Origin of the sequence: Alkalihalobacterium elongatum (assembly GCF_019024285.1) — a bacterium.
Lineage (GTDB): Bacteria > Bacillota > Bacilli > Bacillales > Bacillaceae_F > Alkalihalobacterium > Alkalihalobacterium elongatum.
This window is the reverse complement of sequence record NZ_WMKZ01000002.1, coordinates 173014-230684: the sequence shown is the minus strand read 5'-3', so window position 1 is coordinate 230684 and position 57671 is coordinate 173014. Positions and strand designations below refer to the sequence as shown.

Genomic DNA, 57671 nt, shown 5'->3' with positions numbered 1-57671 from the left:
TTTTCGTAAGTTTTAGAAAAGAGCCAAATTTAAAAAGCAACCATTTATAATACATGTTAGTTGTAACTTTGATACGTATAATCACGTCAGATTAATTAGAACAAGGGAGTAGGAGGAGTTAGGATGAAAAGGTTATCGATTGTATTTTTATTTTTTATCTTCATCTTCGTTGGGTGCGGACAAATGCAAGAGACCGAGTTATCAGCGATGACTGGGTTAATTGTGGCAAAGGAAGAAAGTGCGATACTCGTTATTGAAAATGTGACAGAGCAGCAACTAGAACAGCTAGAACTAGACGAATTTCTTAATCTTGGATACGGAGCGATCTGGTTTAAAGTTGAAGACGGGCAGGTACTTGCAGACTTAGAGGTTGGCAATAAAGTAATAGTTGAATATGAAATTGTTGCAGAATCATATCCAGGGCAATCAGAAGCGGTTAGTATTACAAAGTTAGACGAATAATAGCAATAAGTGAAATTTTTAAGAAACGTTAATCGCTCGATTTTCGTTTCTTCTTTTTATGAAACGATATTTTAATGTTAATATTTTCTATTGTTATAAACCGTTCTAATCGATTGGGTTCTAAAGAAAGTTTGTTAATTACTTCACAAATTCTACATTCTCTTATGATATAAAAAATATAAGGATTTATATAGACTAGATTTATTAGTGATTTACATATGGAGGAAATAAAAATGACATTCGTTACTGGATTGTTACAAGAACCACTGTTATTACTGTTTGTCATATTATTTTTAGGGTCATGGCTTGGTCAAATTAGTATAAAGGGTCTTCGCCTAGGAACAGCTGGAGTATTACTTGTAGCAATGGTTTTTGGTCATTTTGAATACGTGGTTTCACCAGTCGTCCAAAATTTTGGACTCAGCCTATTTATTGTTGCTATTGGTTTACAAGCTGGCCCCCGCTTTTTTAGAATGATGCGTTCGAGCGGTTTGATTTTTGGAATTATTGCTCTGCTAGTTGTCTTTGTTTCAGTACTAACGACAATTATTGTATCCAAAGCTTTCAATCTTTCACCAGCATTGAGCGTGGGACTAATGACAGGGGCGTTAACAAGTACTCCAGGACTTGCAGCAGCACTTCAAGCTACTAATGATCCGCTAGCATCGGTAGGATACGGAATCGCTTATCCTTTTGGTGTAATAGCTGTTGTGCTATTTGTTCAACTATTACCTCGAATTCAAAAAGTTGATCTTATACAAGATTTAAATGTAGCAAAAAACCCTGTAAAAAATAGTGAATCTCCAGAAGTGATGACAATTGAAGTCGTAAACACAAAAATAAACAAGCGAACATTAAGCGAATTGAAGTTTCCAAAAGTCAGTTCTGTTGTCATCAGTCGCGTTATTCGTAATCAGCGGACGATAATTGCTTTAAATGATACTGTAATATTGGTAGGGGATAAGCTTGTAACAGTTGGTAAGAAGTCTGACTTAGAAAGGTTTTGTCAACATATTGGAAAGAAAGTTGAAGTAAATCTAAATAATACTGATAATATCCAATTGAAAAAGGTAATCGTTGCTTCGGATGAAATGATCGGAAAAAGTATGAGAGAATTACGTTTGGGTAGAGATTTCGGTGTTACTGTAACTCGTATCGAGCGAAACGGAATAGAGCTTAATCAAAGTCCAAGAATGCGTTTAGAGCGAGGGGATGTTTTAACCATCGTAAGCACTGAAGACAGGCTAATAAATGTTGAAAAGCTATTCTCAAGAAGAAAATTGACAGTTACAAATGTACATATTTTTTCTTTAAGTATCATTTTGATTATGGGAATTTTGGTTGGCATGATTCCAATATCATTACCAGGCTTAGGAACAATAACACTTGGAGTTGCAGGTGGTCCATTGTTTGTAGCATTACTTATTGGTCACTTTGGAAAGTTAGGACCGATTCAAGCACGGTATTATGAACCTGCCAATGCAGTCATTCGAGATATAGGACTTGTCTTATTTTTAGCTGGTGCAGGAACTACCGCAGGACAAGGTCTTGTAGAAGTAATCTATAGTGAAGGACTAAGACTTGTTTTTGGTGGTACTTTAATAACGTTGGTTCCGATTATTTTAGGTTATTTTATTGCGAGGGGCCTATTTAAGCTAAGTGTTGTTCATTCCCTAGGTGCTCTTTGTGGTGGAATGACAAGTACACCAGGTCTCGGTGCAGTTAATCAATTGATTGATTCTGAAGACCCAGCAATAGCTTATGCTGCAGCCTATCCTTTTGCCTTAATATTAGTTGCTATTTCATCACAGTTAATTGTTTTTTTTCTGTAAAACATTGGAATTCAAACAAGCTCCAAATTAAAATACATATTAACAAAATGGTTTACCAGAGCTTTGTCATAAAACAAGTACAATTCTAAGAAAGCAAGAAAATAGCAGATATATTAAAAAGCGCATAGGAAAATAATAACCCCGATGCGCTTTTCGAAAATAACTGTTAACAGGTTCATTTTACAAATCAACATATTAACAGTTAATCTCTATTTTATTTTGCAAAAACATGATTACCAATTGTTATAGTATGTTGGCGTGTAGCAATCCAGTGATTTGTAGCGATACGTGGATTGTAGAAGAAAAGTGAACCAGAACCTTGTCCTCTAAATGCTAAAGCTTCATTAACGGCACGAATTGACTCAGCGTCAGCTGCTCTATTAATTCGACCGTTTTGTACAGGTGAAAATGCATAATAACCATTTGAAATCTCGTTAATTACACCGCGGACTGTGTTTGGGAAATCTTTGTGATCAACACGATTTAATACGACAGTTGCAACAGCTACTTTACCTGCATAAGGCTCACCTTCTGCTTCTGCACGAACTAAACGTGCCAATAAATCTCTTTCACTAGCAGTTACACCAGCAGGTATTGTCAATCTTTCCCCAGCCATAATCATATTTGAAGTTTTACTGTTTACACTTTTAATAGATGTTACAGGAACACCATATTGGTTTCCAATTGTCCATAAGCTTTCTCCAGATCTTACTGTATGGGTAGTATTTGCATCGGCAGTTGAAGTAAATCCAAATACTAATAGAGTCACAGTAACGATAAAACTAGATAACCATATTCTTTTTTTCATGTTGTAATTCCTCCTTTTGTTCTAGCAAGCTCACAAACTAGGCTAACAAGAATTCGAGGAGATTACCTTAGGAGATGTTTTCCAATTAATAGATTTAAATGAAAAAGGCCTTATATAACAAGGGTTTAGAGCATATATTACGAATCTATTACCAATTGTGTAATAGTCTCTAAAGTTTCAGAAAAGTAAGAGCAGGAGAAAGCTTTAAAGTACAGGAGATTCTTTTATTTATATAGCTTGGTAGAATTATGATAGATTATGAAATGCGTAAAAATGGGAAATGCTTACATCGACATTGCCTCTTATTATGCTACATTTGGTTTGTCGAAGGCTCTTCGTCAGAACAAAGTAAATGGAGGTATGACAATGAAAAAATTACTTACAACATCATTTGCGGCCCTTTTAATGACAAGTATGTTTACAACCGATGCAAATGCTTTTAGTGAAAAGGAAACGAAGGTAGCAACGGATCATCAAATTAAAATCAATTCTAAAACGATTAATCATGAGCAATTAGATATTCTTTTAAAAGATTTATATGCTAATAGGGATATTCAGTCAATTATAGAAAGAGTTCAAGCAAAATACCCTAATGTAAAAATTGAGCCTGTGAAGAGACAGCCAGGGAATCAAAATAATGAGAATCCTATAGACCAATCACAAGAAATCGTATACGAACAACCTAAAAACGGGGAACAAGCGAAACAGCCAGTTCCACAGCAACCTAATCCTTCTTTGCAGCCTAATCAATCCAATGATCAAGTACAGACAGGAATAACTGCAGAAGAACAAGAGATGGTAGATTTAGTAAACGCAGAACGTGCAAAAGTTGGCTTACCAGCTTTAAAAGTAAATACAGAGCTTACTAATGTAGCTCGGGTTAAGGCACAGGATATGATTGATAACAATTATTTCTCACATCAATCACCGAAATATGGTTCTCCTTTTGATATGCTACAACATTATGGTGTTTCATATCGAACTGCTGGTGAAAACTTAGCAGGAAATCAATCAGTAGAGGCAGCACATCGTGCACTTATGAATTCAGACGGTCACCGAGCAAATATCCTAAATAGTCACTATACAGAAGTGGGAATCGGTATTATTAACGGTGGACCATACGGAAAAATGTTCGTTCAAATGTTTAAAGGATAAATTGTAAATAAGAAAGAAGAGGATGTACCAAAAGCCTTAATTTTGGTGCATCCTCTTTTATGTTGTAATCAAAAATTAACACAAAAGTGTTAATTTTTTTACTATACTATAATTTGTAGGCATCGAGGTTAGCAGGGGGGAGAATACGTGATAAAGAAAATTAGCAGTATGCTTTTTATATATATAATTGGAGTTTTTATTGGATGTACAACAGTAAGTGCAAATGTAGAATTCGAATTTTCTGACGAGCTTTTTAGTGAGTCTGTTATATTAATTGATGGAAAGACTGGGGAAATTCTTTTTGAACAAAATAGTCAACAGCAAATGTATCCTGCGAGTATCACCAAAATTATTACTGGAATCTTGGCAATTGAGGAAGCTGAGTTATCAGACACAGTTATAGTAAGTAAAAATGCACGTGAGGTTATTGGTACTCGTGTTTATTTATTGGAAGGAGAAGAAGTCAGCCTAAAAAAACTCGTTCAGGGACTGTTAGTTAGCTCAGGTAATGATGCTGGATTAGCTATAGCTGAACATGTATCTGGTAGTGAAAAACAATTTGCAAAAAAAATGAACCAGTTTGTAAGGGGAAAGGTTGGTGTGGAGGAAACCAATTTTACTAACCCGCACGGTTTATTCGATGAAGACCATTACACAACTGCATATGATATGGCTAAAATTGCACAATATGCGATGAAAAATGATGTGTTTCGTGAAATTGTAAGCACAAAAGAGTTACCTTGGGTAGGTGAAGGATGGGAAACAACAATCTATAATCATAACAGGATGTTATGGAATTATGAGGGAGTAACTGGAATTAAAAATGGGTATGTTCAAAAATCAGGGTACACGTTAGTTACATCTGTAGAGCAAGGAAACACAGAGTTAATTGCTGTCACATTAAATGCACCTTCTTCAAAACATGCCTACCGGGACACTACTCGTTTGTTTGACTTTGGCTTTGACAACTTTGAAACAAAACGAATTCCGAAAGATTCTGAATTTGAAGATCCATTCGGTAACAACTATACATTAGCAGAAAATTTATATGTAACAACCCGAAAAGGTGAGTCCATTTTTTTAGATGTTAGTATTTATGGGTACTTAAAAGTAATTGGTAGAAATAACCAGTTAGTCGGCATACATGGCTTACAACGAATAGAAGAGCAATATACAAAAAGAACACCACGATTTTTAGCAAGTCTTGATAGGTAGAGCCATAAGAAAAGACTCGAGATCCAATATCTCGAGTCTTTTTTTCTTAGAATGACTTTGTGCACCTGTTGCTATGATGCTGTTTCGCGAATGGTATCGTCCTCCCAAATCATTCCCTTTACTTTAACGTTTGCAGGCAATAAAGGATGCTTTTTCAAGTAGTTAATACTCTTGCGTAAAATTTCATCTTCATCATGTTCCTCTAACCAGTTACCAAAGTCTGTTTGCTGATTGTTTAATGTATAGTTAAGTAAATCAATCGATTGTTTTGTACGATTGGATGCTGTCCAATCAAATTTATCTTGGTCTTTATTTTGATCCTTTACACTAACAAAAATAACTTCCTCTGTATCGTATTGGTGAGTTGATTTTACGATTGTTCGCAGTAAGGAGTCATATGGATGAACAATATAAGGCTGATATCCACTTATGACTGATACTTCATCTTCGTTTTTTTCTAAGGCATCAATAATTAATGGAATGGACTTATTACAATTACTGATGATTAAAGTGTTCTTCATATGGATCGCCTCCGTTTAAAAGATCTAAGATTAATATAACCATTGTGCAATCGAATAAAAGATAGGAATACCTATAGTTAAATTGAACGGGAATGTAATACCGAGTGCTAGGCCGAGATAGATTGATGGATTTGCATCAGGAACAGATGTACTCATAGCTGCAGGTGCTGCAATATAAGATGCACTTGCTGCTAATACGCCCATTAGTGTGGCACCACCTACAGATAATCCACAGGCCATACCAACAAATACACCCATTACTCCATAGAAGATTGGCATCACAATCGCAAATGATAATAATTTTAACCCGTGTTTTCTAACAACAGCTAAACGTTGACCAGCGATAAGTCCCATATTTAAAAGGAACAACGTAAGCATACTTGGATATAAATCGATAAATAGTGGTTGAATTAAAGGTTTACCATCAAGGCCTATGATCATTCCAATAACTAAACTTCCCGCTAGCAGTAGAATACTTTTACCTAAGAAGCATTCACGTAACTGCTCTTTACTCAATTTAAACGAGAAAGAAGGGGCGATAAAACCAACTTTGCGAACCGAAGCATCTTCAGTTTTGCGCTCTTTTAAAAACTCAAGTAATACGAGAGCTATTAGAATGGCAGGGATCTCCATTAAGACAACCATTGCGTTCATAAATGCTTCATAACTTATTGCTCGATTTTCTAAAAAAGCGGCTGCAGCACCGTACGTGACGATACTTACAGATCCATAAGTTGCAGCTAAGGCAATTGCATTTTTCGTATCAAGTTTTACTATTTTTCTTAAGTAAATAAGAGTAAGGATCGGAGTAAGGACACCTAAAAATATCGTTCCTAATATTGGTTTAGTCACTTCTGTAATTGAAAACTGTGACAGTTCAATACCACCTTTTAGACCGATCGCAATTAATAAATACAAGCTTAACGTTTCACCAAGTGCTTTTGGAAATGTAAAATTCGACCCAAGAGCAACTGCAACCATACCGAGGACAAAAAAGAGTACAGCTGGATTTAATAAGTTATCTATGACCATTTGTAACATTAGTTTCTCCACTCCTTAGCTTTAATAATAAAACTCAATTAAATAGAAAAAGACCAGCCATGTAAGAATTCATACAGGCTGGTCTATCATTTCCGTATCAACTGATACTGAAATAAATCTCCCAAAGGATTTAATTAGTTATCTAATTTGGCTTCTAAGTCTTCAGCCAAAGTAAAGACAATGATCCGCTCGCCACTTCTAGTACTAATATCGGTATGGAAGCATTTCGCTTCGACACCTGTCATTTCATGAATGAGTTTTTTTAAGTCAGCACTGCCAGTTTCGATTAATTCTGATCGATTACGTTTAACGGCTAGCATTCCAGTTTCAGATCTTGTTAACGCTTGCTCAGCGGGTGTCAGAATACCTTTTAGTTGTATAATTAGTAGATTTCTAAGAATATCGGTTTTCACTTGAACAGAACCTCTACCTAAATATTCTTTTTCCCATTGCGTTAATGTTTTGCTAATCTCAGATTCAAGAAGTCCTTTCTTCTTATTCATAGCACCCACCTCCATCTCCTAAGTATAGCAAAAATTGCGTAAAAAAACGGTATACCGCCCTTAATTTTAAAAAAGGGAGATATACCGATTATTTCGAATCATTACTTATTTTTACTCGTAGGTTCTCATTTCACCTCTGCGATTTAATCACAGCGATGCACTGCTAACCTTGTAAAGGAAAATAAGCAAGTATTTTAAACAATTCGGTGAACATTTTCAATTAATTTTATTATATATTCAGAATTTAGAAAGTGTCAATAAAAACTTTTTATGCCAAATTTTACAGTGAATTATGGAGAGATTATGGTATCTTAATAATAGGTTCAATTTTTGTATGATGTCGGCGGAAGAGATATTTTATTATAAAAGTTTATGTGTATAAACTCCAATATTTAGAATAAATAAAAAGTATACGGAAAAAATGGATATAAAATTCTTATAGATATTTGTTTAACAGAATATGAAGATCGTTTACGTCTGGGAGCGTGAAGTCATGTATGTATTTATTATTAACCCGACCTCTGGGAATGGTAGAGGGGGAATTGTTTGGAAGTCAATTGAAAGTGAACTAATTCGTAAAAAAACAAACTTTAAGGCACATCTAACAAGAGATAAAGCACAGGTAGCAGAAATTATTAAAGGGCTTAATCCTGAATTGACCACGGCTGTTGTTGTAGTGGGTGGGGATGGAACGGTCCATGATGTAGTGAATTGCTTACAACATATGAAAATTCCCTTAGGGATTATTCCAGCGGGGACGGGAAATGACTATGCACGTTCAATGTCTATTCCTAAAAATTATGAACAAGCACTGGAACGAATTTTATCTGGTGAGAAGAAAAAAATTGATATTTTACATGTTGGAGAGCGAATTTGTATGACGGTCATTGGAATAGGCTTTGATGGAAAAGTCGCTCAGTTGGCCAATGAATCGAAATCAAAAAAATTATTAAATAATATTGGTCTTGGTAAATTTACATATTTAATTATTGTACTAAAACTATTATTTAAGTATAAACCAACAAAAGTTACATTAGAACTTGATAATGTTACTTATGAATTTGAAAAAGTATGGCTCATCGCTGTTGCTAATCTTCCGTATTATGGTGGAGGGATGTACATTTGCCCTCATGCAATAAGTGATGATGGAGCATTTGATGTCTGTATTGTAAATAACATCTCAAAGTTCAAGATCCTACAAATCTTCCCTAAAGTATTCCAAGGGCAGCATATTAATCATCCTGCAGTAACTGTATTAAAAGGAAAAACCATTAAAGTTATATCTGATATTCCTGTCATCATCCATGGGGACGGTGAAATTATCGGGGAAACTCCTGTGGAGGTCACTGTAAAAAAAGATGTTCTAGACATTGTATAAAATAATAGAAGATGCCTATCCAGCAATACATAGTGTCATAAGGAATGTGAAAAAATATCCTTAGCACACTTATATTGAAGGGTAGGTTTTTTTTATGAAATCACGGGGGGGCTTTTTGGTAGTTGCTATTTTTGTAGCTATTAATATGGGTTAGTATGAGCACTAATAGACAAACAGCTTCGACAAAAAGTTATTGATGCATGAATAAGAGCTTCTTGCTCTTCTTTTAATTGTTACTTACAATTACGGACTCGAGTAAGGCTAATCAATTCTTCAACTTTTGTATAAACTGATGAAATTGCTTTAGGGCAATTATAAGAATGGCTTCAGTTGTATTTTTGTCTGGTGCCATTTTAACTTCATTAAAATAGGCTTTAATTTCATCTAGTTGTTCCACCTGTTCTCTATAAAGCTTTACGTTTATTAAACGAGTTTCAACACCTAAATGCTGTGCCTGTTCGTTTATATTTTCTATAGTTTTTTCTAGTTCTTCAACTTGTCTGTAGTAAGCTTCAAATTGTTTTTCGCGCTCTGTTTTCATTATTTCAGTTCTCCTTTCACTTACTTTCTTTTTTCACATAGCATGAATATGATGACAATAATTTAAGGACGAATACCTTCGCGAATTAAATTATACTGCATATAATGTAATGTCAAGAAAGGGAGAGTTCGTATGGGGACAGTAGCTACTGATCGATGGATTAAGTGCTATATAGAGGCAGCAAGTAAAAGCTCGTTTACTCAAAAAAACTGGAATGTTCAGATGAAGACTATTATTGAACCTGTTTCACGTCATTTTCATCATTTACCTGTATATAATCTTCACCGTTTGTTACTTGAACAAGGACTCTTTACTCCTGATCAAGATGTGAGTCCGATTTATACTCATATGAGAAAACTAAAGATGTGGGCATATGTTCAAAAAATATATAGTGAACTAAAGCGAGAATGGGAAGGGCCATCCGTTAAAATCATTATATTACCAGGAAATGAAACAAATGAAATAATTATGGATAGTTTAGGCGGAAAGATGGGCATTGGTTTCGTAGATAAAGTTATCCTGTTTGTAACATCTAAGACTAATCATTTTGATTTAAGAACGCTATTAACACATGAATATAATCATAGTTGCAGGTTAATGAACTTAAATAAACGGGAAAATGAATTAACTCTACTTGATTCACTGATTGTTGAAGGTTTGGCTGAATACGGAGTCCGAGAAAAATGCGGGAAACGAGCTTTGGGAAAGTGGCATCAAGAATTCTCAAAGGAAAAGCTGCAACACTATTGGGATCATTACTATAGAGAACGGATTGGAGTAAAAGGTAAGCATTACCACCGTCCATTTTTATTTGGAAGTGAAGCAATAGGCATCCCTTTATGGACGGGATATGCCATAGGATTTGAAATCGTCTGCTCGATGATGGAACAGAAACAGCATAGTATAAAAAAGCTTTTGTCACTGGACTCCGAAATAATCTTAAAGGAATCGTCTTTTAAAGACTAATTTGCCCTCTTTATAGTTTGTTAAAGAGGGTTTTTTTGTTTAAATAGCTAAATAGTAAATTAGGAGATAGTTTGAACTGGATGAGCATCTAATAGTTGAGGGGAGGAGATGAAAATTTTTAGAGTTTTTTCTTTATTAGTTGGCTTTGGCTTAGCTGTTGCAGGTGGGGTTAGTTTACTTGCCTATTTAAATTTATTAACTGCTGGATATGATTTCATCACATACCTCCGCTTTATTTCAACTAGAATTGAGTTATATATGGTAATTGTTGGGGGTCTGATTATTACGTTATCAATATATTGGCCAACAAAACGAAAAAAGAAATAAAAAATTAGCATAATTTTTATTTGGAATGAATATAGTACTTGTGGAATAAATTGCCTAACCTCTGACTATACTGATGGTACAAGCACTTAAACGTGAGGGGGGCGATTTTGTTGGTCCACATTCGGGATGTTTGGATTAATTGGTTTGAAGGTGAAGAAAATGGTTACAATGTGTGTGATTTTTATGAATGGAGAACTGATGACAGGATCGAAGTGCTAGATCAAGCGATTGTTATCAAGGTTACTCGACAACTTTTTACTTATATTGAAAATAACTTAGCAGATTTACCAGAGAAGTTGTTAGAAGATGTACATCGCAAAAGTTACTTAAGAAAAAACATGTCACGTATTCAACTAGACTATTGTTTCATTGCAACTGATGGTGAACGAATAATAGCAGTTGATACAATCGGCTACAAAACACCAATACGTAAAAGTAGACTAACGCCTAGACAAGAGCAAATTGTCTTAGAGTTAATTGAATCAGAAACAATGGAAGTTTATGATCTTGAAGAAGTTGAATTTGGAAAAGAATACCATATACTTTCTCCAAGCCCAGATGAAATGAGGGGGCTGACGAGAAAAGAACGTCAACTGAAGCAATTGCTTTTTATGGCACTTGATCAACTGTATTCTACTGGTAATGCAGCAGAGATTCGATACTGGTATACAGAATGGGAACCAGCGAAGTATATGGAAATTCAAGCAATGAGTTTTGAAGAGGTATGGAATGGTTTATTTGAAGAGGTTAGAAATGGTTGGTCAAAGAGACATTATAATCTTTGTGAAGCCATCGTGAAAGGACAACCCTTTTTTGAAAAACTATGGGAGCTTGAGCATGGTGAAAGTGTAAAGTAAAATTACATAAAAAATTGGAGAACATATAGTTCTCCTTTTTTGCATTGTTTTCTAAAGGTTCATTTCTCATAGGTTGTTGCGAAAACAGCCTTTCTAAAAATGTTCAAAATGTGAGCATTTTTGGAAAGGTTTGATCAGACATTTACACAGTAGCCTATGTTATCTATAATAAAATAGTAGATCTCTATAGAACTGTGTATGGATGTTCTAAATCTATTGGAGGAGGGATAGTCGTGGATGGATTTGTACACTTTCTAATGCAACTTTTAACTGTTGTAGTAGTGGTTGGAACATTTGGAGTTTCTTTCTTAGTTGGTGCGATTTGGAAGAAGCAAAAAGGATATTAATGCAATCATAAATTATTATAAAAACAAGGAGTAGAGATGATCTCTACTCCTTGTTTTTATCGTTTTTTTCTCCCTAAGCCCATGGCACGTTCAGCTTTCGCAAGCATTTTAGTAGCTACGCGGTTTGCTTTTTCAGCACCTTGGTCTAAGATGTCATCAAGTTCGGTTGAGTTAATTAATTCGTCATACCGTTGTTTAATTGGGCTTAGAGCTTCAACAACTACATGAGCTAAATCTTCCTTAAACTCTCCATAGCCCTTTCCTTCGTACATAGAGGTAATTTCATCATATGATTTACCTGAACATAATGAATAGATGGACATCAGGTTAGCAATTGCTGGTTTATTTTTTTTATCATAATGAACAGAGTTATCGGAATCAGTAACTGCACTTTTCATTTTCTTAATAATAGTTTTATCATCGTCAAGCATAGAAATGTAGCTTTTTGCATTTGGATTGGACTTGCTCATTTTTTTCGATGGGTCATTAAGTGACATAATACGAGCTCCCACTTTAGGAATTTGAACTTCAGGTATCGTAAAAATGTCGTTATATTTTTTATTAAAACGTTCAGCTAAATCCCTAGTTAATTCTAAATGTTGTTTCTGGTCTTCACCAACAGGTACGATATCCGTTTGATAAAGAAGAATATCTGCAGCCATTAACGGTGGGTATGTTAGTAATGCCGCTGATACAGCTTCTTTTCCATCAGACTTATCTTTAAATTGCGTCATTCGCTCAAGTTCACCTATGTAGGAAACACATTGCATGATCCAGCCTAATTGTGCGTGTGCAGGCACTTCTGATTGAATGAACAACGTTGATTTTTCAGGATCAATTCCTGCAGCAATATAAAGAGCGGCCAAGCTTTTTATATTTTTACGTAGTTCTGCCTTATCTTGTGGCACTGTAATAGCATGTTGATCTACGATACAGAAAAAACAATTATGATTCTCTTGCATGTCTACAAAATGCTTCATTGCTCCTAAGTAATTTCCTAATGTTAATGTACCACTCGGTTGTATACCAGAGAAAACAGTTTTCATTTACCTCTTCCTTTCCAAAAAACGTATGTATACATCATCTTATCGAATTATGATGAAAGAGTAAATAAAATTACTTAGATTAAGTTATTATCAAGAATTTGTAATAGGGTATGTTTTTTCTTCTTTTACGAATAATATTTTTAATAAGTCTTGATAAAAAGAATGTTATTCATATCTTAGCTTGAGGGAAAGAGGGAAAACAGGATGAAGGCCAGACCATTAATTTTTTCTGCTTCAATTGGACAAGGTCATCAACAAGCCGCTAAAGCGCTATACACAGAGCTTGAAAAAAAGGGGTATTATCCGAAGATTATTGATACCTTTTATAACCTAAGTCCTTTGTTGCATCACTGTATTGTGAAAAGTTACTTAAACTTACTCAAATTAGGTCCAGCGGTTTGGAGAAAGATTTACTTTAATGCAGAAAAGCAATCATACTTCCTTTATATTGATCGATTTAGCACATTATTTACGGACCGGCTTCATAAACTGATTGGAGAAGAAGAGAATGTCCCATTTATTATTTCAACACATCCGTTTGTAACACCATTTCTGACAACAGTAAAGAAGAGAAGAAACGTAAATATTCCAATCTATTATGTAATCACGGATTTTTTAATGCACCCAGCTTATTTAAGAGATGGTGTTGATCGGTATTTTACAGCTGATCCTACGTCGTTCCATTTTGCAAAAAAGAATAATTATCCTGTCGATCGCTTCTGTTTAACAGGAATCCCAGTCCCACGTCACCCCGCGTTCTCTGCGACTAAATCTAAAAGTCGTGAAACTCTTGGGTTAGACGAGAATAAAAAAATTGTTCTCATAGCTGGTGGCGGTTTTGGATTAGCAAAGTATGGGAAGGTTATCCGAGCACTAGAACAATGTAATGAAGAATTAATGATTATATGTATGACAGGGACTAATTTAAAGGCTGCAAAGAAAATTGAAAACTTTAAGAGTAAACATTCCTTAAAAGTATTACCTTTTACTGATCTTTTTTTAGACTATTTACGAGCAAGTGATGTAGTCATCTCAAAATCAGGTGGACTAACGATGTCAGAGGCACTTATCTGTGAAACACCAATTATAATTTATAAGCCAGTACCAGGTCATGAAGAACACAATGCGCAATTTTTAGTAGAAAAAGGAGCAGCTGTTAAAATACAGAACGATGAAGAACTACCGTTGATTATCAAAAGAGTTCTATTTCAAAAAAAACTCAGTGAAGAAATGCGACATTCGGCTAGGAAGATTAAAAGACCTACAGCTGCTGAAGAGATAGTCGAGGAAATAATCTTGGCATTAGAGCAAAATAAACAAGCTGTGCGATAAGTATATTAACGATGTTGTTTCTTTTTCCATATGTGAATTGAAAATAATCCGATCGTAATGATGAATAAAACAAAAAATACTAAATCGTTACTATAATTAAGTTGATTTGAAATTATAACAAACAGTCCTAATAAAATTGTCATCATAAGTGTAGAAATTTGAAGAATATTCATAAAAAAACCTCATTCTCATTAATATTAAAAATAGTATAACAAACGTGTATCCGTTCGGACAAAGGGGTGAAGTGATGCAACAGCGAAAAAATGCAATTTTTAGTTGTCTTTTATTTTTTCTTTTATTTGGAGTTGCCTACTTATATGAAGGATCCAATCATATATTTAGACAAGTAGATGAGGCAGTAGCAGCCACTTCGAAAGTAGGTGCATTTGAAAACGATGTTGCACCAAACTTTGAATTATTAAATTTAGAAGGGAAAAAGGTTTCCCTAGATGATTTCCGTGGGCAGAAGGTTATCTTGAACTTTTTTGCAACTTGGTGTCCACCATGCCAGGAGGAAATGCCCCTATTAGTTAATCTAGATGAGCAATTAAAGGATAAGAATATTGTGTTGCTTGGCGTGAATATGACGAGTCAAGAAAGAAACGCAAATGATATTCGCCCGTTTTTATCACAGTATCAAGCCAAATATGATGTTGTTTTTGACGTAGATGGAAAAGCCATGAAGGATTACAATATCATCGGCATTCCAACGACTTTTTTAGTGAATGAAAAGGGAATGATTGAAAAAAGAATTAATGGTATCGTAACACCAAATCATATTCCACTTCTTCTTGGAAAATAGGAAGGCTAATACAAACAATAAAACGAATGATCTTGCAATAAAATCATTCGTTTTTATTGTTTTCGTCTTCTTGTTCCTGACTATTTTTAATGAACAAATATTAGATACGATGATACAAAGTAAATGATAATTAAAAGTATAGATGGAAAAGCATACGATTTAGCTGAACTATAATTCTTTCTTAGTAACGAATACATTACAATAACAGAAAGAACGGAAACAGCAGCTGCTGTAATTTGGTTAACTGGCGACACAAAGGAAAGAACGGCACCTTTTTGATACAGAACATCAGTACCTACTAAGATAAGCATGTTAAAAAGGTTACTACCTAAGATGGAGCCGATCGCTAAATTATAATTCCGTAACTGAATGGCAATTAACACAGCAACTGCTTCAGGCAAAGATGTTGTGGCAGCTATTAAGAAACTTCCAACGAAGCTAGATCCAAGCCCAGTTATAACGGCAATTCGGTCACCCGTAATAGTAAGTAAGGAACCAGTAATTAAAATAATGACAGCAGCAATACTAAACCCATAAATAGCTCTTCTAAGTGAAATTGCCGAAGTATTAAGCTTATTTTCTTCTTCCTCAAGAGCAGGCTCTTCAATAATTTGTGCTTCATTTTTAGAACGATTTGTTAGCACATACATACCCACTGCATATATTAATACTATTATGAGGGTATCCATGCCCATCCCTAGAAATGTGATATTTAATCGTAAAGTTAAGGCCAAAAGAGATGTTACAGCTAGTAAAAGACCGATACTTGCGGTGTAAAAATGTTCGTTAGATGCTCCATTGAAAATTTGCTTTCTTCTGTAATATAAATCGAAAAAGGCAAGAATGAGCAGGTTAAACATATTACTTCCTAGAACATTTCCAATTGCTATGTCAGGGTTATCAAGAACGATCGCAGAAATACTAGTTGTAACCTCTGGAAGTGATGTAGCCCCTGCTAAAAAGATCGTTCCAACCAACATACCACCTAGAGCTGTTTTTTCACTTAAAACATCAGCATAAGTGGAAAGTTTGATAGCACAAATTACCGTAGCAACTGCACATAATAAAAAAATAATAAATACCATAAATAATTCCCCTCTCTCCATTTCCACACAAAAAAGACCCTTTTATGAGAGTTTACCCGTTAAAATAAACACTCATAAAAAGGTCTTGCGTACTTTGTCTTGTAAATTATGACAAAGCTTAATGAACCGAGTGTTTCCACCGTAATGACGATTCATTAACCTAGGAAGGTCGCTACTCCCCTTTTTAGGACTTATGTGATTAAATTCAATTTAGCATAGGATATAGTGAGCGTCAATAAAAAAATCTTTGGCGTAATAACCAAAGATTTTTCAAACAGACTTCCTATATAAGTGCTCTTCGATTTGTGCATCAACGAGAGCGTCAAGATGTTTGATTAGTTGTAATGCTTTATCATTACTTATTTTTCGGTAATGATGATTTCCATTCGGTTCTTCATCTAATTGATCTGCAAGTGCTACTACTTTTTGTAAATTATTTAGTTCTAACTGACCATCTGGTAAATATGAGTCCGTATGAAGGAGTATCGCCAAAGCAACTTGCTTTGCTTTCCTAGGATCTTCACCAAGCCGAACTAATAGCTTATGGGCTCGTTCTGCACCTTTAATGGCGTGAATATCATTTTCTTTGTAAAGCTCAAAATCCCATTGACCGTTTTTATACCAAGTATAGTGTCCGATATCATGAAGAAAGGCGGCTTTCGTAGCTAAATCAGGATTAACATCGAATTTTTTTGAAAGCTTGAGGGCATTGTATGCTGTAGCGATCGCATGGGCTAAACCAGACCGCTTTACATATTTTTGTGTGACAGGGTGACTATAAATTTCTAACAATGTTACATTTCTCATTTTTCCTTTCCCTCCTCATGTTAGATCTTCTCTTACGTATTCAAGGTATTTTTTCTATTATATTGAGTAAGAAGCTGTTTTGCAACCACTATTTTCTCATTGGACAAAAAAACAAGTTATCCTACAAAATATCCCAATAGTTCTTTTATGGTAGTTCTTTTTACAATGGTAAGGTTTTACGAATAACGCTATAATTTTCCTTGGAGGGATTAATATGTATATAACCGTTGATGAATTAGCAGAGTATTTAGCTTTACCCCTAGAATATTTGCAGGACCAAATTCGCAAAGGAAATATTAAGGCGATATTTGATGGTAATCAATATTTAGTCAATAAAAATCAATTTGAATGGCATAAACAACAGCTCGATTTAAAGATAGAAGAGCTTCGAAGAGAAGCATTGGAAGATATCCCAGACGATATTGATGTTAAAGACGAGGATTAAGACATACATATTAAAAAAGGACAAATCATAACTGTAAAGGCATGAAAGGCGTGAGAAGATGGGGAAAAAAATAATAAAGTTACTGATGATCGTGTTTACTTTATTTGTAGTTGTTCAAGAGGTAAATGCTGAAGGGAACGGGGGTAGTTCGGTTCAATTCCATTCTGTAAAGGATATCGTACAAAAAGATTTAGAAGTTCCAGCACGAATGGCACGCTTTGTCTTTGATTCAGGTTATACATTTGAATATCCTGATGCCGTTAGAGGGATTTATGTTACTGGCAATTCAGCTGGCGGTGAAAGGATGAATAGTCTCATCGAGTTAATCGAAACGACCGAGCTTAATGCAATGGTAATCGATATCAAAGATGACCACGGCTATTTAACGTATAAGCCTGAAAAAAATTCACCGTTTTATAACATTTCACAAAACTACATTAAAGACACAGAAGATTTAATGAAAACTTTGGAGGAAAAGGAAATTTATCCAATTGCACGCGTCGTTGTATTTAAAGACAGCATCTTGGCTGAAAAAAAACCAGAACTATCATTTAAAACACCAGATGGTAAAGTGTGGAAAAATCGTCGTGGGGAAGCTTTTGTAAATCCCTTTTTAAAGGAAGTTTGGGATTATAATGTGGCGATTGCTGAAAAAGCAGCGAAAATGGGATTTAAAGAAATACAATTTGATTATGTCCGCTTCCCAGAAGGCTTTGAACGCAGAGACGATGAATTAAAGTACAGTGTAGGAGAGTATGAAGGTGGCGACGGAGATAATATCCAAAAGCGAGTTACCGCTGTAGCCGATTTTGTTGCCTATGCAAGAGAACAATTAGCACCATATGATGTTGATGTTTCCGTCGATATTTTTGGTTACGCAGCAACAATCCCAGAAGCTCCAGGAATTGGTCAAAACTTCTCAAAGATATCTGAAAATGTCGATGTCATCTCATCCATGATTTATCCGAGTCATTGGACGTCTTACTTTGGGATCGATAAGCCAGATTTATACCCTTATGAGCTCGTTGATGCTTATGCTAAAGTGGAAAATGAATTATTAGGAACATTAGAAACACCGCCAGTATCAAGACCATGGATTCAAGATTTTACTGCCAGCTGGTTAGGAGCAGGCAATTACAAAAGTTACGGCAAAGAAGAAGTTGAAGCACAGATTAGAGCATTAAAAGATAACGGGATTAACGAATATCTACTGTGGAATGCGAGTAACCGTTATACACCAGGTGTTAATTATACGCCATAAATAAAAAGGTGACCGATCAAAGTTGGTCACCTTTTTTAATGGGTCCTTACGCCGCTAAACGGGCGTTTCCGCTTTTCTTATTGTCTAGCTCCAGGTGCTATCGGCTCGAGGTCGCTTCGGTCCATCAAACGTGTCCAAAGAGCATGACACTATTTGCTGGCCCTCCAGCGCTTGTCACCGATAAGCAGGGCGTTTCCGCTTTTCTTATTGCCTGCCGCCGACTTTTTTCCAGCCTGTTTGAACACTTGATGATTTCGTTTTAAATTTGTCTACATTTCCTCGTCCGAAAACTTTCATGCCAAATACATTTGTAACTGTACCCATTAGTGCTGTAAATCCAATAATACATAGTGCAAGTAATACAAAATCGATAACTAAGTTACCCATCTAAAATCCCCCTATTGATGATTGCATCTTACCATTTATTGTACAGAAGGATATGTGAAAATGAAAGGGATTTCAAAAAAAGAGATAGACACTTTAATTAATCAGTTCTTTAATGCACTAACAAAAAGGGAAGGAATGCTAACATATGAGAGAAAATGAAGGTATTTATATAAGAAAGAGAATAGATTACTGCTCATGAGAAAATTTTATTAAATGCTGGTAATAACCCCCTGTTAGTGCCGTTTATTGTAGGAACATTCTTGCATATAATAAAGAGACTAAAGACAAATGGAGGTCATAGTCAAGTGAATTGGTATGAAAAGCTTAATCAGTATTTTCCAATTGAAGAAATGAAATCAAAGGAACACATGGAATTACTCTTAGCAGAGAAGTCTGAAATATATTTTAAAGATGAAAGCGAAGATCATGTCCTCATGTACGTAGAAATGGATGACTTTGTTTTTATCGATTATTTGTTTGTGTCAAAAAATGCAAGGGGAAAAGGGACAGGAAAAAAATTAATTGATAAATTGAAAAAGAAAGGAAAACCGATTATTCTTGAAGTAGAACCAATTGACTATGAAGATACAGATACACAAAAAAGACAGCGGTTCTATGCAAGAGAAGGTTTTAAGCATGCCGAGTCCATTGGATATCGTAGACGGTCGCTTGCAACAAACGAAATCAATGAGCTTGAAATTCTATATTGGTCGCCAACCGATGAGTCAGAAGAAAGTATTTATGAAAAGATGAAAAAAACGTACGAAACGATTCACACTTACAAAGATAAACAGTTGTATGGTCAGTCTTATAGCCCCGTAGATGATGTTTTAACATTTGATGAAGAGGTTGTCGAACAACAAGAACAAATCTAATTTGCTATGTAAGGTGGTGAGAACGATGAAGGGGAGAGAGAAGAGCAAAAGAAGAAAGCGTGAACTTCTAAAAGAGTTGCTCCGTAAAAAATTGAGAAACTTAAAAGAAGCTCCAAAACGTAGACCCGCCACCAATACGAAGACAATTGCATAAATTGTTGTATGCAAAAGCAGACTCTTAGTGTCAAAGAGTGCTGCTTTTTTTTTAATGTTTGACATAAAGACAGTAGCTTATACGTAATTTCTTTTAACAACATACAGATAGGATATGTAAATAAATACCTTAAAGGGGGTGCTTTTTTGAACATCAAAGTTTCAATAATTATTCCCTCATATAATCGTTATCCGTTAAACTTACTCTCATTATATTCTTTAGAGAATCAAGAATTTGACCTCTCAAAGATGGAAGTAATTTTAATTGATGATCATTCAACAGACCAAACGACTAACTTAAAAAGTTATAAACCACCATATCATTTTAGATATATTCGAAACAACAATAAAAACTTAGGTAGATCTAGAACTCGTAATTTAGGGATTAAATTAGCAAGAGGAGAAATTTTAATTTTTTTAGATGCAGAAGTAATTGTAGAGCCTAACTTTGTAAAAGCACATTATCAACAACATCTATCAAAAGAGTCATTGGTTTGCATAGGGAAACAATACAAAAAATTATATTCTTGTTTATTACCTAGATTTAATCAAAAGCAAATTGAACAAGTCAGTTCCATTTTGCAAAAAAAACCAAGAGTTCAGAAACGAATTATGAGGGAGATAGGAACTAAAAGTTTAGATGGAAAAAATTTTAATCAAAGTATACGAAATATTAAACAGCCAATACAACTACTATTTAAAGAGGATATAAAGTCAATAAATGTTCTAAAGGATTTTTCAACAAATGCAATGGAATATAATAATCTATTAAAGGCAAAAGCTAATTTACCTTTTTTACCTTGGACTAGTTGCGTGACAATGAATCTTTCTATAAGGAAAACGGTCATTGAGAAAGTTGGTGGATTTGAGGAAACATTTATAGGGTGGGGGCTAGAGGATTATGAATTAGGCTTTAAGCTTTATAAATCAGGTGTAAAAATCGTTGTAGTAAATGTGACAGTGTATCATCAAGAACACCCAATGAATAGGGAGAAAATTGTGGAAGAAGCTAAGAATTTAGTGAAGTTTCAAAGAAAACATCCTTGTATAGATATATTAGTTTTATCTTTGAAATATTTAATTGTTCCTAATAGGTTAAAGGTAATGAATGATGTAGTTGGTGAGTTCTATTCACTTCCTATTGGACAATACAGTCTTTTTAAAAAAGAAATATTTACAATGTTAGAAAAAATTTCACTATTAAAGGCTGATGAAAAGAAAATCACAAATTTGTTAACAGGGGAAAGTTCTGCACATATCGCCGCAAAAAGAAAAAATCTTAATGTAGAACGTGAAAAATTAAAGAAAGCTGGCTTTGAGAAATTAGTATTACTAATGGATTTATTAATGAAACAATAAAAAAGCTATGATACGGACCAAGATAAAAAATTTTTATTGGGGGGAATAGTATGGTTGCAAAAGAATTATTATTTCCAACTACTCCACTAGAGAAAATGAAAAACAAGGAGTATGATGTATTAATCATTGGTACAGGAGCTGGTGGTGCTGCATCAGTTTTACGATTATGTGAAAAGTGGAGAAATAAGAAAAAGCAAATTGCAGTAATAGAAGCTGGAGGAAGTGTATTACCTGCACATGCGAATAATATGAAGGTAAAAAATCCAGAATCCTACTATTACAAGGTATCAAATTCATATGGAGAACATCTTAATCAATTTTCTGGAGCTAGAGAATTACTTGCCCTAGGTGGAAGGACTTTATTCTGGGGCAATGTTTGTCCTAGAATGCCAACTGAAGAAATCAATTCCTGGCCCATTTCTGAGATTGAAATGAAAAAATATTATGATATAGCGGAAAAGAAATTAAATGTTACTAAAGCTTTTGATCCGTCAATACCGATATTTCAAAATTTTATAAATAGTGGTTATAAAGATGTTCAAAGCTTTCCTTTAGCGGTAACTAGATTGCCAAAAAACTCCGTCAAGTTTTTTTCTTCACTATTATTCTTAAATGAAGCATTTAAAAATAAACCTTTTGATATAGCAATAAATTCGAGGGTAACAAAGGTATTAATAAATAATAATAAAACTGTAGGAGTAAAAGTTCATTCTGTAGATGGTAAAGAATGTATTCTAAGATCTAAAAATATTATACTTGCAACTGGTGCAATAGAAACACCACGTTTACTACTCTATTCTGGTATTAAAGGAAAAGCCATTGGCCATTACTTAACCAATCATTCATTTGTTAAAGCTTTTTGTAATACAAAAAACTATAAGAAGGCCTCAATTCTTTTACCTCAAACTGTTAATCGTCCCTATCAAATTCAAATATATATAAATAAAGGAAAAGCTGCTTTAGCTAGCTTCGGAAGAGTAGAATCAAGCTTTGAAAATAAGGTTTATATTAATAAAAAAGATCAGGATATTAGAGGAGTATCAAAAGCTAAAATTAATTTCTCCTACAGTAAAAATGATCTATTAATTATCAATGAAATGAAAAAAGAATTAGAGAAGGTCGCCACAATAATTGGTGGATCAATTAATTCAAGAGATGGTAAGCCCAGCATTCAAGTCCAGGAACCAGGAGCAGATTATCATGAGGCATGTACATGTCGAATGGGAACAGATCCAACTATTTCGGTAACCGATCCATATGGAAAAGTCCACGGTATAGCAGGGTTATATATTACGGATAACAGTGTTCTACCTACTATAGGAGCTGTTAATCCAGTTTTAACAACCGTAGCTTTGTCATTTCGAACAGTTGATTCAATTGTACAGAATTAGGATAATGTCTGACTTGGAGGGAAGAAATGAGTAATTATAATATTATTGAAACTTATCCTAAAAACCGAATATTAAGTGGCGGAGTTCTATGTAATTTACAGTATCCAAATAAAAAAGTAACACCTGACTTTTTATATGGACAGGTTGCGATAGATAAATCTGCAAATAGAGGGTCATTAAATTGGCTACGTTGGGAAAAAGGGAGATGGGTAAAAACAGTTATTACAACAAATTATAGTGTCCAAGTTGGAATGGAAGTTGCTGACATCACAGGCAATGGAAAGCTAGATGTAATATTTGGTGAATGGCACAATAATTTTACGTGGTTAAAAAGGAAGGGACGCCCGGGGGGAAATGTTTACTGGGCCGAACAACCCGCTGACCCCATTAAAGGTAAGTGGAATATCCATAAAGTTGCAGCAAACTGTATTGATCCTCACGATATATTAGTTGGAGATATTTCTGGTCAGGGCCATTCGGATATTTTAGTAAGAAACAAGCATGGAAAATTAAGTTGGTATAGAAGTCAAAAAAACGTGAGAAAAGAATGGATAGAAACAGTTATATCAAATAAATTAGCTGGTGATGGTACAGCATTGTATGATATTAAAGGGAAAGGTAGTATGGATGTAATTACAGCACAAGGTATTTTTGAAAATTTAGATGGAAGAGGTACACAGTGGAAATTTACTCCTTTTCCTGTCGATGATTTAAATTTACACCCTGAAACACGGATAGCAGTCAGCGATCTAATGAATGATGGCTCAATATCAGTAGTTATCACAGAATCAGAATTGGATGCCAAAGCTAGGATAATACTTTTGCATTCCTCAAATAAAGGGAAAACATGGACGCGAAAAATATTAATTGATAAAAGACGTGATTTTAGAGGTCTGCATACACTACAACTGTTTGATATCAATGGTGATGGTTTATTAGATATTTTCACAGCAGAGATGGAAAATGAAAGAACTGACGGTGTAAATAGAAAGCCTAAATGGAAATTATTTGTAAATTATGGGAATTTAAACTTTGAAGAACTGGATATTCTAGATGAGAATCTTGGTGCCCATCAAGGAAAAATCGGCTATATTAGTGGAGTTCAAAGCCCAGATATCATCGCAAAAGACTGGTTGCCGAATAAGATTAATGCGTGTGAGGGTAAAAATCATATAGTTCATCTTCGAGGCTTACAATATAAAAATTAGTTTATAGTAACGAATAAATAAAAAGAGGCTGTCTATTATTATTTAGACAGCCTCTTCCTCTATGTGAGTAAGATTTTTTTACAATGTTTAAATGAGAAACTCTTGTTTCTTTAGCTTCTTTTCTTTTCGTAAATCAAATGCGTAGTAAATAACAGGTATAAGAATTAATGTTATGAACGTAGAAAAGCTTAAACCAAACACGATAACAATTGCCATCGGCTGCTGGACTTCTGTTCCTTCTCCAAAACCTAATGTAAGAGGAATAAGACCAAGTATTGTTGTTAAAGCAGTCATTAAGATTGGGCGTAGACGTGTTGGTCCCGCCTCGACGATTGCTTCGAAGCTAGGAAGACCTTTTTGTTTTAATGTATTAATATAATCAATTAATACAATCGCATTATTAACAACAATTCCTGTTAAAATTAAAATACCTACGAGAGAACCAACACCAAATGGCTGAAAAGTCACGAGAAGACCAAAGACAATTCCTATAAGTGTGATAGGAACGCTAAACATAATGATAAAAGGGTAAAATAGTGACTCAAATCGCGCAGCCATAACCATGTAAACTAACACGACAGCTAGACCAATCGCACCTGCTAATTTAAAGAAAGCATCATTCATTTGCTCGTTTTGACCACCAAAGCTTATACGATAGCCTGTAGGTAGTAAAGGAGCTAGCTCTTCTTTTAGCACTTCCTGAATATCATTTACGACACTACCTAAATCTCTATTCAAAATCGATGCAGTAACGGTTACTTCTCGTAGTCGATTAGCACGTCGAATGGTACTCGGTCCTTGATCTCTTGCAATTGTAGCAACTGCCTCAAGCGGGATACGTTCTCCTGTAGGAGTATCGATAAGCAACTGATTAAGCTCGTCGACTGAAGACGTATAACGCTCTTCGACTACAAGTCTAACATCGAGTTCATCTCCACCTCTAGCTAATCGTGTCGCAACCATACCTCTTGTTGCATTATTAACAGCACTAGCAATTTGAGCACTTCCTACACCATAGTTAGCAGCACGCTCACGATCAACAGCAACCGTAATTTCTGGACTTCCGACCGTGAAGTTTGAAGAAGGCTCTCTCACTCCATCCACTTCAGAAATGAGGCGAATTACTTCATTAGATAATTGATGTAATGTTTGTAAGTCACGACCTTTAACTGTAATTGAAATTGGATTTTCTGAAAAGCCTGTGTCACTCGCTGATACCGAAATTTCCGCACCAGGAATATCCTGTAAAAGGTTACGAATGTCTTCAGCGATTATTAAATCGGTTTTTGTTCTCTTATTAGGTTCTTTTAATAAAATACTATAAGAGGCTCGGTTGGTTTGTGTACCAGCACCTATCGTAAAGTTATCGGTACCGCCGACAGTTACATAAATCAAATCAATTTCTGGAAGATCCTTAATTCGTTCTTCAATTTCAGTGGCTACTTCATAGGTACTGTCAAGTGAGCTCCCCGCAGGAAGTCTCGTGTCAATGCTTATAAAACTTTGATCCTGTGCTGGAAGAAATTCTGTTCCTATAAAGGGTATTCCAGCTAGAGAGATGGCAAATAAAGCAAAGGTACTAAATATTACCGTTTTAGGGCGCTTTAAAGATCTTTCTAATATTTTTCTATAAAACCCAGATAGCCTTTGAAATCCCTGTTGAAAAAAGGAAGTATCTTCATTCACTTTCATAAAAGTTGAAGATAACAAAGGTACAATGATTAATGCAGTAAATAAAGAAGCAAACAGAGAAAAGGCAACAGTTAATGCAAGCGGTTTAAATAATTGTGCTGCTAACCCCTCCACAAAAATAATCGGTAAAAATACGACAATTGTAGTGAGCGTCGAAGCGATAATTGCACCGCCGATTTCAGTTGTCCCTTCAATAGCTGCTTCTTTGATTGACATTCCTTTTTGGCGTAACCGATAAATGTTTTCTAATATAACGATGGCATTATCGACCATCATACCGACACCTAATGCTAGTCCCCCAAGTGTTAATACATTTAAGGTTTGGCCGCTAAAATACATAAATAAAAATGTCGTAATAATAGAAATAGGAATAGAGAATCCAATAATCATTGTACTTCTGAAATTTCTCAAAAATAAATAAAGGACCGTACCAGCTAAAATACTCCCAAGAACTATATTCCAGGCTACAGCACGAATAGATTGTTCAATAAAGCGGCTTTGATCGAAAATCGTTTTTATTTCAACACCTTGTGGAAGCAGTTCATTAAGCTCCTCTAGTTGTCGGTTGATGTTTCTAGCAACAGCAACAGTATTTGTCCCTGATGCTTTCAGAACTGAAATCCCGACACTTGGTTGTCCGTTCAAGTAACTCGCTTGGGTAGTTGGTTTTAAGGTTTCAACGATATCTGCAATATCCGATAAGGGCAATATTCCTTCACTTGTTGGAATCGGTAATGTTTTTATATCGTAGATTGATGTAAATTGACCAGTTATTCTTATTGGTAAGTTTAAGTTGAAGTCTTGGAGCTGCCCACCTGGTAGATTTAAATTTTCACTTGCTATAATTTGTTGGAGCTCTGTTAGCGTTAACCCGTATGCTGTTAAGCGATTAGGATCAATATGAAGTTGAATTTCTTGTTCGGCTCCGCCCTCAATTTGAACGGAAGCAACTCCATCAACTGCATCTAATAATGGACTAATATCATTTTCAGCAAATTTCCTCGCTTCAATTATATTTCCATCTGGAGCACTCACGGCTAGCTGTACGATAGGTAGAAGACTCGGATCAAACCGTAGTACTTGGGGTGTAGGGACTTCATTTGGCAATCCTTCTCGGATCATATCGATACGCTCCCGCATGTTTAAGGTAGCAAAGTCCATATCTGTACCCCAGTCGAAGGCAACTAGTATAAGTGCACCACCTGTCCGTGAAGTAGAAGAGACTGATTCAACACTTGGTAAACTGGACATCATTTCTTCAATCGGTTGCGTTATCAGCTGTTCGATTTCTTCGGGACCCGCTCCCTCATAGGAAGCTGTAACGGCAACGATAGGAAAACTGAGCTCTGGAAATAAATCAACAGATAAATCCCGTAATGAAACGATGCCTAGTATGATAACTAGGCAAATAACCATACCCATTGCAACGGGTCTAAGAACTGATAGTTTAGCGATCTTCATTTTCTGTTTCACTCGTTTCGTATCGTAATTTGAGCACCGTCTGTTAAACGCTCTTTTCCAGTTGTAACAACTGTATCATTTACCTCAATTCCTTCAACCACTTCAATTAGGTCACCTTCTCTAGACCCTAATTCAACTGATTGTTTAATAACCGTATTTTCGTTAACTTTGAAAACAAAGGCTTCATTATCTTCATATAAGATACTACCGATCGGAATAACGATTGCTTCATCAATCGTACCAAGATCGACTAATGCAGTTGCACGCATACCACCTTTAATGAAAAGATCAGGATTTTCTATTTCAGCTTCTACGGTAAACGTATTCGTTTGGGGGTTTACAACAGGTGATACCGTAGTAATTGAATTTTCATATTTTTGGTTTAGCCCATTAATGCCAATTGATACGTCCATACCTGGTTGAAGCTTTGATATTTGAAAGCTATTAGCAGAAAAGGTAGCTACAACTGGATCTAAATTAACGATAACAGCAAGCGGGGAGTTTGGCACAGCCATTTGACCGACTGTAACGTCCATTTGTGCAATTACGCCAGCAATTGGTGCTGTTAGTCGGGTGGCTTGTACACCTTGTTCAGCTTGTCTCACGTTATGTTTAGCTGTTTCAAGTTGAATTTCCAATTCTGTTGTATTAATCCTAGGAACTTGTTGGATTGCGCCAGCTGCTTGAGCAAGTTCTGCTTGTTTAAGACTTAATTCGAGTGAACTTCGAATAAATTCAAGTAATGCAACATCTGGATTTTCTTCATCAAGGTTTTCGATGGCACCACGAGTTGCATTTAATGATTGTTCAAGTTCTTGTTGAAGTGTTTGTAGCCTTTGGATCTCGTTTTGGGCCGTACGGTTTAACTCGTTTGCTTGATTGAGCGCCTTTTCAAGCTCACTTACAGCTTTTTTTGCATGAGCAACTTGCTCACTAGCTAGTTCTGCATCTAGGGTGATCAATAAGTCACCTCGTTTTACATTTTCTCCAACTTTTTTATGAATTTCTTTAACTTCTAAAGGTGTAACAGTGAATAGCGGTACTTGTTCTTTAGGAAGCATTTGGCCATTTAACTCGAGGGTTTGGCGAATTTCCGATTGTTTAGCCTCTTCAACAGAGACCAATAATGACTGTCGTTCAACACTGTCACTTGTAATATCATCCGTTGCACACCCTGCAATAAAGAGTATGAGACATATGAAACAGATGGATTTAAAATTAAAATATTTGTACACGCACCAGTCACCCCTAATATCAAACTTTACTATGATAACGTATTTATATAATTGAAAATACTATATATTTTTGGGTAGAACAAACTACAATACCTTATTATGATGTGACAATCATGTGACAACTATGTTATTTTGATGTCATTTTTCAATAAAAGAAGGAAGCACCGTTAAATATAGGGAAGTTTTCTTTTGAAGATAGGAGGGAAAACACTTTATAAATAAAGCATGTTTACAACATGAGCGTGTTGTATAATTAATGTACATAATTTTTTTAATAGGGGTATTCAAATTAGAATTATTATTGTATAATGCTTAATGTAAGGAAAAATTTATTGTAATGATGTTGATATACATTGTTGAAGGGAGATGTCCATTTATGGTAACCCTATTAACATCACCGAGTTGTACATCTTGTAGAAAAGCAAAAGCTTGGTTAGAAGAACATAACATACCGTTTCAGGAAAGAAATATTTTTGCATCACCTTTATCCATTGATGAAGTAAAAGAGGTTGTTCGAATGACTGAAGATGGAACAGATGAGATTATTTCAACTCGTTCAAAAGTATTCCAAGATCTTGATGTTGAGTTAGAGGCATTGCCACTACAAACTTTATTTAAGTTAATTAGTGAAAACCCTGGATTACTTCGTCGTCCAATTATATTTGATGATAAGCGATTACAAGTTGGATATAATGAGGCAGAAATTCGTCGCTTCTTACCAAGGAAAGTTAGAACGTTTCACTTATTGGAAGCACAAAAGATGGTCAACTAAATGTAAAAGAGGCTGCTCAATATAACAGCCTCTTTTTGTTTATATTTTAAATAAATTAGGTACTTGAAATTATTTTGGAAATACCCCGTGAAATGGTAAGCAAGGAAATTGTTTAATATTTTGTGGAAAAGTTTGTAAGAAAGCCGTGTCGCTTAACATAACCAGCGAATAGAACACCTATAATAACAGCTACTTGAAATAAAACCGTAACAATTGGGTGACTTTCGAATAATGGAGCAAGTTGTTCTTCATGTGTGATCATTCTACCAGCAGTAAAAGCAAGAATACCTGCACCGATGTAGATAACAAAAGGAAAACGCTCAAAAATTAAAAGTATTAGTTTACTTCCTAATATAATAATCGGCACGGAAATAATTAGCCCTATAATGACAAGTGATGGATAGCCATGTGCTGCCCCAGCAACAGCTATTACATTATCTACCCCCATAATAAAATCAGCAATGATGATTGCTTTAATGGCACTAAATATACTTGTTCCACTATGTACATTGTGATCGTTATTCATTTGTGAAATTAAGTCGTAAGCGATATAGATTAATAAAGCTCCACCAATTGCTAGTAACAACGGGATCTTAAGGAGCTGGACAGCTACTAAAGTTAAAACAATACGAATAACTAGTGCTAAGCCTATACCCAATACAATAGCTTTATTTCGTTGTTCCTTTGGAAGGTTTCTACAGGCAAGTGCAACGACGATTGCGTTATCGCCACCTAAGATAATATCAATACCAATAATAGTTAAAAGAGAAATTAAAAAATCAATATCCATTTTAAATAATCATCCTTATCTGTTTCATTGACAAAACAAACTATAATCACTCATAATAAATAGTTAATAATAAGCATAGCCTGATAATAACTGTTGTAAGGTTGTCTTATTGTTAGTCTATACGTCATTGTTACAGTTAAGAACATAAATATAAAACGGGCTAACATACAATTCTAAAAAAATTTTAAATTGTCCCGTTTTTAATTTCCAATTCAGTTGATTTTGTCATACAATAGAAGTAATATAGAGAAACTCTAACTTACATTACACCCTCAATGAGTAGTTGAAATTTATTAGGTATTACGTCGTTTGGTAGCTATGAATATCAATTAGAAGTGTACTTCTATTGATAATGTCTGGAGGGAGAGAGTTATGGAAATCGAAAGAGTAAATGAATCAACAATTAAGTTTTTTATTACGTATAAGGATATCGAGTCCCGAGGGTTTGACCGGGATGAAATATGGTATAACAGAGAAAGAGGAGAAGAGCTCTTTTTCGAAATGATGAGTGAGGCACATGATCGAGAAGAATTTGAGCTTGAGGGGCCATTGTGGATCCAAGTACAAGCTTTAGATAAAGGTTTAGAGATTGTAGTAACAAGAGGGCAAATTTCTGATGGTCATGTAAAACTAGAAATTCCTGTCTCAAATGATAAAATGGCTGATATTCCTGTTGACCAAAACATTGTGGAGATGTTAGACGCGCAATTCGGCAATGGCGAATCAGAAGAAGGCATTGATGAAGAATATAATGAGTTATTAGAACTTGTTATCGGATTTGCCGACTTTGAAGATTTAATTGCCTTGAGTCATAGTTTCGTACCAGAAGGAATGGAAAATACCCTCTATCATTTTGAGGGGAAATATTATCTTCACGTTATCTTTAATGATGAAAGATATGATGAAGATGAGCAAGATGATATGTTAAGTCAAATTTTAGAATTTGGCTATGAATCTGAAATAACTATTTATCGTATCCAAGAATACGGAAAGTTAGTTATGAAAGACGATGCTTTAACAACTGTACGTAATTATTTCAATTTAAACCACTCGGAAACTAAAGAGTGATAGTAGCTTAGAGTTTAGTGAGGCCGACTCATAAGTGTCTTCTCTTCACGCATATCATAATAGAGGAACTTTCTTCTATATCTATGATATGTAGTCGATTGACACGAGAGTCAGCCTCTTTTTTTTAGTTTGCGCCTTGTGCTTTGAGATGATTGCGATAGAATGGCAGCAAATAATGCGAAAAGAAAATTGCCAGAGTGTTGGTTTTACCTCTTCGTGTTATTTGTTAGTTTCACACGCCTTCATTAAAGGAGATTAATATGAAAACTAGATTAAACGTTATTGTGTTCTTGCTGATAGTCATCGGTGTTCTTTATTTGTTTAGGGATTACTGGGAAGGCTGGATTGTAGGAGCTTTTAGTATTTTATTTTCAATGTCTGTTCTTTTTATTGCTGTTGTTATTTTTTTCGAAAACCGCCATCCAACAAAGACTCTCACTTGGCTAATGGTGTTAGGTGTTTTCCCTGTTGTTGGATTTTTCTTTTACCTTTTATTTGGTCAAAACTACCGAAAAAAACGTTCTTTTATTCAGAAGGCTATTCAAGATGAACACGCCTTTGAAAATATCGAAGGAAATCGCCAAATTGATGAAGTACGCCTTGAAAAAATGGGGGGACATCAACAATTATTATTTCGGCTAGCACACAGATTAGGTAATAACCCTATTTCCTTTTCGACGGAAACGAAAGTTTTAACAGATGGAAAAGAGACATTTGCTCATATCTTTCAAACTTTAAAAATGGCCAAACAGCACATTCATCTTGTTTACTATATTGTACGACATGATGAGGTTGGTGAAGAAATAAAAAAAATATTGATAGAAAAAGCACAAGAGGGTGTCAAAGTTAGATTTCTTTATGATGCTGTTGGAAGTTGGAAGCTCTCTAAAAAATATATACAAGAATTACGAGAAGCTGGAGTAGAAATGCGGCCGTTTGCTCCAGTTAAGCTCCCCTTCCTTACTCATAAAATAAATTATCGGAACCACCGGAAGATTGTCGTTATAGATGGTCATGTAGGCTTCGTTGGCGGTTTAAATATTGGTGATGAATACTTAGGTCGTAATCAATATTTTGGTTATTGGCGTGATACGCATTTATATGTAAGAGGAGAAGCTGTTCGAACACTTCAGCTTATTTTTTTAAAGGATTGGTATTATGTTACGAAAGAAGCGGTTTTAGATCCAGAATATTTCTCCCCTGTCCTCGTAGACCGAAATGATGAGGGCGGTGTACAAATGATTGCCAGTGGTCCAGACACACGCTGGGAAGTCATTAAAAAGCTTTTCTTTTCTATGATTACTTCCGCTAAAAAATCAATTTGGATTGCCTCGCCTTATTTTATACCTGATGATGATATTTTGAGTGCTTTAAAAATAGCAGCTTTAAGTGGGGTTGATGTAAGAATCCTAGTACCAAATCGTCCAGATAAGCGGATTGTTTTTTATGCATCTCGTTCTTATTTCCCTGAATTGTTAGAAGCGGGAGTAAAAATCTATGAATATCATCGCGGGTTTATGCATAGTAAAATTGTGATTGTAGATAATGAAATAGCTTCCATTGGTACTGCAAATATGGATATGCGTAGCTTTCACCTTAATTTTGAAGTCAATGCATTTTTATACCGTACAAAAAGTGTGACAACCCTTGTTAGTGATTATATTTTTGATCTTGAACATTCCAATCAAATAGAACTTGATTTCTTTAAGAAGAGGTCGCTCTTAAATCGTTTACAAGAGTCAACCTGTAGATTATTAAGTCCATTATTATAAAAGACTTTCTTGGATATTAGGAAAGTCTTTTTTATTTGTTAAGTTTCTGTAAAGTGCAAAGGAATTGCTTATGAAATGGAGAATGTTAAGTCTTAAATTGAAAGGGGGAAAGTCGTTTGCTGATTGCATACACGGAAGACCGTAAGCGAATAAGTTTAGTACAAGGCTGGAAAATAGACCAATTAGAACACTTGCGAAAAGAAAAGCGCTTTGTTTGTCCAGTTTGTAAGAAACCAGTGAGGTTAAAGTTAGGAACCATACGAAGGTGGCATTTTGCTCATATTGAAGAAGCTAGGTGTTCTGTAGAATTAGAAGCAGAATCAGACTATCACTTGCATGGAAAAGAACAGCTGTATCATTGGCTGATGGATCAGAAGATACATACATTACTTGAACCGTATTTATCCTCTATTAACCAACGACCTGATCTTTTCACTTTTTATGAAGGAAGGTATTACGCTATTGAGTATCAGTGTTCATCTATTCCTTTGCCAGTCTTTGAAAAAAGAACGAAAGGCTACTTGCAAGAAGACATACACCCGCTATGGATCTTTGGCGGTAACCGAATGACGCGCAAATCCTCAACATTTTTTTCCTTATCTCCGATAGAATGGGCTGCATTACAACCACATCCTAAAATGAAAAACATCCTCCATTACTTTTGTTCTGATAACAATCAGTTCTTTTCCTTAATAAATATAAAGTCACTTTCTTCTCAATCAGCTTTATCACAAATGATTACAACTAGAGCTAACGATATTACATTTCAAGACTTACTTAAACCCCAATTTTTACAAGAAAACAGTTGGAAAGATTTATGGCTAACCGTTAAAAAAAAGTGGCGCTATAATGTAGTGCTTTATCCTAGTTGGTCGCAAAAGTATTTTAATAGTTACTGTTTACAAAGGAATTTTTCTCCGTACCTTTACCCAATTGAAGCAGGTTGGCCCACGAAGCATCATGAATGGATCGAAACACCTCCATATATATGGCAAACATTTATCCTCATTTACTTGTCAACTTATCCTCTTGAAGCGAGATTTACTTTCCAAAATGTATATCATTTTTTGAAGGAATTAATAGAAAAAAGAGTTTGTAGTACACGTACACTTCCGTATTACGATGGCCACTATTCCTATGCAGTTATGTCCTATTTACAACTTTTAATAAACAGAGGTGTTATCAAAAGAACGAGTTCAAAAGGTTATTTTAGAGTAAAAGAGATTCAATATCCAAAGTCAATTAATGAAGCAATTGTGAGAGATGAGGAATTTGCAAGTCAGATTAAAATAAATTAAATATTAATTTGTAAATAAAGGAATGTTAATATCTATATAGAACGTATATTAAGTAGAATGCAAATTATCCTTTGTGTGTGCTTACACTTTTAATAAAGGAAATAGAGAGATACTGGAGGTATACGATTATGGCAAAGGCTACAAAATCACTGCCAAAACGTGAAGAAATTGCAAAAGAGTTAACTTGGGATTTAGAGGCAATTTATGCAACCGACGGAGATTGGGAAACAGAGTTTGCAGCTGTAAACGGTGAACTACCAAAATTAGCCCAGTTTAAAGGCAAATTGGGTGCATCAGCTGAACAGTTGTATCAAGCATTGCAACAACAAGATGAAATCTCAATGAGACTGCATCAACTATATACATATGCACATATGCGTTATGATCAAGATACAACGAACTCATTTTATCAAGGTTTAAATGACCGTGCTCAAGGACTAGCTGCAAAAGTTGGTCAAACCGCATCATTTATGACGCCTGAAATTATGTCAATCCCAGAAGAAAGGCTTATTAAATTTGTAGAAGAGCATGAAGGACTAAGACTATATAAGCATGCTTTAGAAGAATTAAATAAAGCCCGCCCGCACGTTTTAACAGAAGCAGAGGAAGCTATTTTAGCTCAAGCAGCAGAAGCACTTAAAACACCAAGCTCCACGTTTGGCAGTTTGAACAATGCAGACCTTAAATTCCCGACAGTAACGGATGAAAATGGAGAGGAAATCGAAGTAACTCATGGACGTTTTATCCGCTTTTTAGAATCTCCAGATCAACGAGTGAGAAGAGATGCTTTTAAAGCTGTATATGAAACATATGATAAATTTAAAAATACATTTGCAAGTACGTTGAGTGGGCAAGTAAAGAAAGATATTTTTTATGCAAATGTCCGTAAATATGAATCTGCAAGACAAGCGGCATTAAGCAAAAACCATATTCCTGAAGTCGTTTATGATCAGTTAGTTTCAACGATCAATGACCATTTACATTTATTACATCGTTACGTGGCATTACGCAAAAAGGTGTTAGGAGTGCAAGAACTTCATATGTATGATCTTTATACTCCATTAGTGAAAGATGTAAAAATGGAAGTTCCTTATGAAGAAGCAAAAGAACTAGTCCTTAAGGGTGTTGCTCCTCTTGGAGAAGAATACGTAAACATCATTAAAGAAGGTTATGAGAAACGTTGGATTGACGTAGAAGAGAATGTTGGTAAGCGTAGTGGTGCTTATTCTTCTGGTGCTTATGGAACGATGCCATATATCTTAATGAACTGGCAGGATAATGTGAATAATTTATTTACATTAGCACACGAAATTGGACATTCTTGTCACAGCTACTACACGAGAGAAAATCAACCTTATCCTTATGGAGATTATACAATATTTGTCGCGGAAGTCGCTTCTACTTTAAACGAAGCGTTACTCAATGATTATTTATTAAAAACCACTGATGATAAGAAGAAAAAATTGTACCTTTTAAATCACTTCTTAGAAGGATTCAGAGGTACTGTGTTTAGACAAACGATGTTTGCAGAATTTGAACAATTAATTCATGAGAAATCTGCAGCGGGTGAAGCACTGACTCCTGAATTGTTAACGAAGACATATTACGATTTAAATGTAAAATACTTTGGTAATGATATTATTATTGACGAAGAAATCGGCTTAGAATGGGCACGTATTCCGCACTTCTATTACAACTTCTACGTTTATCAGTATGCGACAGGCTATAGTGCAGCAACAGCATTATCAAAACAAATCCTAGAAGAGGGACAGCCTGCAGTTGATCGTTACTTGGAATTCTTGAAAGCGGGAAGCTCCGATTACCCAATTCAAGTACTACAAAAAGCTGGAGTAGACATGACTTCTGCAGAACCAATTAAGCAAGCTTGTGCTGTATTCGAACAAACTTTAACCGAAATGGAGAAGCTGCTTGAAAATGAATAAATAAGAAAGTGAAGCTGGCCTTATGTGGTCAGCTTCTTTCTATTAGGCTCTTGTCTTAAAAATTGTTACTAGCGTTATTTTGGATTCACGTGCTAAAAAGTGAAATTAGTAGTGAAAGTATAAATCTTTGTAAACAAAGGTATGCTATAGTACACTTTTAGAAAAATCATGAACGGTTTAAAAAGGTAGGTATTTATGAAAGAGAAGGAAGCAAAATTACAATTTTCGTCTTTTTTTAATCTATTAAAAAAGAGCCAACCTCCTGTTATGTTGCTCACCATTGCTGTAATTATAAGCCTTATTGAAACAGCAGCTAGTCTAATTGTTCCATTGTTTACACGAGAGTTTGTTGATCAGTTTTCAGCAGGGACCCTGGAAGGAAGGATGATCTCTCTTTTGATTGGAGCCTTCTTTTTACAAGCAATCGCTGGTGGTGTATCTTACTATTTATTAGCTTATTCAGGGCAAACGATTGTCGCAAATTTACGTCGACGGTTATGGAAACATATACTTCATCTACCTATTCCGTACTATGACAACCACCGAACAGGTGAAACGATTAGTAGAATAACGAATGATACAAATGTAGTCAAGACGCTGATAACGAGACATATCGTGACCGCTATCTCTGGTTTTATCTCAATTATTGGTGCTGTCATTATTTTATTATTACTTGATTGGAGAATGACGGTTGTAATGCTGTCAGCTGTTCCCGTGATGCTGCTCGTTATTATTCCGATTGGGAATAAGATGTACAAGATTGCAAAGGGCACTCAAAAAGAAATGGCAAACTTCACAAACGTCCTTTCTGAAGTACTTGCGGATGTTCGTTTAATTAAAGCTTACCGAGCGGAAGAAGGCGAGGAGAAAAAAGGAGAAGAAAAGATCAAAGGCCTTTTCAAATTTGGTATCAAAGAAGCGAAAATACAAGCTTTGTTGAGTCCATTAATAATGTTAGCTTTGATGGGAATGCTCGTCTTAATTATTGGCTACGGCGGAGTAAGAGTAGCGAGTGGGGCATTATCTGCTGGTGATTTAGTTGCTTTTATATTGTACTTATTTCTCATTATCATCCCTGTTAGTCAGTTTGCTAGTTTCTTTGCAGAATTACAAAAGGCGATGGGAGCTACTGAAAGAATACAAGGAATATTACAACATGAGGTTGAGGATTTAGTAGCAGGAATTGAAATGAGAGCACATGAAAAAGCAATCACTTTTGATAATGTTCATTTTTCATACGAGAATAAAGAGCACATATTAAAGGGTATTTCTCTGACGATTCCACCTGGTAAGATAACGGCTATCGTTGGACCAAGTGGAAGTGGAAAGACGACAATTTTTTCAATGATTGAGCGGTTCTATAAACCGAGTAGTGGACAAATTACATTTGCAAATGAAGATATCGAGTCCCTTTCGTTAAGTAGTTGGAGAAGGCAATTAGCTTATGTTTCTCAAGAAAGTCCACTTATGCCAGGTACAATTAAGGAAAATTTGTTGCTAGGGGTGGATCGAGAAGTTTCAGATGAAGAAATGATCTATGTACTAGAACTAGCGAATTCTAAAGAGTTTATTTTTGGCCTTCCAGATGGAGTAGAAACAGAAGTCGGTGAACGCGGCATAAAACTTTCAGGTGGACAGCGCCAAAGGATCGCGATTGCTAGAGCGTTACTAAGAAATGCACCGATCTTGATGCTTGATGAAGCGACTTCTAGTTTAGACAGCAATTCTGAATTTGAAGTTCAAAAGGCTTTAAAACATGCAATGGATGGAAGAACAACTATCGTAATAGCGCATCGACTTTCTACCGTTGTTAAAGCTGACCAAATCGTTTTTATTGAACACGGTAAAGTGACGGGAACGGGTACTCATAATGAACTTATGGAGAGTCACCCGTTATATAAAAAATTAGTGGAGCAACAGTTTATTGCAAGCTAACAAACAAGAAGTAATCTAATTTAGCTTCGAAACCCGCGGAAACGATTACGCTCGTTATATACAACTATCGTAAATACAACTGATAAAAACAAAACAGGGGCTGCAATAAATAGAGGAAAAACATTCATTAAAGCTAAAACCATAAAATAAAAACTAATGATGATTAAAAGAACACCAATGATTATTAGTATTTTTCTCATATGACTCACCTCAATCATGATCAAACCATCCTATAAAAATAGTATGTAATGGATGAAAGAGACATGCTAGTTATTCATAAAATGATCATTTTAAAGGTCAGTAAACAAAAAATAGAAAAAATGTGACGATGTTGCGAACGTTCTTATCAAGGGTTTCATTGAAGAACTAAATATGTTAAATTTATTATTGTAAAATAATTAGTGTTAAACATTTTCTCCCCCTATTAAAAAGAGGCTGACACCCCATGTCAGCCTCTTTATTTTGCTTTAAGACGTTTACCTTTGCAAGAAAATGCTAGAGTTTCTATGTCTTAATGTATCTCCAGAAAGTACCATATTTAACTGGCACCCTTTCAACCTGCTGTTGTAGCATTAAACGTTTCAATCGTTTTTCAGCTTCCTGAGTAGATATATTGAAGACAACGGCCACTTCTTTTGTAGCGACAAAGTTATAGCAAGATAAAAAATCCTCTAGTGAAGTGAGTGTAGAAGGTTCTGGTGAAAAACCTAATAATTGCTCAATGATTTCGACATAAACCTCATAAGGATAAAATCCAGTCACTTTTAATCCTTCTTCTTCAAAATTATCATTAAAAAAAACAAAAGTAGGAGAATAATCAACTCCAAGTTCCTTCGTCATTTTTACATCACATTTCAGGGCTTTTACAGCTCCATCCGATTTAAGATCTCTAATGAACTCCTCAACATCTAGTCCGGCTAATTGAGCACATTCAATTAATACAGTTTCTTTTGAAATATTTTTCTTATTTAAGAATAGAAACTCCCTTAATTTTCGTAAAAACTTAAGTCCAGCAACTTGGCCTTGCATCTCAGCTGCTTTAATTGCAATAGAAACCGTATAAGGGGAGGTAATTGGGTCTTCAAACCATAAATCTCCGTCACAGCTCATTCCTGTTTGATTAGCTGTTTTTTCCCAACTTTTAGCAATCTCTTCTAATTTCTTTGTCTCTTCAATTTTTGCTTGTGGCTTATTCCATAATTCAAGTGATCCAGCAACAAAGTACCTTATTTTAAAGTACTTTCCATATTCAACCTGCATCTTTTTTAGTATTGGTTCAAACGCCCAGCATTGAGGGCAAAGAGGATCAATAAATATATAGATTTCCAATGGCTTTTTATTGCAAGGGTTAGATTTTTTGGATACGGATGGTTCTTCAATAGGACCACAAAAGCCTCGAATATGATCACAGCTAGTCTGATTTTCTTTTGAAGTCATTGAGAGTCCTCCTTCCTATTCCGTATCGTGCGGATGATTTACCATATGATGTGCTGTAAAGGTTAGACGACTAAATATTTGTTCCCGTAAAGGCCCTTCTAAGCCGACTTCATCCATTGCCTCCTTCATACAAGCTAACCAGGCAGATGCACCAGTTGGGGTAATTTTAAATGGCATATGTCTAGCTCTTAGCATAGGATGACCGTGTTCTTCAGAGTATAAGGGTGGTCCACCAAGAAATTGAGTTAAAAATTGTTTTTGTTTTCTTGCAGTTTCTGTTAAGTCATCTGGAAAAATCGGTGCAAGCACTGGATGTCGGCTTACTTTATCATAAAAGATATCTATTAGTTCGCTTAAAAGTTCAGCACCTATTAGGTCATATGGTGTTTGATGTTCTGACATAGTTATCTCCTTTAAGAGGCTATTTTAGTAACTACTTACTTAAATCCATTTTAGCAATGGTCACATCTAACATCAAATAATCTGATTTGAACTTGAAGCTGGACTGGAAAAAGAATAAACAAAAGATGCCTGGGTAGTTAGTTATCCAAGCATCTTAATAGAGTCATCTATGCATTTAAGAATGTATTCATTACTTTAGGTACGTAGTTTTGAGTTTCTCTAAATGGAGGTATTCCTCCGTATTTATCAACATTACCAGGACCTGCATTATAAGCGGCTAAAGCTAAACGTGTGTCACCGTTAAAGCGATCCAGCATTTGACGTAGATATTTAGCACCGCCATTAATATTTTGCTCTGGATCATAAACATTAGATACACCTAAGGATCTTGCCGTTCCAGGCATTAGTTGCATGAGGCCGCCAGCTCCAGCCCTACTTGTTGCATTTGGGTTAAAGTTAGACTCATGTTTAATAACAGCAACAATAAGCTTTGGATCTAAGTTATATTTTGCTGCTGCATCGTTAATCCATTGCTTATAGACGTCTACACGGGATTGGCCAGTTTCTTTTAACGGTTTAATTGTTTCGGTGGCTCCAGAATGTTGTTGCATTGTTTTTTCCACTTCAAGCTGTGCAATAGGATGTAAAAATAAACCCATATTGCGTTGGTTTTGATTGAGTTTTACATTCATTTTTTCCATTTCTTCTTGAATAAAACCTGAAAATAATGATTGAAACGGAGAAGGACTAGTTGAGGAACTAGGTCCTCGTAATTGTCTAATTGCATTCATTTCTGCAATTTGTTGGAACATCATAATGTTCATTCAATGCACCTCGGACGGAATATAATTCTATAATCTAGTTTATAGTAGACTACAGATTTAGACAATATCCGAATTCTGGGTTTCATTGAACTAGGAGCCTTGTAGTTTTTGTTTTCTTTCGAAAAACCTTATGATTTTATTCTTTGTAGGTCTTTTCGGTATATTGTGTTGTTGTAAAAGGCTGTTAAACAATGAGTTGACAGCTTCGACACTAGTACCTTCCACTTCAAGCTCGTAATCAGAAGTGTCTAAATATTGACTAATATCTAAAACAACAATTTGCTCATTAACGGTAATTTCAGCTCGAGATGTAGTTAGTGATCCTAAGTATGCAAATTGACCGATTGGAACCTTCAACGTTTCGATATCTTCTTTCACTTCACCGTCTGGAAGCTGTCCAGTCCTAATCATTTGTTCTGCTTCTTCTTTTGATACAGATTGATTTGTTTCCATTAAACCAACCCTATTAGGTTGCTTTAACGTAATCATAAATTCACTATTCTTTTCACGTATTCGAAGAGCTGCTTTTCTTTCTTTTAAGTTAAAACCCAATGTATCAAAATAATGATTTGTTTGAGAGATAAACTGTGAATCATTTATGGAAAAAGTGTCTTGGAGCTGTTGGAGCTCTTCTTTTGTTAATAGGTTTTTTGCTTCAATTTCTATCTCGCGGGCCATTTAGTTACTCCTTATCATTGGATTTGAAGGCTATATTACCTTCACTTATAGCTAACATAGGTTTAAATACTTTCATTCACATTATTACATAGTCATGTAAAGGGAACAATTAGTTGATAAAATGGTTTTGTATTCTTGTCTACGTGCAAATTATGGTAAGATGGTTACGTGAATATTGAATAGGAGGACAAGTATGAAGCATCTAGAAATAAGCAATTTATCAACTAATGAAGATAGTATAATCTTACATATTTCAGAATCATTATTGAAAAACGAAGCATTATCACTACAAGCAGCAGGAAGAATGCTAGCTGACTCTGAACAACTGGCACTCATTTATCTATTGGAAGATGAAGAAAGCTATCGCCATGTGAGTATTCCAGAGCACTTGTGGGCTGAACTCCACTCACATTTAAAGGAAAAAGAGAATGTGTATATACAGCTGCACCAAGATTACGTACTCGAATGTACTTCTTTTAAGGATGAAATAAATTATTTATTTGAAAATATTCAGGATAACAGTAATTATGGCGATAAAATGGTAGAAGCTGTTGAGAGAATTATTTCGCAATAATCAACATAGCCTTAATAAGTAGTCGATTATTAAAGATGGGTTGGTGGTTGCATGTACAATTGGGATACGTTCTTAATCCCATATAAGCAAGCCGTTGAAGAGCTAAAAATTAAATTTAAAGGGATTCGTGAACAATATCAAAATTCCTCTAAACATACACCGATTGAATTTGTCACTGGAAGAGTAAAGCCTGTTGCAAGTATAATCGACAAAGCTAAACGCAAAAATATACCTCTAACACGAATTGAAGAAGACATGCAAGACCTGGCAGGCATTCGTATTGTATGTCAGTTTGTGGAGGATATTAATACAATCATTGAATTTATTCGATTAAGAAAAGATTTTGAAATAGTAGAAGAACGCGATTATATTTATCAGAATAAAGATAGCGGGTATCGATCTTATCATCTTGTGTTAAAGTATCCAGTAGAAACGATTGCAGGAAATAAACAAATTTATGTTGAATTACAAATTAGAACAATGGCAATGAATTTCTGGGCTACGATTGAACACTCATTAAATTATAAATATAGCGGAGAAATTCCTGAAGATATCAAACAACGTTTACAGCGTGCAGCTGAAGCAGCTTTTCAATTGGATGAAGAGATGTCGCAAATACGTGAAGAGGTTCAAGAAGCCCAACGTATTTTTTCTAAGAAACATGATTATCGAATAAATAACTAATAAATTCTAAAGATGGAGTCTGATGTTATGAAATTTACCGTGACTTCTAGAGGTGATAATGTATCTAATGCACTTCAGCAAAGGATCAAAACATACTTAGTTGAATTCGGATTAATTTATGATGAAGAAAACCCCGAGATTGTCATTACAGTAGGTGGTGACGGTACTTTACTTCATGCTTTCCATACATACAAACATCGTTTAGAAGAAACGTCATTTGTGGGAATCCACACGGGCCATCTAGGCTTTTATGCCGATTGGATGCCAGAAGAAGTAGAAAAGTTAGTAATTCATATAGCCAAGACGCCCTTTCAAATTGTTGAGTACCCCTTGCTAGAAGTAGTTATAAGGCATTACGGAGATAATAAATCAGAGCGATTACTTGCACTTAATGAGTGTACAGTAAAAAGTCCTGAGGAGTCGCTTGTTTGTAATGTTGAAATAAAAGGTGAAAAGTTCGAAACGTTTCGCGGCGATGGACTATGTATATCAACGCCGTCTGGCAGTACTGCATATAATAAGGCATTAGGTGGAGCGATATTGCACCCCTCATTAGCTTGTATTCAATTAGCAGAAATGGCATCCATTAACAATAGAGTGTATCGAACAGTAGGTTCACCACTCGTTTTGCCACAACACCATACGTGCTTATTAAAACCACAAAATGATGTAAAATTACAAATTACAATCGATCATTTCTCGTGGAGTCATCAAAAGGTGAAATCGATTCAGTGCAGGGTAGCTGAAGAAAAAATTAAGTTTGCAAGGTTCCGCCCGTTCCCGTTTTGGAAGCGTGTGAGGGAATCATTCATTGGAGACTAAAAAGATGTCGGGATTAGAAATTAAATGGAACGTAGAAGTTAATTGGGAAGGAAAGCTTTTACGGGAATATTTAAAAGAGGAAAAAAAGCTGTCCAAAAGAGCCTTAGCGGATATTAAATTTGCTGGAGGCTCGATTTTTGTGAATGGAGAGTTTGTAACGGTGAGAAAGATATTACAGGCAAACGATGAAGTGAAAATTATCTTTCCTCCAGAAACGAGAAGTGACAGTATCCTTTCAGAGAAAATGAACCTCAATATACTATTTGAAGATAACCATTTCCTTGTCATTAATAAGCCTGCAGGAATGCCGACCATTCCTTCGCGAGATCATTTTAGCGGCACACTAGCAAACGGAGTTATACATTATTATGATCAGTGTGGAATTACTTCAACGTTCCATGCGGTTAATCGACTTGATAAAGATACTTCTGGTATCGTCGTCATAGCCAAACACCGATTTGCTCACGATCTTATGGCAAAGGAACAACAATCTGGTGGTATACATAGAGAATATATTGCAATCATCCATGGCCTTCTTTCGTCTACCGAGGGAACTATTAACGCACCAATCGGCAGAAAGTGTGATAGTATTATTGAAAGAGAAGTCCGTGAAGATGGACAACTGGCAATTACTCATTACTCGGTTCTGTCCCAAACAGATGAGGAAACTGTAGTAAGGGTAAAGCTAGAAACAGGTAGAACACACCAGATTAGAGTTCATTTTGCTCACCTTGGACATCCATTAATAGGTGATGATCTTTATGGCGGAGAACGAATAAAAATCAAAAGACAAGCTTTACATAGCTTTTACTGCTCGTTCTTGCATCCATTTACGCAAGAACATATTATCGTAGAAGCGCCTGTTCCACCAGATATGCAAGATTGGATAAACTAATAACCTCACTTTACTCAATAAATTTTGAGTAAAGTGAGGCATCTATTTGTAGGGGATTAGTTTGTTTCCATTTCAACTTTTGTAATTGTAAATCGTGTAATATCATCGCCAGCTTCATCGAAAATAACAACCTCAACAGCATCAGATAACTCTTCTTCAGAAAAAGTTTGTTCAACATCAAAAGATTCACCGATAAAGTAGCCACTATTTGCATTGATTTTAAAGGCTTCAGGTATTTGACTTTCGTTTACAAAGACAATCGTTTCTTGTCCAAATTCTTCAACTAACTCATCACTTAATAATTCAAATTTGGCAAATAAATTAGGAGAAGTTAGATTACTCGTATTTTCAAGGCGAACATAGAAAGTCAGTAAGTTTCTGTCCTCATCCATAATAATATGACTTTGTTCAATATCACCTTGAATTTCTAATTGTGGCCCACAGCTAGCCATTCCAATGAGAGCGGTAAAAAGTAGGAAAACTTTAAAAAAACGCATCTTTATCACCTTCTTAAAATTACTCAATAGTATCATCAAAGCTCCGGAATTTCTCTCCAACATGTGGCATAGTTGATGGAACAGAGACGGTTTCTAATTCTGGGTATCGAAGAGCAGTAAGCTTACCGCCAAATACGCATCCAGTATCAATATTCACGGTACGATGAATGAAACGAGCTTCGGAAACTGGAGTATGACCATAAACGATCCAAGCATCGCCATTATATTTTTTTGCCCAATCTCTTCGAACTGGTGAACCGTCTGGGTGTTTTTCACCCGTAATATCCCCATATAAGACAAATGTTTTTACTTTCTTATCATGTCTACCTATGTAATCCTGCCTAATCCCAGCATGAGCAATCACTAGTTTTCCATCATCTAAGACGGCATATAAATTAGAGTTTTCAACTAACTTTCGAAACTTGGAGCTTATTGAATTATAATCCTTGCGAGATAACTGTTCAAGTTCTGCGACTGTTGTTTCTAGCCCGTGAGTCGTCTGAACATTTCGTCCAAGAAAATAACGATAAAGCTTGTCACAATGGTTACCAGGTACATAATAGGCTAACTGGCGATCCACAAGTTGGTAAACGACCTCGATAACCTTGAGTGAGTACGGCCCTCGATCTGTTAAATCACCGACAAAAGCGAGTTTTCTGCCATTTGGATGGATCGGAATACCCTCTGACCAATCATAGCCTAGCTTTTCAGTTAGTTGTACGAATTCATCATAGCAACCGTGAATATCACCAATAATATCTATAGTCATAATAGTTTCCTCCAATGTCAAAGTGTAGTATTATTAAAATTTGTTGTTTTGCATAGTACAAGCTGAATTCCCATAAAATGAGGGAATATGGCATTATGTATATGTAATAAATCTTACTATTTTTTGAAGAGTTTAACGATTACTTAAAAAGGAGGGAGCATTCATGTTAGAAAATCCAATATCAAATCCAGTCTTAATTTTTGCAATCGCTATGTTAGTATTCCTGTTAGCTCCCATAATTATGGCTAGGATAAAAGTTCCTGGGATTATTGGCTTGATTTTTGCGGGAGTCATTATCGGTCCAAAAGGTCTTGGCATTCTTGACCGTGATCCGACAATTATATTATTAGGTACTGTTGGTCTTTTATATATTATTTTTATTGCAGGATTAGAAATTGATTTAGAAGGTTTTAAAAAATATCGACAACGGAGTATTGTGTTTGGTTCACTATCATTTACAATACCATTTATGTTTGGAACGGTTCTAGGTTTAAGCCTGCAATACTCGGTGCCAGCAGCGATTTTATTAGGGTCATTGTTGGGTTCCCATACATTGCTTGCCTACCCTATTGCAAGTCGATTAGGGATATCGAAAAATAAGAGTGTAACAACAACTGTCGGTGGGACGATCATGACCGATACATTAGCACTACTTATTTTAGCAATTATAGCTGCGTCAATGGAAGGTGATTTAAATTTAGCTTTCTGGTTTACGATGCTTCTATCATTAGGTATTTATGTAGGGATTGTTTTCCTCGTTATACCAACGCTAGCACGGTACTTTTTCCGTTCAATGAGTAGTGAAGGTACGTTGGATTATATATTTGTAATGACAATCTTGTTTGTGACAGCTTTTTTTGCGACTGTAGCAGGTTTAGAACCAATTATAGGAGCCTTTTTAGCTGGATTAGCCTTGAACCGTTTTATATTAGAACATAGTCCGTTAATGAACCGGATTAAATTTGTTGGTAATGCAATTTTTATTCCGTTCTTCTTGTTATCTGTCGGCATGCTCATGGATATACGAGTATTACTGAGCGAACCTAGTGCATGGATTTTAGCCGCCGCGATCGTATTGTTTGTTCAACTCGGTAAATTTTTAGCAGCATGGGTGAGTGGAAAGTTTTACAAATACTCGAAAGATGAAATTCGACTCATGTTTGGTTTATCTGTTCCTCAAGCTGCAGCGACACTTGCAGCGACGCTGGTTGGGTTTGATCTTGGTTTATTTGATCAAGCGACAGTAAATGGGGTAATCGTAATGATCCTCGTCACATGTATGGTAGGGCCTTACATGGTTGAGAAATATGGACGGAAAATTGCCTTATTAGAAGAGCAACAACCGTATGAACCAAGTAATGCACCAGAAAGAATACTAGTTCCATTAGCAAACCCGAATTCAGTAGAAGCGTTGTTAAACTTATCATTTAGCTTACGTGGAAACAGTTCAGAACCAATATATCCTTTAACAGTTGCAAGGGAACAAAATGGTCGTTCCGCAGAGAAAGTGGCTGAAGCTGAGAAGATGCTTGGCAAAGCACTTACTTATGCATCGGGGGCAAATATACCTGTTCATTTATTAACTCGTGTTGACCCGAACGTATCTTCAGGGATTCTTCGAGCAATTGAAGAAACGAGAATTACGAAAGTTGTGATTGGCTGGAACGGAAAATTATCAACACCACAAAAGATATTTGGCGGGGTATTAGATCAATTACTAGATAGAACGAATGAGATGATCTTAGTTTCAAAGCTTGGCCATCCATTAAATACGACGAAAAGAATCGTCCTTATACTACCATCGGGTGTAGACCATAAAACGGGGTATTATGAGGGAGTAAAAACGGTAAAAGAAATGGCTAATCAAATTGGAGCCAAATTGTCAGTATTAATTATTAAGGATGACAATAAGTATTATAAAAGGTCATTCGAAGAAATGAAGCCAGATGTTTCAACTAAATTTGCAAATATTAACACTTGGAACGAGTTGATTAATAACTATTTATTAATGTTGAAAAAAGATGACTTGGTTGTCGTTTTAAGTGCGAGAAGGGGTACAGTTGCTTGGCATCCGAAGCTAGAAGAACTCCCGAGGATACTTGCAAAATCAATTCCTGAAAGTTTTATTATTTTGTTTCCACCAGAAAAAGATAAAGTCGATTTACGTGGTTCACGCGGGACTGATGTACCTAGAACATTACTTCCACGAAGAGAATTTGATGATTAAACGAAGCCTCCTATTATTAGGAGGCTTTTTGTTGGCGATAATAGAGTTAAAAAGTCGTTAGAAAAGAGGGAATTTTAGATGGAGCCAACAGTTGTTTGTCCAAAGTGTAAAATCGAAAGACCATTAAATCATTTATTAACGGCACAGTCCAACCAGAATGTCATATTTGAGTGCGAGAACTGTAATTTTATAAAAAGGAATATTGTGACAAAAAAAGGGTAATACCGATAAATGAAGAATATAAAACAGGGAAACCTGTACCAACAAAAGAAAAACATGATATACTACTATTAGTACCTAGTACTAATAGTAAGTGTATATTTTAACGTGGTTAATAAAAAAGTTTCTAATATAGTTGGAGGGGAATGTAGATTATGAATTTATCATTACAGGATCGTACATACGTCATCATGGGTGTTGCGAATAAGCGAAGTATCGCTTGGGGGATTGCTCAATCATTATCAAAAGCTGGCGCACGGTTAATTTTTACTTACGCTGGAGAGCGTCTAGAAAAAAATGTTCGAGATCTAGCTGAAACATTAGAACGAGATGATTTCTTAGTATTACCTTGTGATGTAACAAATGATGAAGAGGTCGAGAAAACATTTGCTGGGATAAAAGAGCAAGTTGGTGTAATCCATGGAATTGCTCATTGTATAGCATTTGCAAACAAAGAAGAGCTTGAAGGTGAGTATTTAAATACTACTCGTGATGGTTTTTTACTAGCACAAAATATTAGTGCCTACTCTTTAACAGCAGTAGTTAAAGCGGCTCGTCCAGTAATGACGGAAGGCGGAAGTATCGTTACTTTAACGTACCTTGGTGGCGAGCGTGTCGTTAAAAATTATAATGTAATGGGCGTTGCGAAAGCATCATTAGACGCAAGTGTAAAATATTTAGCTAATGACTTAGGAAAAGACGGTATCCGAGTCAATTCCATTTCAGCTGGTCCAATCCGTACATTAGCGGCAAAAGGTATTTCTGGCTTCAATGATGTTTTAAAAGAGATCGAAGAACGTGCCCCACTTCGCCGTACGACAACACAAGAAGAGGTTGGAGATACGGCACTGTTCTTAATGAGTGACTTATCTCGCGGCATTACAGGCGAAATGATCCATGTCGATTGCGGGTATAACATTTTATCGTTATCATAATTGAGAGAGAGGGACGCCATTTGGTGTTCCTTTTTTTATGATTGTCTTTGTATCCAAAGGGGACAAATTTATATTTAAAACAGTGATTGGTGCGTGATAGAGGAAAAAATTAGGGGAGGCGGTAACGAAAAGGAGCGCTTCGTGCCTGTGAGAGGAAAAAATTAGGAGGGGGCGGTAGAAAGGAGAGATGCGTGCCCGCGGGAGGAAAAACCTAGGAGAATGCGGTAACGAAAGGCAACGCTTCGTGCCCGCAGGAGGAAAAACTTAGGAGAATACGGTAACAAAAGCATCGCTTCGTTTTGTCCGACGACTTGCGGGACCAATTACTAGCTTATGAGCCCAAAATCAACAACGTTCTTCAACTACACTTAGTAAAAGATAACAAATTAACGCCTTTTCTAAATGGATGTAAGAGGATTACCATACAAAAACATAATGTGGCTAGGCACATATTTAGATTTAGTACATATTTTGTTAGCAGATTAACTAAAAGGATGGATGAAAATGATAAGTCCTTTTGAATTCATTTTGTTATTGCTAGCATCTTTTCGTTTAGCGCATTTAATTGTATTGGACGAAATAATGGCACCGCTTAGAAAGCCATTTCACAAAATTACAACAGAAACATTACCAGATGGAACGACAGCATCTTTTCTAGAGGTAAAAGGTAATGGGATCAGAAAGTTTATCGGTGAATTAATCGCTTGTTATTGGTGCACAGGGATTTGGACAGCTGCGTTTTTATATTTTGGATTTATCTTTTATCCAATTATTTTTCTTCCAGTCGTTATCATTTTTGCAATCGCTGGGGCTGGATCTGTTATTGAAGCCATTGTACAAAAGATCATTCATTCATAGTAATAATATTCACGCTTGGCATGACTTCAGTTAAAATTAATATTCTATTGTTGACATATTACTGAGGTTTTATCGAAATAAGCATGAAACGTCAAAATCTATGGAGGGAATGAAGGTGAGAAAGGAAGTATTAGTAACAGGTGGTGCAGGTTTTATAGGGGCTAACTTCATACAATACCTTCTTGACCATACATCTTACCACATAACAAATATTGACTCTCTCACACATTCAGCCAATCCAAAAGCCCTTACTCAATTTTCAAGATCACCTTATTATCGTTTTTTTCAAGTTGACTTACGTAATCAAGCCCAATTAAATGAAGTCTTTGACCGACAGTATGATGTAATCATTCACTTTGCAGCACTAACAGACGTAAATGAAAAAAAGTACTCACCTATCGAAATTTATGATGTAAATGTGATAGGCACGATGAACTTACTGGAGAAGGTAAGGGGAGGTTATGCTGGGAAGTACATCTATGTTTCAACGGGAAAAGTTTATGGTGATTTAGAAGATAAAGAACGTCCTAATAAAGAAGAAGCTGTTCTCACCCCTAATAATAGATACGTAGAAAGCAAAGTCAGTGGTGAAATGATAGTACGTTCGTATATAAAATCTTTCCAGATACCCGCGATTATTACACGATGCAGTAATAATTATGGACCATACCAACAAAAACAAAAGTTAATTCCTACAGTAATTTTGAATGCACTAGAGGATAAACCTATACCTGTTCATGGTGATGGTCAACACGTCAGGGATTGGATATTTGTTAAGGACCATTGCAAGGCCGTTCACACGATCTTAAAGCATGGAAAATTAGGAGAAGTCTATAACATTAGCGGTGGACGGGAGCGTTCCACTTTGAATGTTGTAAAGCTTATTCTTGATTATATGAATAAAGGTCATCATTTGATACGACATGTGGCTGATCGTGAAGAAGGCGGCAGACGTTATGCTTTGAATTGGGAGAAAATTCACCTTACGATAGGCTGGAAACCTGAAACCTCCTTTTACAATGGTTTAGTTGAGACAATTGAATGGTACTCATCAAAACAACTCCAGCAGACTTAATTTTTTAATGATATATATTTCCTAAGTGAAGAACTCAAGGAAGTTTCCATGAGTTTTTCGCTTTTTTTCTTTTTGTAGGTATCTGTCCATTTCTAAAATCCCGCTTAGGAATACATTAATTATTATATTAGACTATTAGGAGGTAAATAAATGGAAAAAGAACAGCTAATTACCCCCTGGGATTTAGAAGAAGCTGAACGACAGGATACATTCTATGTACCAGAATATGTTGTTAATATGGCTTATGAAGTCATTAAGCACTATGATATGAAGGTCAGTCACATGGAAGTCATTACAACGAAGGCTGATAAAGGTGGACTTATTTGGAAAATAGATACTGATAAAGGACCGAGAAGCTTAAAGTTATTACATCGTAGACCAACGAGAAGTTTATTTAGTCTCGGTGCTCAAGAATATTTAGTAAAAGAAAAAAAGGCTAGAGTCCCGCAAATCATCCCCACGAAGGATGGTAAACTTTACGTAGAAATGGGTGGGAAGCTTTGGTTTGTTGCAGAGTGGATTGAGTCACTGTTTCAGGTAACTAAAGATTTAGAAGGTGCTAAAGAACTTTGTTATGCGATTGGAGAGTTTCATAGATTATCTAAAGGGTATACACCGCCATCTGGAGCGGAAAATGCATCTAGACTGTACCGTTGGCCTAAGACCTATAACAAAATTGTTAAAAAAATGACGTGGTTAAGAGATATAGCCACTGTTTATGATGAAATGCCAGCAAGTACTACAGTACTATCCGTTATCGATATGTTTGAAGAACAAGCCGTTAAAGCTTTTGAAAGATTAGAGAACTCGGCTTACTACGATTTAGTGAAAAAAGGAAATAAAGAATGGGGCCTTGTTCACCAAGATTATGGTTGGTCTAATGGTCAAAAAGGTGAAGGTGGGATGTGGATCATTGACCTTGATGGTGTAGCTTATGATTTACCTATTCGAGATTTACAAAAATTAATGACTGGAACGATGGATGACTTAGGTGGTTGGGATGTACATTGGATTAAAGAGATGATTTCCGCCTATCATGAGGCAAATCCAATAGACGACCAACTTTATGAAATATTAATGATCGATCTGTCACTACCAAACTTGTTTTATAAAAATGTAAAAGAAATGGTTTATGAACCAACTGTCTTTATGGATGAAGAACTTAAGAATTTAGTACAAAGAATTGTAGATATCGATAAAACAAAATGGCCCGTCTTAGAAGAAATAGCAGATAACAGCTGGCTTGGGGGAAAAAATAAGTGAGAGTTTTAATTATCTGTACTGAAAAATTACCAGTTCCACCTGTCCGCGGCGGAGCTATTCAAACGTATATTGCAGGTGCAGTGCCCTTTTTAAGTAAAAATCATGAAATTACAATTCTCGGTAGAAATGACGAGTCGTTACCTGATAAAGAGACGAGAGATGGCATCGATTATGTTCGAATACCAGGGGGACTCCTTGAAACATATCGCCAAGGCGTTGTTGACTATTTAAAGTCTAATTCGAAGTTTGACTTAATCCACATTTTTAACCGACCACGTCTTGTTGCCCCTGTCCGTGAATGTGTACCGAATGCTCGCATTATCTTAAGCATGCACAATGATATGTTTAAACCACAAAAGATTGATCCTGAAGAAGGAGCACTTGCCATAAAGGAAGTCGATAAGATTATCACAATCAGTAATTATATTGGTCAAGAAATTACTAGAATATTTCCTCAAGCTGAGTCGAAATTGCAAACCATTTACTCTGGGGTCGACCTAGAGCAATTTGTTCCTATATACTCATCAAAAGCCGAAAAAATTAGAAAAAAAATCCGCAAAGAATACAAATTAAAGGGTAAAAAAGTCATTTTATTTGCAGGAAGGTTATCGGCTAACAAAGGTGCTGATGTACTCGTTAAAGCGATGAATATTCTAGCCAAAAAACATTCCAATATTGCACTCGTTCTCATGGGAAGCAAGTGGTTTAGTGATAATGGAACGACAGACTATATTGCATTTGTCCGGACGTTAGCAGCCCGCTCTCCTGTTCCTGTTATTACAACAGGATTTATAGCACCCGATAAAATTCAAGAATGGTTTGCAGCAGCAGACATCTTCGTCTGTCCTTCCCAGTGGCAAGAACCACTAGCGAGAGTTCACTATGAAGCGATGGCCGCAGGTTTACCGATCATAACGACAGCAAGAGGAGGCAACCCAGAAGTCATAGAAGTGAATAGAAACGGGCTCATAGTTGAAAAACCACGTGATCCACAACAGTTTGCTGATTATTTATCAGATCTACTGTCTAATCCAGAAAAGTGTAAAGAAATGGGGGAATACGGACGGAAGCTAGCAGAAGAAAAATACAGCTGGAACCGTGTCGTGACAGACATCCTCGGGGTTTGGAGTGAAGTTGAGACGGGGATTTCCAGTAATCGAACATTAGATTATATAGAAAATCCAATTAATGGTAAAGTTCAGCAAGAAAAAGAAAAAGTAGACGTCAGGCCCAATTTAGAAAAGAAACGTCTTGTTGTTCGAATTACAAAAGGAAAGGGAAAAGGAAAAGTTATAGAGATAGAAAAAGAAGAGATACAAAAAAACGTTAAAAAAGAGGAACTGAAAGAGGCTCAATTGGAGGGCAAGATTAACAAAGTGGGAGAACGAGCTGAAGAAGAAGAGCGGGTCGTCGAAGAATTACAAACAGTAGAAGGAATTGAACCCGATGTGGATGAGGATCCAGTAGTTGATGAAACAGATGAGATGGTCAGAACTACGGAAACGGAAGAAGCACAGAAGCAAGAGGGTGTTGCAATAATTAAAGAAACACAAATGACAGAAAAGATAGAAGAGGTTGCAGAAGCTTCAGAAACAAAGGTTTTAGAAGGACTAGAAGAAGTATATGGAAATGAAGGAGTAGAAACGGGAGAGGTCGTTAATACTCAAGAAGTTGAGGTCACTGAAAAAACAAACTTGGTTGAAGAAAAACTCGGAGCTACTGTAAACGAGCTGATCACCGAATTAGAAAGAATAAAAGAAATTAATCAACTAATTATTAATCAACTAATTAATGAGAGTGGAGAGAAACGGGATAGAGAGAATGATGATTATTCTTATAGTCCGCCAGCTCCTCCGTGGATAGTAAAGTGAGTTAATAGGAGGATACTGAGTAACAAAAGAGGTTGGCTTTGATCATCAATCATAGTCAATCTCTTAAGTTATTATTAAATGTTTAGGTTAACAATATATTCACTCTAGTCAAAGGAGAAACATACAAAAAAGTTGACTAATAAAATAAAAATAAAGGGATTGACATGGTAAATGTTTCATAGTCAATCCCTATTAATAATTTATTTTTTCATCCCCCTAATTAATACCTCAATTACTTCAGGACGACTGAACTGCGGTGGTGGGGTGACTCCACTTCGCAACATTTCTCGTACTTTTGTTCCTGATAAGTGAAGGTGGTCTTCTTTTGGATGTGGACATGTTTTGCTAGAAGCCATATTTCCGCATTTTGTACAATAAAAACTATGTTCAAAACAAAGGATGTTGATGCCGATGTCTTCAGGCTTAAATTGCTTAAAAATATCTTGGGCATCGTACGTTCCGTAATAATCTCCAACCCCTGCATGGTCGCGTCCAACGATAAAATGTGTACAACCATAATTTTTTCTGACAAGCGCATGAAATATCGCTTCTTTCGGTCCTGCATATCTCATAGCAGCTGGAAATACCGATAAGAATACTCTTTCGTTTGGATAATAATTTTTTAAGAGGACTTCATAGCTTTCCATTCGAACGTCAGCTGGAATATCATCTGATTTTGTTTCTCCTACAAGTGGATTGAGAAATAAAGCATCGACGGTTTCTAGCGCGCATTTTTGAATATATTCATGTGCTCTGTGTACAGGGTTTCTCGTTTGGAATCCGACAACGGTTTTCCAACCTTTCTGGTTAAATGCTTTTCTAGTTTCTGTAGGGGAATTATAGTAAGAAGAGAAACTATTATTTTTTGATGGTATTTTTGTTAAGGTGATAGGTCCAGCTACATAAATATTAGGTCGGTCAAATAATTTTTTTACGCCAGGATGGTTTTTATCCGTGGTTTGATAAACGAGTTTAGCTTCTAGTAATTTGTCTGGAAAGTATACTTCTTGCACTTTTAGTACCCCATAAACTGTATTCTTATTGGTTAATTTTATATACTCGCCTAAATGTAAATGTTTTGCTACATTTTCATTCACTGGTAAGGTGATGGGGATACTCCAAACCAATCCATTTTTTAGTTTCATATTATATAAAACGGATTTATAATCTTCTTTGCCAAGAAAACCTGTTAATGGACTATATGCTCCATTGGCAATTAACTCCAAATCAGACAATGCCATCCCATCAATTTCAATTTCACCCGTAAGTGATGAATGGTCATAGTTTAAATTCATCCCATTAACAAGGTGTCCACCATGGGGAATACTAAGTGTCAAGACTGTCACTCCCTTCTCTCAAGTGTAATTTGTTTTTTAGATATGATTGCATTTCTTGTACACATTCTTCAACAGAGAGAACAGAAGTATCAAGAATAATTTCTGGATTTTGTGGTTCTTCATATGGTTGGCTAATTCCAGTAAACTGTTTAATTTCTCCAAGACGAGCTTTTTTATATAACCCTTTAGGGTCTCGTTTTTCACACTCTCTCAGTGTACATCTCACATATACTTCAACAAATTCGCCAGGTTGGAAAAGTATTCTAGCTTGTTCTCGGTCAGCTTCATAAGGTGATATAAGTGCAGCAAGCACGACTACACCTGCATCAACAAACAATTTGCCTACTTCAGCTGTGCGTCTCACATTTTCTTTACGATCTTCTTCAGTAAATGTAAGGTTCCGATTGATTCCATGTCGGAGGTTGTCACCATCTAATAAATATACACTAATACCGTCTTTATGCAATTCGTGTTGAAGTGCGTTAGCGATAGTTGACTTTCCAGAACCAGATAGTCCTGTGAACCAGACCATTAAGCTTTTATGGCCATGTAGTTTTTGCCGATCTTCTTTAGTTATATCAGACTGATGCCAAACAATATTTGAAGTTCTATTCTTGTTGTCTTCCATTTTTAAAGCTCCCTCCTTTTAGAATAACCTCCTGTTTATCCCCATATAAATACAGTTAGAAGAACAGTAGTAATCATGCAAAGAAGACTTAGTGGAAAGCCTACTCTAAAAAAGTCTGTAAATCGATATCCACCAGGTCCGTAAACTAATAAATTTGTTTGATAGCCTATAGGGGTAATAAAACTACAGGAGGCAGCAATAGCGATTATCATTGAAAATAGTTCAGGATTATACCCTAGTTGAATAGCTAATGAGTACCCAATAGGAAAAATGAGAGCGGCGGCTGCTATATTGCTAATAATTTCTGTTAGGACTAAAGTTGAAAAGTATAATAAAAAGCAAAGGATAATGAGGTTTATTGGATTTTCAAAGTTTAATAAGCTCGTTAAAAGAGTAGGTAAACCAGCGTTTTCAACTGCTTTTGCAATTCCAATGGCTGAAGCGATAAGAACTAATATCCCCCAATCTACCGCTTTTTTTGCTTCTGATGTTGTTATCGATTTGGTTATTGTTAAAATGATCATTCCCATTAAGGCTGCTTGAAGGATCGAAACTATTTGAAAAGCAGCTAAAGCAATGACACCGATTATGGTTGGAATAATGATCTTAGATTTACCACTGCTAATTGGTTCTTCGGTTTCCACCCCAGATACAAGGTAAAAATCACGAGAATTTGACCATGTTTTAATAAAATCCTTTCCTGCCAAAAGCAGAAGTGTGTCACCAGGTTTAATAGTCATATTTCCGATTCCAGTAGTAATCTGTTGATTATTTCTTCGAATAGCAACAATTGCAGAATTATACTGTGCTCTAAAGTTTGAATTTTTTATCTTTTTCTTAACTAATGGTGATGAATGAGAAACTACAACTTCAACTAAATTAGATTTGTAGTGTTCCGACATACTGCCAGTTTCTTCCTTTACAGTGGGTAGTTCTAATCCTTTTAAGTTAAGCAATCTTATAATGCTTTCTACATTTCCAGAAAAAATAAGTGAGTCGTTTTCTTGAATCACTTCATAATTAGAAACAGGTGTAATTGAACTATTGTTACGGATAATTTGTACTAAAAAAATATCATGTAATGCTCTTAAATTTACGTCCTTTACTGCTTTTCCAATCCATAACGAATTACTCGTTACTTTAACCTCTACTGTATAATCTTTTCGTATTGATTGGTAAGCTTCGATCAAATCTTTGTTATTAGGTAGCTTTCTTTGGCCATAAAAGATCATATACAATAAGCTGACTATAAATAATGGGATGCCAATTAGTGAAAATTGAAACATTGAAAATCCTGGATGTCCATTTTGCTGTAGCAGTCCATGAATGAGTAAATTTGTTGAAGTTCCAATTAATGTAACGGTTCCCCCAATAATGGCAGCATAAGAAAGTGGTATTAAAAGCTTAGAAGGAGATATTTTATGTTGGATCCCCCATTTATGAATGATTGGAGTTAACATAGCTACAATGGGTGTATTGTTCATGAAAGCCGATAGGAAAGATACTGGAAACATGATTTTAATGAGGACGATTGAAGGCTTTTTATTTTTTCCTAAAGTACGTGTTAAGAGCTTTGGAACAATACCGCATTTTTGTACAGCGAAGG

Annotated in this window: 56 protein-coding genes (1 of these 56 running past the window's edge); 33 read left to right on the top strand and 23 right to left on the bottom strand. The window is 35.6% G+C overall.

Annotated elements, in window-relative coordinates:
• The first annotated feature begins 123 nt into the window (after positions 1-123).
• Together GKP30_RS05000 and GKP30_RS04995 are read left to right on the top strand one after the other, a co-directional pair.
• Entirely contained in the window at positions 124-462 is a 339-nt protein-coding gene (locus GKP30_RS05000; protein WP_216828307.1) for a DUF3221 domain-containing protein, read from the top strand.
• Positions 463-695: 233 nt separating this feature from the next.
• Positions 696-2294 carry an aspartate:alanine exchanger family transporter gene (locus GKP30_RS04995; protein ID WP_216828306.1) on the top strand — a complete coding sequence of 533 codons (1599 nt, stop codon included), beginning with the start codon at positions 696-698 and terminating at the stop codon, positions 2292-2294.
• Between the two features lie 214 nt (positions 2295-2508).
• Here GKP30_RS04995 and GKP30_RS04990 read toward each other — a convergent pair whose 3' ends face one another.
• Complete coding sequence (locus tag GKP30_RS04990; RefSeq protein ID WP_216828305.1) at positions 2509-3102, bottom strand: cell wall hydrolase; 594 nt, start codon at positions 3100-3102, stop codon at positions 2509-2511.
• A 366-nt stretch (positions 3103-3468) separates the two neighbouring features.
• On the opposite strand from GKP30_RS04990, the gene GKP30_RS04985 reads away from it, so the two are divergent.
• Entirely contained in the window at positions 3469-4257 is a 789-nt protein-coding gene (locus tag GKP30_RS04985; protein ID WP_216828304.1) for a CAP domain-containing protein, read from the top strand.
• A gap of 147 nt (positions 4258-4404) precedes the next feature.
• The gene (locus GKP30_RS04980) at positions 4405-5472 is read left to right on the top strand and encodes a D-alanyl-D-alanine carboxypeptidase family protein (RefSeq protein ID WP_328703119.1); all 1068 of its coding nucleotides are present in this window, start codon (positions 4405-4407) and stop codon (positions 5470-5472) included.
• 71 nt (positions 5473-5543) lie between these two features.
• Here GKP30_RS04980 and GKP30_RS04975 read toward each other — a convergent pair whose 3' ends face one another.
• The 3 genes from GKP30_RS04975 to GKP30_RS04965 all read right to left on the bottom strand — a co-directional run bounded on the left by GKP30_RS04975 (position 5544) and on the right by GKP30_RS04965 (position 7537).
• Entirely contained in the window at positions 5544-5993 is a 450-nt protein-coding gene (locus GKP30_RS04975; RefSeq protein WP_216828303.1) for a carbonic anhydrase, read from the bottom strand.
• A 30-nt stretch (positions 5994-6023) separates the two neighbouring features.
• A complete protein-coding gene (locus GKP30_RS04970) occupies positions 6024-7034 on the bottom strand; it encodes a sodium-dependent bicarbonate transport family permease (protein ID WP_216828302.1) in 1011 nt (336 codons plus the stop codon).
• A 134-nt stretch (positions 7035-7168) separates the two neighbouring features.
• Positions 7169-7537, bottom strand: coding sequence for a DUF2294 domain-containing protein (locus tag GKP30_RS04965; RefSeq protein ID WP_216828301.1), 369 nt, complete (start codon positions 7535-7537; stop codon positions 7169-7171).
• Positions 7538-8030: 493 nt separating this feature from the next.
• Between GKP30_RS04965 and GKP30_RS04960 the strand changes: the two genes are divergently transcribed.
• Positions 8031-8915: a diacylglycerol/lipid kinase family protein gene (locus GKP30_RS04960; protein WP_216828300.1), complete on the top strand. Its 885-nt coding sequence runs from the start codon at positions 8031-8033 to the stop codon at positions 8913-8915.
• 265 nt (positions 8916-9180) lie between these two features.
• On the opposite strand, the gene GKP30_RS04955 is transcribed toward GKP30_RS04960, so the two are convergent.
• A complete protein-coding gene (locus GKP30_RS04955) occupies positions 9181-9456 on the bottom strand; it encodes a hypothetical protein (RefSeq protein WP_216828299.1) in 276 nt (91 codons plus the stop codon).
• A 132-nt stretch (positions 9457-9588) separates the two neighbouring features.
• On the opposite strand from GKP30_RS04955, the gene GKP30_RS04950 reads away from it, so the two are divergent.
• From GKP30_RS04950 to GKP30_RS04940, 3 genes are all read left to right on the top strand, one after another.
• Positions 9589-10422 (top strand): DUF2268 domain-containing protein, encoded by an 834-nt coding sequence (locus GKP30_RS04950; protein WP_216828298.1) that lies wholly within the window; start codon positions 9589-9591, stop codon positions 10420-10422.
• Positions 10423-10530: 108 nt separating this feature from the next.
• Positions 10531-10749: a hypothetical protein gene (locus GKP30_RS04945; RefSeq protein ID WP_216828297.1), complete on the top strand. Its 219-nt coding sequence runs from the start codon at positions 10531-10533 to the stop codon at positions 10747-10749.
• 110 nt (positions 10750-10859) lie between these two features.
• A complete protein-coding gene (locus GKP30_RS04940; protein WP_216828296.1) occupies positions 10860-11606 on the top strand; it encodes a YjbA family protein in 747 nt (248 codons plus the stop codon).
• 403 nt (positions 11607-12009) lie between these two features.
• Here GKP30_RS04940 and trpS read toward each other — a convergent pair whose 3' ends face one another.
• Positions 12010-12999, bottom strand: coding sequence for a tryptophan--tRNA ligase (gene trpS / locus GKP30_RS04935; RefSeq protein WP_216828295.1), 990 nt, complete (start codon positions 12997-12999; stop codon positions 12010-12012).
• Between the two features lie 204 nt (positions 13000-13203).
• On the opposite strand from trpS, the gene GKP30_RS04930 reads away from it, so the two are divergent.
• The gene (locus GKP30_RS04930; RefSeq protein WP_216828294.1) at positions 13204-14331 is read left to right on the top strand and encodes an MGDG synthase family glycosyltransferase; all 1128 of its coding nucleotides are present in this window, start codon (positions 13204-13206) and stop codon (positions 14329-14331) included.
• Between the two features lie 5 nt (positions 14332-14336).
• On the opposite strand, the gene GKP30_RS04925 is transcribed toward GKP30_RS04930, so the two are convergent.
• Positions 14337-14504 carry a hypothetical protein gene (locus tag GKP30_RS04925; protein ID WP_216828293.1) on the bottom strand — a complete coding sequence of 56 codons (168 nt, stop codon included), beginning with the start codon at positions 14502-14504 and terminating at the stop codon, positions 14337-14339.
• 74 nt (positions 14505-14578) lie between these two features.
• Between GKP30_RS04925 and GKP30_RS04920 the strand changes: the two genes are divergently transcribed.
• Entirely contained in the window at positions 14579-15133 is a 555-nt protein-coding gene (locus GKP30_RS04920; protein WP_216828292.1) for a peroxiredoxin family protein, read from the top strand.
• A gap of 86 nt (positions 15134-15219) precedes the next feature.
• Here the strand turns inward: GKP30_RS04920 and GKP30_RS04915 are convergent, their stop codons facing one another.
• A complete protein-coding gene (locus tag GKP30_RS04915; RefSeq protein ID WP_216828291.1) occupies positions 15220-16218 on the bottom strand; it encodes a sodium:calcium antiporter in 999 nt (332 codons plus the stop codon).
• 270 nt (positions 16219-16488) lie between these two features.
• Positions 16489-17025, bottom strand: coding sequence for an HD domain-containing protein (locus GKP30_RS04910; RefSeq protein WP_216828290.1), 537 nt, complete (start codon positions 17023-17025; stop codon positions 16489-16491).
• Positions 17026-17239: 214 nt separating this feature from the next.
• Here GKP30_RS04910 and GKP30_RS04905 point away from each other — a divergent pair, with 214 nt between their 5' ends.
• Together GKP30_RS04905 and GKP30_RS04900 are read left to right on the top strand one after the other, a co-directional pair.
• On the top strand, positions 17240-17470 hold the full coding sequence (locus GKP30_RS04905; RefSeq protein ID WP_216828289.1) for an excisionase family DNA-binding protein: 231 nt from the start codon (positions 17240-17242) through the stop codon (positions 17468-17470).
• Positions 17471-17528: 58 nt separating this feature from the next.
• The gene (locus GKP30_RS04900) at positions 17529-18731 is read left to right on the top strand and encodes a putative glycoside hydrolase (protein WP_216828288.1); all 1203 of its coding nucleotides are present in this window, start codon (positions 17529-17531) and stop codon (positions 18729-18731) included.
• Between the two features lie 204 nt (positions 18732-18935).
• Here the strand turns inward: GKP30_RS04900 and GKP30_RS04895 are convergent, their stop codons facing one another.
• The gene (locus GKP30_RS04895; protein WP_216828287.1) at positions 18936-19118 is read right to left on the bottom strand and encodes a hypothetical protein; all 183 of its coding nucleotides are present in this window, start codon (positions 19116-19118) and stop codon (positions 18936-18938) included.
• A gap of 305 nt (positions 19119-19423) precedes the next feature.
• On the opposite strand from GKP30_RS04895, the gene GKP30_RS04890 reads away from it, so the two are divergent.
• The 5 genes from GKP30_RS04890 to GKP30_RS04875 all read left to right on the top strand — a co-directional run bounded on the left by GKP30_RS04890 (position 19424) and on the right by GKP30_RS04875 (position 24104).
• On the top strand, positions 19424-19993 hold the full coding sequence (locus GKP30_RS04890; protein ID WP_216828286.1) for a GNAT family N-acetyltransferase: 570 nt from the start codon (positions 19424-19426) through the stop codon (positions 19991-19993).
• Between the two features lie 25 nt (positions 19994-20018).
• Positions 20019-20147, top strand: a complete 129-nt coding sequence (locus GKP30_RS23725) for a hypothetical protein (RefSeq protein WP_268884660.1) — start codon at positions 20019-20021, stop codon at positions 20145-20147.
• A gap of 146 nt (positions 20148-20293) precedes the next feature.
• Positions 20294-21505 (top strand): glycosyltransferase family 2 protein, encoded by a 1212-nt coding sequence (locus GKP30_RS04885; protein ID WP_216828285.1) that lies wholly within the window; start codon positions 20294-20296, stop codon positions 21503-21505.
• A gap of 50 nt (positions 21506-21555) precedes the next feature.
• Entirely contained in the window at positions 21556-22896 is a 1341-nt protein-coding gene (locus tag GKP30_RS04880) for a GMC oxidoreductase (protein ID WP_216828284.1), read from the top strand.
• A 26-nt stretch (positions 22897-22922) separates the two neighbouring features.
• A complete protein-coding gene (locus tag GKP30_RS04875; protein ID WP_216828283.1) occupies positions 22923-24104 on the top strand; it encodes a hypothetical protein in 1182 nt (393 codons plus the stop codon).
• Between the two features lie 87 nt (positions 24105-24191).
• On the opposite strand, the gene GKP30_RS04870 is transcribed toward GKP30_RS04875, so the two are convergent.
• A complete protein-coding gene (locus tag GKP30_RS04870) occupies positions 24192-27257 on the bottom strand; it encodes an efflux RND transporter permease subunit (protein WP_216828282.1) in 3066 nt (1021 codons plus the stop codon).
• 8 nt (positions 27258-27265) lie between these two features.
• Complete coding sequence (locus GKP30_RS04865; protein WP_216828281.1) at positions 27266-28492, bottom strand: efflux RND transporter periplasmic adaptor subunit; 1227 nt, start codon at positions 28490-28492, stop codon at positions 27266-27268.
• Between the two features lie 376 nt (positions 28493-28868).
• Between GKP30_RS04865 and spxA the strand changes: the two genes are divergently transcribed.
• Positions 28869-29264 (top strand): transcriptional regulator SpxA, encoded by a 396-nt coding sequence (gene spxA, locus GKP30_RS04860; RefSeq protein WP_216828280.1) that lies wholly within the window; start codon positions 28869-28871, stop codon positions 29262-29264.
• A gap of 112 nt (positions 29265-29376) precedes the next feature.
• On the opposite strand, the gene GKP30_RS04855 is transcribed toward spxA, so the two are convergent.
• Positions 29377-30054 carry a TerC family protein gene (locus GKP30_RS04855; RefSeq protein ID WP_216828279.1) on the bottom strand — a complete coding sequence of 226 codons (678 nt, stop codon included), beginning with the start codon at positions 30052-30054 and terminating at the stop codon, positions 29377-29379.
• A 372-nt stretch (positions 30055-30426) separates the two neighbouring features.
• Here GKP30_RS04855 and mecA point away from each other — a divergent pair, with 372 nt between their 5' ends.
• The 5 genes from mecA (at position 30427) to GKP30_RS04830 (ending at position 38070) form a co-directional block, all read left to right on the top strand.
• A complete protein-coding gene (mecA, locus tag GKP30_RS04850) occupies positions 30427-31122 on the top strand; it encodes an adaptor protein MecA (RefSeq protein ID WP_216828278.1) in 696 nt (231 codons plus the stop codon).
• A 260-nt stretch (positions 31123-31382) separates the two neighbouring features.
• Complete coding sequence (cls, locus tag GKP30_RS04845; protein WP_216828277.1) at positions 31383-32894, top strand: cardiolipin synthase; 1512 nt, start codon at positions 31383-31385, stop codon at positions 32892-32894.
• A 116-nt stretch (positions 32895-33010) separates the two neighbouring features.
• Positions 33011-34192, top strand: a complete 1182-nt coding sequence (locus GKP30_RS04840; RefSeq protein ID WP_216828276.1) for a competence protein CoiA — start codon at positions 33011-33013, stop codon at positions 34190-34192.
• Between the two features lie 128 nt (positions 34193-34320).
• On the top strand, positions 34321-36135 hold the full coding sequence (gene pepF / locus GKP30_RS04835) for an oligoendopeptidase F (protein ID WP_216828275.1): 1815 nt from the start codon (positions 34321-34323) through the stop codon (positions 36133-36135).
• A gap of 195 nt (positions 36136-36330) precedes the next feature.
• A complete protein-coding gene (locus GKP30_RS04830) occupies positions 36331-38070 on the top strand; it encodes an ABC transporter ATP-binding protein (protein ID WP_216828274.1) in 1740 nt (579 codons plus the stop codon).
• Between the two features lie 20 nt (positions 38071-38090).
• On the opposite strand, the gene GKP30_RS04825 is transcribed toward GKP30_RS04830, so the two are convergent.
• From GKP30_RS04825 to GKP30_RS04805, 5 genes are all read right to left on the bottom strand, one after another.
• Positions 38091-38288 (bottom strand): hypothetical protein, encoded by a 198-nt coding sequence (locus GKP30_RS04825; RefSeq protein ID WP_236034900.1) that lies wholly within the window; start codon positions 38286-38288, stop codon positions 38091-38093.
• 286 nt (positions 38289-38574) lie between these two features.
• Positions 38575-39507 (bottom strand): ClpXP adapter SpxH family protein, encoded by a 933-nt coding sequence (locus GKP30_RS04820; protein ID WP_216828273.1) that lies wholly within the window; start codon positions 39505-39507, stop codon positions 38575-38577.
• A gap of 15 nt (positions 39508-39522) precedes the next feature.
• On the bottom strand, positions 39523-39909 hold the full coding sequence (locus tag GKP30_RS04815) for a globin domain-containing protein (protein ID WP_216828272.1): 387 nt from the start codon (positions 39907-39909) through the stop codon (positions 39523-39525).
• A 167-nt stretch (positions 39910-40076) separates the two neighbouring features.
• Positions 40077-40733: a lytic transglycosylase domain-containing protein gene (locus GKP30_RS04810; protein ID WP_216828271.1), complete on the bottom strand. Its 657-nt coding sequence runs from the start codon at positions 40731-40733 to the stop codon at positions 40077-40079.
• A 90-nt stretch (positions 40734-40823) separates the two neighbouring features.
• Positions 40824-41411, bottom strand: a complete 588-nt coding sequence (locus GKP30_RS04805) for a CYTH domain-containing protein (RefSeq protein WP_216828270.1) — start codon at positions 41409-41411, stop codon at positions 40824-40826.
• 193 nt (positions 41412-41604) lie between these two features.
• On the opposite strand from GKP30_RS04805, the gene GKP30_RS04800 reads away from it, so the two are divergent.
• The 4 genes from GKP30_RS04800 to GKP30_RS04785 are packed head-to-tail and all read left to right on the top strand — an operon-like array spanning position 41605 to position 44386.
• Positions 41605-41985 (top strand): UPF0738 family protein, encoded by a 381-nt coding sequence (locus tag GKP30_RS04800; RefSeq protein ID WP_216828269.1) that lies wholly within the window; start codon positions 41605-41607, stop codon positions 41983-41985.
• 51 nt (positions 41986-42036) lie between these two features.
• Positions 42037-42669: a GTP pyrophosphokinase gene (locus tag GKP30_RS04795; protein ID WP_216828268.1), complete on the top strand. Its 633-nt coding sequence runs from the start codon at positions 42037-42039 to the stop codon at positions 42667-42669.
• A gap of 27 nt (positions 42670-42696) precedes the next feature.
• Positions 42697-43491 (top strand): NAD kinase, encoded by a 795-nt coding sequence (locus GKP30_RS04790; RefSeq protein WP_216828267.1) that lies wholly within the window; start codon positions 42697-42699, stop codon positions 43489-43491.
• A 4-nt stretch (positions 43492-43495) separates the two neighbouring features.
• Positions 43496-44386 carry an RluA family pseudouridine synthase gene (locus GKP30_RS04785; RefSeq protein ID WP_216828266.1) on the top strand — a complete coding sequence of 297 codons (891 nt, stop codon included), beginning with the start codon at positions 43496-43498 and terminating at the stop codon, positions 44384-44386.
• A gap of 56 nt (positions 44387-44442) precedes the next feature.
• Here GKP30_RS04785 and GKP30_RS04780 read toward each other — a convergent pair whose 3' ends face one another.
• Together GKP30_RS04780 and prpE are read right to left on the bottom strand one after the other, a co-directional pair.
• Entirely contained in the window at positions 44443-44883 is a 441-nt protein-coding gene (locus tag GKP30_RS04780; protein WP_216828265.1) for a hypothetical protein, read from the bottom strand.
• A gap of 19 nt (positions 44884-44902) precedes the next feature.
• Positions 44903-45652: a bis(5'-nucleosyl)-tetraphosphatase PrpE gene (gene prpE, locus GKP30_RS04775; protein ID WP_216828264.1), complete on the bottom strand. Its 750-nt coding sequence runs from the start codon at positions 45650-45652 to the stop codon at positions 44903-44905.
• A gap of 163 nt (positions 45653-45815) precedes the next feature.
• On the opposite strand from prpE, the gene GKP30_RS04770 reads away from it, so the two are divergent.
• The 6 genes from GKP30_RS04770 to GKP30_RS23865 all read left to right on the top strand — a co-directional run bounded on the left by GKP30_RS04770 (position 45816) and on the right by GKP30_RS23865 (position 54100).
• On the top strand, positions 45816-47879 hold the full coding sequence (locus GKP30_RS04770) for a cation:proton antiporter domain-containing protein (RefSeq protein WP_216828263.1): 2064 nt from the start codon (positions 45816-45818) through the stop codon (positions 47877-47879).
• Between the two features lie 374 nt (positions 47880-48253).
• Positions 48254-49033 carry an enoyl-ACP reductase FabI gene (gene fabI, locus GKP30_RS04765; RefSeq protein ID WP_216828262.1) on the top strand — a complete coding sequence of 260 codons (780 nt, stop codon included), beginning with the start codon at positions 48254-48256 and terminating at the stop codon, positions 49031-49033.
• A gap of 504 nt (positions 49034-49537) precedes the next feature.
• The gene (locus tag GKP30_RS04760; protein ID WP_216828261.1) at positions 49538-49891 is read left to right on the top strand and encodes a DUF1360 domain-containing protein; all 354 of its coding nucleotides are present in this window, start codon (positions 49538-49540) and stop codon (positions 49889-49891) included.
• Between the two features lie 115 nt (positions 49892-50006).
• Positions 50007-50966: a dTDP-glucose 4,6-dehydratase gene (locus GKP30_RS04755; protein WP_216828260.1), complete on the top strand. Its 960-nt coding sequence runs from the start codon at positions 50007-50009 to the stop codon at positions 50964-50966.
• A gap of 150 nt (positions 50967-51116) precedes the next feature.
• Positions 51117-52229, top strand: coding sequence for a CotS family spore coat protein (locus tag GKP30_RS04750; RefSeq protein ID WP_216828259.1), 1113 nt, complete (start codon positions 51117-51119; stop codon positions 52227-52229).
• Positions 52226-54100, top strand: a complete 1875-nt coding sequence (locus tag GKP30_RS23865) for a glycosyltransferase family 4 protein (protein ID WP_216828258.1) — start codon at positions 52226-52228, stop codon at positions 54098-54100. Before GKP30_RS04750 ends, GKP30_RS23865 begins: the two co-directional genes overlap by 4 nt.
• Positions 54101-54300: 200 nt before the next feature.
• Here GKP30_RS23865 and sat read toward each other — a convergent pair whose 3' ends face one another.
• The 3 genes in view from sat to GKP30_RS04730 are tightly spaced (at most 35 nt apart) and all read right to left on the bottom strand, a layout consistent with a single transcriptional unit that may run on beyond the window.
• On the bottom strand, positions 54301-55437 hold the full coding sequence (sat, locus tag GKP30_RS04740) for a sulfate adenylyltransferase (protein WP_216828257.1): 1137 nt from the start codon (positions 55435-55437) through the stop codon (positions 54301-54303).
• Positions 55427-56065 carry an adenylyl-sulfate kinase gene (gene cysC / locus GKP30_RS04735; RefSeq protein ID WP_216828256.1) on the bottom strand — a complete coding sequence of 213 codons (639 nt, stop codon included), beginning with the start codon at positions 56063-56065 and terminating at the stop codon, positions 55427-55429. The genes sat and cysC overlap by 11 nt, the downstream gene beginning before the upstream one ends.
• Before the next feature lie 35 nt (positions 56066-56100).
• Positions 56101-57671: the 3' portion of an SLC13 family permease gene (locus GKP30_RS04730; RefSeq protein ID WP_216828255.1), read on the bottom strand. The gene runs 199 nt beyond the window's last position; the window shows 1571 of its 1770 coding nt (coding positions 200-1770); its start codon lies beyond the right edge, outside the window — the gene reads right to left on this strand; the stop codon is at positions 56101-56103.

Bases quoted from the DNA above. Each gene is read 5' to 3' on its own strand.
- GKP30_RS05000 (WP_216828307.1), top strand. From the start codon at position 124: ATGAAAAGGTTATCGATTGTATTTTTATTTTTTATCTTCATCTTCGTT.
- GKP30_RS04995 (WP_216828306.1), top strand. From the start codon at position 696: ATGACATTCGTTACTGGATTGTTACAAGAACCACTGTTATTACTGTTT.
- GKP30_RS04990 (WP_216828305.1), bottom strand. From the start codon at position 3,102: ATGAAAAAAAGAATATGGTTATCTAGTTTTATCGTTACTGTGACTCTA.
- GKP30_RS04985 (WP_216828304.1), top strand. From the start codon at position 3,469: ATGAAAAAATTACTTACAACATCATTTGCGGCCCTTTTAATGACAAGT.
- GKP30_RS04975 (WP_216828303.1), bottom strand. From the start codon at position 5,993: ATGAAGAACACTTTAATCATCAGTAATTGTAATAAGTCCATTCCATTA.
- GKP30_RS04970 (WP_216828302.1), bottom strand. From the start codon at position 7,034: ATGTTACAAATGGTCATAGATAACTTATTAAATCCAGCTGTACTCTTT.
- GKP30_RS04965 (WP_216828301.1), bottom strand. From the start codon at position 7,537: ATGAATAAGAAGAAAGGACTTCTTGAATCTGAGATTAGCAAAACATTA.
- GKP30_RS04960 (WP_216828300.1), top strand. From the start codon at position 8,031: ATGTATGTATTTATTATTAACCCGACCTCTGGGAATGGTAGAGGGGGA.
- GKP30_RS04955 (WP_216828299.1), bottom strand. From the start codon at position 9,456: ATGAAAACAGAGCGCGAAAAACAATTTGAAGCTTACTACAGACAAGTT.
- GKP30_RS04950 (WP_216828298.1), top strand. From the start codon at position 9,589: ATGGGGACAGTAGCTACTGATCGATGGATTAAGTGCTATATAGAGGCA.
- GKP30_RS04945 (WP_216828297.1), top strand. From the start codon at position 10,531: ATGAAAATTTTTAGAGTTTTTTCTTTATTAGTTGGCTTTGGCTTAGCT.
- trpS (WP_216828295.1), bottom strand. From the start codon at position 12,999: ATGAAAACTGTTTTCTCTGGTATACAACCGAGTGGTACATTAACATTA.
- GKP30_RS04930 (WP_216828294.1), top strand. From the start codon at position 13,204: ATGAAGGCCAGACCATTAATTTTTTCTGCTTCAATTGGACAAGGTCAT.
- GKP30_RS04925 (WP_216828293.1), bottom strand. From the start codon at position 14,504: ATGAATATTCTTCAAATTTCTACACTTATGATGACAATTTTATTAGGA.
- GKP30_RS04920 (WP_216828292.1), top strand. From the start codon at position 14,579: ATGCAACAGCGAAAAAATGCAATTTTTAGTTGTCTTTTATTTTTTCTT.
- GKP30_RS04915 (WP_216828291.1), bottom strand. From the start codon at position 16,218: ATGGTATTTATTATTTTTTTATTATGTGCAGTTGCTACGGTAATTTGT.
- GKP30_RS04910 (WP_216828290.1), bottom strand. From the start codon at position 17,025: ATGAGAAATGTAACATTGTTAGAAATTTATAGTCACCCTGTCACACAA.
- GKP30_RS04905 (WP_216828289.1), top strand. From the start codon at position 17,240: ATGTATATAACCGTTGATGAATTAGCAGAGTATTTAGCTTTACCCCTA.
- GKP30_RS04900 (WP_216828288.1), top strand. From the start codon at position 17,529: ATGGGGAAAAAAATAATAAAGTTACTGATGATCGTGTTTACTTTATTT.
- GKP30_RS04895 (WP_216828287.1), bottom strand. From the start codon at position 19,118: ATGGGTAACTTAGTTATCGATTTTGTATTACTTGCACTATGTATTATT.
- GKP30_RS23725 (WP_268884660.1), top strand. From the start codon at position 20,019: ATGAAGGGGAGAGAGAAGAGCAAAAGAAGAAAGCGTGAACTTCTAAAA.
- GKP30_RS04880 (WP_216828284.1), top strand. From the start codon at position 21,556: ATGGTTGCAAAAGAATTATTATTTCCAACTACTCCACTAGAGAAAATG.
- GKP30_RS04875 (WP_216828283.1), top strand. From the start codon at position 22,923: ATGAGTAATTATAATATTATTGAAACTTATCCTAAAAACCGAATATTA.
- GKP30_RS04870 (WP_216828282.1), bottom strand. From the start codon at position 27,257: ATGAAGATCGCTAAACTATCAGTTCTTAGACCCGTTGCAATGGGTATG.
- spxA (WP_216828280.1), top strand. From the start codon at position 28,869: ATGGTAACCCTATTAACATCACCGAGTTGTACATCTTGTAGAAAAGCA.
- GKP30_RS04855 (WP_216828279.1), bottom strand. From the start codon at position 30,054: ATGGATATTGATTTTTTAATTTCTCTTTTAACTATTATTGGTATTGAT.
- mecA (WP_216828278.1), top strand. From the start codon at position 30,427: ATGGAAATCGAAAGAGTAAATGAATCAACAATTAAGTTTTTTATTACG.
- cls (WP_216828277.1), top strand. From the start codon at position 31,383: ATGAAAACTAGATTAAACGTTATTGTGTTCTTGCTGATAGTCATCGGT.
- pepF (WP_216828275.1), top strand. From the start codon at position 34,321: ATGGCAAAGGCTACAAAATCACTGCCAAAACGTGAAGAAATTGCAAAA.
- GKP30_RS04830 (WP_216828274.1), top strand. From the start codon at position 36,331: ATGAAAGAGAAGGAAGCAAAATTACAATTTTCGTCTTTTTTTAATCTA.
- GKP30_RS04825 (WP_236034900.1), bottom strand. From the start codon at position 38,288: ATGATTGAGGTGAGTCATATGAGAAAAATACTAATAATCATTGGTGTT.
- GKP30_RS04820 (WP_216828273.1), bottom strand. From the start codon at position 39,507: ATGACTTCAAAAGAAAATCAGACTAGCTGTGATCATATTCGAGGCTTT.
- GKP30_RS04815 (WP_216828272.1), bottom strand. From the start codon at position 39,909: ATGTCAGAACATCAAACACCATATGACCTAATAGGTGCTGAACTTTTA.
- GKP30_RS04810 (WP_216828271.1), bottom strand. From the start codon at position 40,733: ATGAACATTATGATGTTCCAACAAATTGCAGAAATGAATGCAATTAGA.
- GKP30_RS04805 (WP_216828270.1), bottom strand. From the start codon at position 41,411: ATGGCCCGCGAGATAGAAATTGAAGCAAAAAACCTATTAACAAAAGAA.
- GKP30_RS04800 (WP_216828269.1), top strand. From the start codon at position 41,605: ATGAAGCATCTAGAAATAAGCAATTTATCAACTAATGAAGATAGTATA.
- GKP30_RS04795 (WP_216828268.1), top strand. From the start codon at position 42,037: ATGTACAATTGGGATACGTTCTTAATCCCATATAAGCAAGCCGTTGAA.
- GKP30_RS04790 (WP_216828267.1), top strand. From the start codon at position 42,697: ATGAAATTTACCGTGACTTCTAGAGGTGATAATGTATCTAATGCACTT.
- GKP30_RS04785 (WP_216828266.1), top strand. From the start codon at position 43,496: ATGTCGGGATTAGAAATTAAATGGAACGTAGAAGTTAATTGGGAAGGA.
- GKP30_RS04780 (WP_216828265.1), bottom strand. From the start codon at position 44,883: ATGCGTTTTTTTAAAGTTTTCCTACTTTTTACCGCTCTCATTGGAATG.
- prpE (WP_216828264.1), bottom strand. From the start codon at position 45,652: ATGACTATAGATATTATTGGTGATATTCACGGTTGCTATGATGAATTC.
- GKP30_RS04770 (WP_216828263.1), top strand. From the start codon at position 45,816: ATGTTAGAAAATCCAATATCAAATCCAGTCTTAATTTTTGCAATCGCT.
- fabI (WP_216828262.1), top strand. From the start codon at position 48,254: ATGAATTTATCATTACAGGATCGTACATACGTCATCATGGGTGTTGCG.
- GKP30_RS04760 (WP_216828261.1), top strand. From the start codon at position 49,538: ATGATAAGTCCTTTTGAATTCATTTTGTTATTGCTAGCATCTTTTCGT.
- GKP30_RS04750 (WP_216828259.1), top strand. From the start codon at position 51,117: ATGGAAAAAGAACAGCTAATTACCCCCTGGGATTTAGAAGAAGCTGAA.
- cysC (WP_216828256.1), bottom strand. From the start codon at position 56,065: ATGGAAGACAACAAGAATAGAACTTCAAATATTGTTTGGCATCAGTCT.